The sequence below is a fragment of the Sorangium sp. So ce834 genome, from assembly GCF_051521425.1.
GTDB lineage: Bacteria > Myxococcota_A > Polyangia > Polyangiales > Polyangiaceae > Sorangium > Sorangium cellulosum_D.
In genome coordinates this window covers 8,805,694-8,863,364 of record NZ_CP150351.1, presented here as the reverse complement: position 1 = coordinate 8,863,364, position 57,671 = coordinate 8,805,694, and the positions used below count along the sequence as shown (strand labels likewise).

The window sequence follows — 57,671 nt, the reverse complement described above, 5'->3', positions numbered from 1 at the left end:
CCTCGTTGTCCCGGTAGGCGCCGATCACGAGCAGGCCGCGCAGCCCGGCGTCCGTCATCAGGAGCTCGATGACCCGCAGCGACGCCGCGTCGGCCCACTGGAGGTCGTCGAGGAAGACGGCGAGCGGGCGCTCGGCGTCGCAGAACACGCGGACGAAGTTCTGGAGGACGCGGACGAAGCGGTTCTGGGACTCGGCGGGCCCGAGCGCCTGGACGGGCGGCTGCTCGCCCACGATGAGCTCGATCTCCGGGATCACGTCGACGAGGACCTGCCCGTTCACCCCGAGCGCCGCCTTGATCTTCGAGCGCCACTCCGCGAACTGCGCCTCGGGCTCGGCGACGATCTGCCGCACGAGGTCGCGGAACGCGCTGGTGATCGCGGTATATGGAGTGCTCCGCTTGAGCTGGTCGTACTTGCCGGCGACGAAGTACCCGCGCACCTCGGTGATCGGCTTGTACAGCTCGTGCGCCAGCGCGGACTTGCCGACCCCCGAGTACCCGGCGATGAGCATCAGCTCGGTGCCGCCGCGCGCGACGCGGCCGAACGCCTCGAGCAGCGCCTTCACCTCGCTGGTCCGCCCGTAGAGCTGCTGCGGGATGCGCAGGTCGCCGGAGGCGTCGGCGCTGCCCAGCGGGAACGGGGCGATCTCGCCCGCGGCGTCGAGGCGGCTCTGGCACGCTTCCAGGTCGTGGAGGAGGCCCGTCGCGCTCTGGTAACGGTCCTCGGCCGTCTTCGCCATGAGCTTCATCACGATGTCCGACACGGCCTCCGGCACGCTCGGGCACCGCGCGCGCGGCGGGGCGGGATCGCGCGCGATGTGGCAGTGCACGAGCTCCATGGCGTCCTTCGCGTCGAAGGGCGCCGCGCCCGTGAGGAGCTCGTAGAAGGTGGCGCCGAGCGCGTAGAGATCGGTGCGATGGTCGAGCGACCGGTTCATGCGACCGGTCTGCTCCGGGGAGATGTAGGCGAGGGTCCCCTCGATCACCGTGGGGCTCTTGATCGACAGCTCTTCCCGCGAGAGCCGCGTCGAGATGCCGAAGTCGATGATCTTGACCGTTCCGGTCTCGCGGTTGAAAACGATATTGGACGGATTGATATCCTTGTGTATGATTCTGCTCTCGTGGACATCTCGGAGGGCGCGCGTGATCGCGATGGCGAGCGGGAGGAATGCCGCGGTGTCGAACCTGCCGCCCTGCAGGTGGTGCGCCAGCGCGTGGCCGCCGAAATCCTCGAGGACGAGGAGGAGCCCCTTCTCGTGTCGGCAGAGGTCGAGCGCCCGGACGACGCCCGGCGCTTCCAGGTTGCGGAGCACCGCGTATTCATGCCTGTAGCGCGTGAGCTCCGTCTGGCTGGGATAGTCTGAGCGCAGCAGCTTGAGGACGACCGGGCGCCCATCGACGGCGCGCCGGCCGCGGTAGACGAGCGAGTTGCCGCTCTCGTAGATCTTGGCGACCGCTTGATAACCGGAGATCGTCAGCATCGCTCCCCTCGACGGACGTGTTCTGGCGCTGTTCGAAGCGCGGACGGCCCACGGCGCGGCGTGACCGGCAGTGGTTGTGTCCGGGATAATACCACGACGGCACTTTGTGGCGGACGAATCTCGCTGTGGGGTGTGCGTGGATGTCTGTCGTGGATGTCTGTTCTGGTCCCAGGTGTTGCGGCGGTATCCAGGCCGGCGACGTCTCCGGACAGGCGCCTGGAGGCCCGAGGGCGATGAAACCGCGCGCCGCCGAGGGCCCGCCCACATCGGCTGACGATTCGCCATGGCGTGCGCGCGCTGCTCGAAATTTCCACGGTGCGCAGGGAGAGGGGCACGACGTAGGTGAACCTGTGCCCCCGGCGCGTCTGGTGACGGCGCCCGACGGGGGGGCTGCGACTACCCGTGTGTCGCGGCGCTCCGGAGGGGGGGCTCCTCGGAGGTTTCCCCGACGCGGCGGCGAAGCGAGGGATCGCCGGAACAATTGCGCTCCATATGGAATGCTTGCATTGCAAAGCATCCGTTAAGTAGCTTTGATGCCATGTCGACGCGATGCGTGGGAGTCACCTGGTCGCTGATTCTCGTCACCTTGACCGCGGGCTGCACGGGAGAGTCGGGATCGGCGGCGAGCGGCGGGACCGGGGCGTCGAGCGCGAGCGGCGGTGGGGCGGGAGCGTCGAGCGCGAGCGGCGGTGGCGCCGGGCCGTCGAGCGCGAGCGGCGGTGGCGCCGGGCCGTCGAGCGCGAGCGGCGGCGGCGGTGGAGCCTCGAGCGCGAGCGGCGGCGGCGGTGGGGCCTCGAGCGCGAGCGGCGGTGGGGCCGAGGCGTCGAGCGCGAGCAGCGGCGGCGGCGGCGCGGGCGGCGATCCGGGCCCGGGCGCGTGCGCCGTCACGCGAGACCGAATCCGCATCACCGAGGTCGACGTCGGAATCCGCGTGATCAACAACGAGGACGAGGCAGCGCTGATGCCGCTCGTCATCTCGCCGATACCGTCCGGCGGCTCGCGTCTCGCGTGGATGAGCGACGACGACCGGGTCCACGTCGCGGAGCTCGACGCAGGCGACCAGGCCGTGGGCCCCTCGTTCGGCCTGCCGGCGAACGATTTCTCCGACCTGTACGCCGACGCCGAGGGCGGCGTGCTGCTGCTCACCCGCGACGCCGAGGGCGGCGGGACGTTGAATTGCGGCGCGCCGGAGAACCTGTGCGGCGCGCCGCCGTCCCCGCCGATCCCCTGTCACGACATGTACATGGTCCGCTTCGACGGCGCGCGCGAGACCTGGGCGACCAAGCTCACCAGCTCGAGCGCCGCGCTGCCGCCGTACTCGACCGGCCCCACCGGCCCGAACGTGTACATGATCTGGTGGTATGCGCACCACGGCCGCATCGCCTTCGACGGCTCGCGCTACGCCGGCTATTTCGGCGCCGCGATCAGCGTCTCGCAAGGGGGGTGCATCAACATCCATCAGGGCGATCGCATGCAGGTGGTCGACGCGAGCGGGGAGCTCCAGCGCGGCGGCTTCGACTGGGGCTGCAGCCACAGCGGCTACGAGCGCATCCTCTGGGACGAGAGCGCCCGGAAGTTCGTGACGGTGTGCAAGACCGACAACAACAACCGCATTGCGTTCGCGCCCGAAATCAAGACCATCTATCCAGTCGATCTCGCCTACTCGAACCTGGGGAACCTCGTCGCGGCGTCCGGCGGCGGCTACTGGCTCACGGCGAGCAACATCCGCCCGGGCCAGCCGGCGGGCTCGAACGGGCTCGCCGACGTGCGGCTGCTCCACTTCACGGGCGGCGCCGCGGACAAGGACCTCGTCATCGCCAGCGCGGCGGGCCTGAACCACCGGGCGCCGCACCTGGCCGCCTACGGCGGCTCCCGCATGCTCGCGGCCTGGGAGACCACCTCGCGCGCCGGCGACATCGCGCGCAACGATCCGGAGCGCACGCTCTACGTGCAGACGCGCGATCGCGCCACCGGCGAGGCCGAGGGCGAGCCGCTCGAGGTCGACGTGCTCGGCAATCGATACCAGGATCTCGTCGCCTTCCCCGACGGGAGCGTGGCCTTCGCGGCTCCCGGCAGCGCGAGCACGAAGATCCGGGTGCTGCGCGTCCTGCCCTGCGAGTAGCGCGGCCGCGCGGCGCGCGCCTTCCTCGGACGTCGCCGCGCGGGCCTCGGCGCGGGGCGGCGGCTCAGGCGGCGCTCTCGACGGGCCGGAGCTTGCCGCGCTCGACGCCGGCGCTCGCCGTGGCGCCGGCGTCGACGCGCGCGGCGAGCATCGGGCGGAACGCCGCGCGGTACGCGAAGGCGAGGTAGACCTCGAGGGCGAGGACGAGCCAGGCGACGGGGTTCGGCGGCGTCAGGAAGGTGTGGAAGGCGACGATGTTCACCACGATGGGCGCGAGGAGCGCCAGCGCCAGCGGGACGTAACGGTTCGAGAGCAAGAGGGCGCCCGCGACGACCTCCGTCCCCTTGATCAACGGGAACATGTAGCCGGTCGCGGCCAGCGCGGCCGCGAAGCGGCCGGCGGCCTCCGGCGCCGGGGGCTGCGGCAAGAACTGCAAGAAGCCGTTGAGCCCGAAGACGAAGAACACGAGCCCAAGGAGGATGCGGGCGGCGGAGGGGGCGAAACGCTTGACGGTGTTCATGACAAAGCCTCGCTGAGGTGAGGCGGGCCCTCCCGCTCGGAGCGCCCGCCCCCTTTCTATGGGCGCTCGCCGAGCCCGGTGCTATCGTGCAACGGCTCAACGCAGCGTTGCGCTTGCGCAACCTGGCCCGAGCGAGCGACGACGCAGGAAGCGCCCTGAGGTCCCTCGATGTCCAGCCCCCGCGCGGCCGCCCGAGCGCAATCGCGCCGGGCGCCCCAGCTCGACGAGATCGCCGCGTTCGCCAAGGTGGCGGAGCTCGGCTCGTTCACGGCCGCGGCCGCGCAGCTCGGGGTCCCGAAGTCGACGGTGAGCCGCGCGGTGACGCGGCTGGAGGAGGGCCTCCAGGTGCGGCTCCTCCACAGGTCGCCGCGCGCGGTCGCGCTGACCGACGCGGGCCGCCGCTTCTTCGGCGACGTGGCGCCGCACATCGCCGGCCTCCGCGACGCGGCGCTGGCGCTCGACGCCTACCAGGGCCAGCCGCAGGGCCTCATCCGGCTCAGCGCGCCCCCCGACGGGGGCGAGTCCTTCGTGGGCGACCTGCTGGTCGACTTCTGCGCGCGGTATCCGCTGCTCTCCGTGGAGGTCGACCTCTCCTCTCGCCAGGTCGACCTGCTCCGCGAGGGCTTCGATCTCGCGATCCGCGCGACGCGCGAGCTCCTGGACTCCTCGCTGGTCGCGCGCAAGCTGTTCGACTCCGACGTGCAGCTCTTCGCGGCGCCCTCGTACCTCGCGCGCCGCGGCCTGCCGCGCGCGATCGACGACCTGATGGACCACGAGCGGGTGGTGTTCCTCCCGAGCTCCCGGCGCGGCCAGTGGCCGGTCAGCGACGCGCGCTCGGTGCGCGACGCGCTGTCGACCGGGCGCATCGCCACCGACAACTTCCAGCTCATCCGCTCGGTGCTCCGCGCGGGCGGCGGCATCGGGCCGCTCCCGCGCGTCCTCGCCGCGCCCGACCTGGCGAGCGGGCGCCTCGTCCACGTGCTGCCCGAGTGGTCGCAGCGCGCGGGGACCGCGTACCTCGTCTATCCGAGCGCGCGGCACGTGGCGCGGAACGTGGCCGTGTTCCGCGATTTCGCCCTCGCCTGGGTGAAGCGGCTCGCCTGAGCGGGGCGGCCGCGCGCGGTCGCCGATCGAGCGCGCCTCTGCCCCGCGCGCCGGGCACGCCGGAGATGAATAATGACGATGGCTCTGGCGGCGCGCGCGCCGATCGGCCGCGCCGGCGCACTGCCGTGTTTCGCGGACGTCCCGCCTTGGATACGCTGTCTGGCGCGCTCGCCCGTCTCGCGCGTGGACCCGGTGCCGAGCACGCCGCTCCTCGAGGCCCGCACCCGCCATGTACCGAACCGCCGCCACCCTGCCGCCCGAGCCGCCTCGCGAGTGGCAGCTCATCGTCGAGGCCCACCTGTACGAGCACCTCTCGGTGCCGGAGGCCTGGCTCGCGCGCGCCGGGGGCACGGTCGCGCTGCTCGTCGGCGCGCGGATGCTCGCGCCCGAGCACCACGGGGAGAACCGCGCCTGGCTGTTCGGCGATCTGCGGCGGGTGGAGGGCCAGCGGCCGCCGCTCGTCGCGCCCACCTCGTTCGGCCTGGAGCGCGTGTGCGCGCCGGGCGAGGCGGAGGCCGCGCCGCGGCACGTCGCGGTCTGCCCCTGGCCCGACGCGGCGGGCATGACGCTGGCGGGCATCGCGCGCTACCTCCCGGGGGCGCGCTTCGAGATCGGCGCGGCGGCCGAGGTCGCCGCGCAGCTCGCGCGCGTGCGGCTCGCGGTGCCGCACGCCGGCTTCACGTACGCGCGCGTCGTCGTGTTCGAGAGCGGCGAGGTGCGCGTCGCGCCGCCCCTGCCGGACACGGAGCGCTCGGCGATGCCGAGCTACACGGGGCTCGAGTACCTCGATGACCTGGGGATCGGGGGCTTCCTGCTCCAGGGCCGCGAGGGCCTGGAGCCCGGCTTCGGCGTCGCGTCGGCGCTCTTCGAGCTCGCCGTCGGCTTCGGCGAGGCGGGCGCCGTGGCGAAGCGCCAGTTCCTCGCCGCCGCGCTCACGGCGCACCCCGCGCACCCGCTGCCGTCGGACTTCGGGGTGCGGAGCCGCGAGCTCGACGCCCTCGTCGCGCGGGGCACGTCGGGCGCGGCGTCGCTCCCCGAGCTCGCGCAGGCGCTGGCCGCGCTCAGCCAGGCGCTCGACGGCGCGGCCGCGCTCGGGCGCGCCGTGCGCGCGAGCGTCGCCGCGGCCGCGCCGTCGCCGCCGCACGGGCAGACGAGGGACGGGAAGCGCGTGTACATGCTGTTCCCCGACGTGCAGGCGCTGCCCGTCGGCGCCGGCTGGCCGGCGGCGGCGCCATGAAGCGGCCGCGCCGGCGCGGGGAGGGGCGCTAGTTCCGCGCGTCGGAAATCCCGCCAGGATTCCTGAGACGACGCGGCAGGGTCGGACGAAACTTCAATGATTTCAGATGCTTTTAGCCGATCCGCAGCCGGGCGAGCTGCCGGCTTGGCCCAACGCGGGCCCAACGCGGCGCCGGTAGCCGTCGCGTTGCCCCCTGCGAGCTGGCCGGCGTCGTCATCCACCGCGCTGGGCGCTCGGTCGGGCAGCGCGCGGATAAGGGACGCGTCGTAGCTCGGCGCCGGCGAGCGCGCCTCCAGTCCTGCGGACGTGGGAGCACTTCCGCCTACGGAGCCGCCCTTGCCGTTCAGCTCGGGGATCGCCTCGTCCAAAGGCGCGAAGTCCCCCAAGCCGAGCTCAGCGACCTTGCGCGCCGCTCGCTTGTAGTTGTGAATCTGACGGCTCGACTTGTGTCCGGTCCGATCGGAGATCCACGTCTCCGTGCGGCCGTTCGCGAGCTTGATCGTGATGAAGGTCGCACGGGTGTCGTGCAAACGTATGTTCAGCCTCGATTGCGTGGTCTCGAACAGCTCAGCCCGCTCGATACCAGCGCGGCGCAGGTGATTCCGAAAGTTCTTCGCTCCACTGCGGCCTGGCAGGGGGCCGTTCGGCCCGATGAAGACACGCTCCTTCGGCGGACATATCGCGAAATAGGCCCGAAGCGCGCGCACGACATCGGGCGAGAGTGCCCAGGCGCGTGGGTCATCCGTCTTGTTCTCGTCGAGCACCACGGCGCCGCGATCGAGATCGAGATCGGACGGCTCCAGCCTTCCCGCCTCGTCTGCCCGCATTCCCTCGCGGATCAGGAAGCCATAGTAGATCCGATAGGACAGTGGAATGTCCACCGCCGCCATGAGACGCCTATCCTCGTCGGGATAGAGGGAGCCCTTCGCCTTGTTGTCGTCCGCTTTGGGAATCCAGCCACGCGGCAGCGGATTGTTCGCGATGATCCGCGCCGGATAGGTCGCGAGCGCGAGTATCCTGTGGATGAACTTTGCGATGCCTTGACGCGACGAAGCCTCAAGGTGCGCCGGCAGCATGGAGATCGCCCGATCCGCGTGATCGAGTGTCAAACGAGGGAGAGGAATGGGACCGAGCACATCCAGAACATGATTCAGCTTGTGCCGGTATGGTTCGGGACGACGGAGCGCTTTCACATGAAGCGGGTACTGCTCGGCGAGCCTTCCAGTAACAACCAACTCGGCGAACTCCGCGAAGGTGATTTCCCCGGACGGGCGAGCACGCACTTCGCCCTTGCAGAGTTGCTCGATGGCAAGCCGGACGTCATGGAGTGCGCGCCCCTCGCGTGCGGCCGCCTGCTCCAGCAACGGCAGGCCGAGCACGATCTGGCCGGCTGCGAGCAGGCGGCCGGCGAGGTCGGCCAGCACCTCCAGGCGCGCGTTGGCTTCCTGCTCGGTCCGGCACGTCGGCAAGCTGAACGTCGGTCGACCGGCCTCGCCGAGGCTAAGGCGTGCGGTCCACGTCTTCCCGCGCAGCCGGACGGACCCGGAGCCGTTGGCCCGCTTGTCTCCTGCCGGCCTGCTGGAAGCACGGGCGCCCGGCTTTGGGCGCTCCGTCGTGCTCGCAGCGCCCGGCGAGGTGGCGACGGGTGCAACTACCGGCGCGGCCGGAGCGGGGCGTCCGCCGGAGCGGCTCGAACGCGAACGCCGGTCGGTCGATGCGGGGGCAGGAAGGGATGAGGTGGGGAACGAAGCCGAGCGCTTGGCGCGCGCCCGTCGCTGGGGTACGTCGGTCATGGATCGGTCTCCGGTGATTCGGGGGTCGATCAAGGGCCCGTCCGGCGTTGGTAGCGCCGAGCGGGCCCGCTCTACTTCGGCGGCAGCCTAGCACGGCTTGTCGCTGCGGGAGGAGCGCTCGCCCGGCCGGTGCGGGGACACGGGACCGGTTCGAGGCCGGCGGAGGCCAGCACGGCGGCAACCCGCGTGCGCTCATCGGCCTCTGTCGTGCGACGCGAGGCCGGCTCACTGGCCAGCGATCGCAGGTAGGCAACGAACGCCTCGCGCTGGACCAAGCGCAACTTGCCGAGTTTCGTGATCAGCAGGGGAAAGCCTGGCGCGCGGATCGTGTCGAGGAAGACGCGCGCCGGGATGCCGGTGACCGCCTCGACGTTCTTCTGCGAGAGCATCTCCGGCTGCGGCGCCGTGATCGTGAGCCCGTCCAGCGGGATCGCGAGCGTCGCGGTTGCCGTCGCGGTCGCTCGTCGGTCGATCACCTTCGGGCTCGACCACCCACCTGCGGGCGTCTCCAGGCTATCTCCGTCGATGGCGCGCACGCCGTTGTCAGCCTGACGAAGAGCAAGCGGTGCCGACACACGCGCGAGAGCCGCTCGTGTCATGCCATACCTCCATTCGTGTTGGGTTCGTGCGCAACCGTGACCGACGCGGCCGCAAGGTGCCCGAAAAGGTATCTCTGAGCCGAAGGTATCTCTTCACGAGATACCTTCGGTACGCGCCTGGTGAAAACCACGTCGTGTCGCGGGGTTAGGTATTCTGGGAGGCCCCCAAGAGGGGCCGAAAACGGGGGGAGCGAAGGGGTCAATTTTGTATCTCTGCGCGACCCGTCGGCACCGCCCGGCGAAGCGCCGCCGAGACGTGCGCCGGGACCGGCTGCGATCGCGGGCGTGGCCGGCCGTGGCGGTGGTGCTCATCGGCGGCATCACATCTTCACCATCGCGACCATCGCACATCGGCACACGTTGCCAATGGAACTGCGTCGCGTGGGGGTCGATCAAGGGCTCGTCCGGCGAGCCACCGCCGAGCAAGCCCGTTCTACTTCGGCGGCAGCCGACCACGGCTCGCAGTTCCTGGAGGAGCGCAGGGGCGGCGTGAACATGTGCGCGGAACCGCCTCGAGGCCGGCAGCCGCCAGCACGGCAGCAACCCGCGTGCGCTCATCCCCCTCTGCGTCACGGCGCGAGGCAGGGGCAGTGGCCAGCGCCTGGAGGTGGGAGACGAACGCCTCCCGCTGAACCAGGCGCAGCTTGCCGAGCTTCGTGACCGGCAAGGGGAAGCCTGGCGCGCGGATCGTGTCGAGGAAGACGCGCGCCGGGATGCCGGTGACCGCCTCGACGTTCTTCTGCGAGAGCATCTCTGGCTGCGGCGCTGTGATCGTGAGCCCGTCCAGCGGGATCGCGAGCGTCGCAGTGGCGGTGGTGTTGAACATGATGGGGCGCTGCGATCCGCCGACGGGCCGCTCCAGCACCATCCTCTCGGTCGCTCGCATGCCGCTGTCCGCCTGAAGAAGAGCAAGCGGTGCCGATGCACGCGCGAGAGCCGCTTGTGCCATTCCATACCTCCATCCGTATTGGGTTCGCGAGCAACCGTGACCGATACCGCCGGAAGGAGCCCGAAAAGGTAATTCTGCGCCTGAGGTAATTCGCCTCGAATTACCCGGAGACGCGCCTAAGAAAAATGCTTTGTCGCATCGCGGATTTCGGTGTTCTGGACAGCGCCGCTGAGGGGCCGGAAAAGGGGGGAGCGAAGGGGTAAATTTGGTAATTCTGCGCGCTCCGTCGGCACCGCGCATGGACGCGACACAGACGGGTGCGCCACCGTAGGCACGTCGCCCAGAACGCGACCAGCGCCCGCGCGCGTCGAGGCGCGCCACGAGCAGCAGGATTTCGTCGTGACGGGCCCGTGACGCTCGCGTAGGACGCCTGGCCGCCCCTCGAGCATGTGCAGGTCCGCGCCGCGGTAGGCGATGCCGGTCAAGTCGCCGCCCGGCCCATGACGACTGTAGCCGTCGGCATCGCCTCGGCCGCCGTCGCCGCTTCCAGGACCCAAAGCTGTCCCGTCCCCCAAGGCGTCACCCGGTGCGCCTCGGCCGCCTTCCTCGGGGGGGCCCGCCGTCGCAAGGGCTCACCGCCGCAGCTACGCCAGGTCGCCCGGGGCATTGGACCCACGGAACCAGGGCGACCAGGAGGCCGGGGACACCTGGCCATGGCCGAACCGTCCCGCCAGCCCGCTGAGTGACACTATGTGTGCCCAAACGTTTACAGGAGGGCATCCGAAATGACACTACGTGTGCCCGGATGTTTACAGCAGGTCGTCCGAAATGACACTGCATGTGCCCGGGCGTTCACAGTGCGGCGTGCCGATGAACCTGCACGCCTGGCCTGAGAGGCGCGCGCCCATGCCGCCAAGGAAGCAAGCGTCTCTCTCTTGCTCCCGGCGGCGGCCAGCCCACGCCGAGGCTCACGGCCGCGGAGGTGGCGTGCGCCGATCTGCTGCCCAGGGACGCCGTCGCGGAGGTCCGTGCCGGCAGCGGCCACCACGACATCCCTGCGACCACGGAAGAGCACGTCCACCCGGCCTCGCCGCCAGGCGAGGAACACGAACAGCGCGCCGCGCTTCGGATCGCGGCCGAGCTGGTCACGCACAACCGGAGTGCGGACGTCGGCAACGCGCAGGAGAACGCTCGTCGAGCAGGGCATCATGGCCCCGGCGATTGCACGGCCGACCCCGCCGAGCGCCGCAAGGGTCACAACCAGGACGATGGCGGGCGATGGTGTGGATGCACCGTCCGATCGAGCTCGCCTTGCTGCGCCTCCAGCGCGGACGGCCGAAGGCGTTTTCGACACAGCGCCATCCCTGTTGCTGCATGGACGCCAGCCGGGCACAGACACCCTGATGAATGCCTTGAGCTCAGCATCGGGAAGGGTATCGACTCCAGAACAACGCTTGACTCGGGCCGCCGCGCCGTGGCCTCCTCGGTGCGAGGGAGGCTGCAATGCCGCTCGTTCCGAGATGTGCGCTCCGGGCGATCATCCCGCTCTTGATGTTTCTCGCTTGCGTGCTCGCGCAGGGGGGATGCCAGTGTATCTTCGGCGACCCGCCCCTGGAGCCGCCTCCTGGCCTTATCGCCTGCCGGACCCAGCGCGCACACAGTCCTGCCGCGGATCGCCCCGTGCCGGAGGTCGAGACCGTCGCGGCCGGTACGATCCCGGGGACGTTCTACATTTCGAGCACCGGGGAGGCCGTATACACCATGGAACTGGCCTCCCCGCCGTCGCGCGCGGGCGTGGGTCCTCGGATCGAGCTCGTCTATCGCAGCGACAGCGACAGCGGCGACGGGGTGCTCGGCGCCGGCTTCTCCATCGCCGGGCTGTCCGCGATCGCGCGGTGTCCGAAGAGCCTCGCGCAAGACGGGGAGATCCGCGGCGTGAGGTACGACGGGGACGACGCGCTCTGCCTCGACGGCCAGCGCCTCGTCCCCGTGGGACAGGCGCCGGGGACCATCGAGTACCGCACGTTCCCGGATACCCTCGTCAAGGTGGTCGGGCACTACCCTCCGAAAGACGGTGCACCTGCCGAGGCGCTCTTTTTCGAGGCGTTTCTGCCTTCCGGCCGCGTCGTCGAGTACGGGCGCACCGAGGGCAGCAAGCCGCTCGCGCGGGGCGGCGTCCCGCGCGTTTGGCTCGCGAACAAGGCCCGCGACGGCCGCGGCAACGCCATGACGTACGCATATTGCGTCGCCGAGGCGGAGGACGGCCATGCCGCCGAGTACGCGGTGGACGAGATCCGCCACACGGCTTTTGAGGGAACGCCGTCGCTCGAGCCTTCGCGGGCGGTACGCTTCGTGTACGCGACGAAGGATCCGGCTGCCATTCGCACCGGGTACTCGGGCGGCATGGCGCTCCAGCACTCGCTTCGCCTCGAAGAGATCCAGATGCTCGGTCCTGGCGACGCGCTGATCCGGAGCTACGGGTTCCGCTACGAGCTCAGCCCGACGACGAGCCGCACGCTCCTGACCGAGGTCGAGGAGTGCGCAAGCGATGGTGTGTGCAAGCCTCCAACACGATTTCAGTACAGCCGCGGAGAGCCCGGGTTCAAGCGGCTCACGACGGACATCGACAAACCGGTCTCCGAGAGGGCGAGCCCGATGGTGTTCGACGTCGACGGCAATGGGCGCGACGACCTCGTGGTTCCGGACATGGTCGCGGCGCTCAGCACACCGAGCAATCCGATCACGGCGTGGCAGGTGGCGCGGAACCTCGGGCCACCTGCCTCGCCGTCCTTTCTCGCACCGGCCGAACTCGCCTTCCTAGAGGATTGGCTGTTTGTCGCCGATCCGGTTGGACCCTCCGATCCGGCGATGCTTCAGCCGGAGCTCGGGACGGTCCTGGACTACGACGACGATGGGCGAACGGACGTGCTGGTCCATGACGTCTACGGTGCCGAGGTCACGTGGCATGTGCTCCTGTCCCGGCCGGACTGGACATTCGCGCTCCACGACACGGGCATCCGCCGGCCGTTCCCGCTCGGGGGCACGCCCCCGCCGCCAGGCCTGAGCAGCCCCGGCGCCTCGATGCACCTCGCCGACCTGGACGGCGACGGCGTGCCGGATCTGATCCAGTGCGAGGACCACGACCGCCTGGGACAGTCGCCGATCCCGGCCTCTTCCGTGTGGACCGTCCACCTGTGGCGGCCGGCAAGCGGCGCGACGCCTGCGGGATTCGACCCCACGGGCGAATCGATCGAGCTGCTCATCGGCTATCCCTGCGGTACGGAGCTCCACACGCTCGACGTCGATGCCGACAGCAAGATCGATCTCATCGTGCCGTCCCTGCGACGGTTCGGTGACGGGACGGTCCTCCTCGGAGATAGCTACGACGCGATCATGCGCCGCGGCGAGGGGCGCTGGGAGGTGATCGACACCGAGCTCCCTGTCGTGTGGCCCGGGGGCCGCGTCGTCTTTCTCGACGCGAACGGCGACGGCTTGCCCGATGCCGTCGAATCCGGCCCGGGTGACCACCAGCTCTATACCTACTTCAACACGGGCCCGACCTTCGTGGCCTCGCCGTTCCGGACCGTCGATGCGTTCAGCTTCGGCGATCTGTTCGGTCTTCCCGATCAGGACGTATTCTTCCCGCTCGCCGTACCGCTCGACTTTAACGGCGATGGGCGGCAGGATCTGGTCATGCCGGTTCCTCCAGGCATGCTGCTGGGCGGCTCCGAAGCGCTCCCGTCGTGGGCCGTCCTGCTCGCGACGGGCGACCGCGCAGGGCCGCCCTTCCGGCTCGTCGACCCGGGGCTGCCGTTCGAGGCCAGCGTCGGCGATGCGGCGGTCACCCTCGCCGATCCGCGCGGGCCGCGCACCGGCGACGTCGATGGGGACGGCGCGCAGGACGTGATCCTGTCGCTCGGCGGCGTGTTCAACGTCTTCCAGAACCTCTCGGCCGATCAGGATCTGCTGATCGCGGTCTCCGACGGGATGAACGCGCACGACCCGACCGAGCCGGACTTCGTGCCCAACGTGAGCATCTCGTACGGCCACATGACCGATGCCTCGGTCACGAACGAAGGCGTTGCGGAGGATCCGGCGCGGCGGAGCGCGCTCTACCTCGCGCGTTCCGGCACGCCGGACGACTGCGGCTATCCGCGCCGCTGCGTGGTGGGGCCGCGGCGGGTGGTCAGCGCGTATGCCCTCAACAACGGCGCCGATCGACCGCGGCGCTTCGAGGTCGGCTACCGCGACGGGCGCTACCACCGACTGGGCCGCGGATTTCTCGGGTTCGGCGAGCGGATCGTCACCGACCTGGACACGGGCGCTGTGACGATCGACGCCTACGACCACGTCACCTTCGACAACGATCTCCAGGTCTTTCCCTTCGCGGGGCGCGTCCAGCGGACGTGGCGCGGGGCTCCGGGACTGCCGAGCCAGCCCAGGCCGGAGCAGATAGAGCTCTCGTTCGCCGACGTAAGGCGGACGCTCGTACCGACGAACGACGGCGCGACGTACTTCACGCTGCCGACCGAGCGCCGGATGAGGCAAGCGCAGGGCATCTATCCGCCACGGAACGGATCCACGCCTGCCATCGAGGCATACATGCGCGAGGTCGAGCGCGGCGGCGACGGCGCGACGTTGCTGCGCGATTCGGTGTCGAAGGTGACGGACTTCGATACGTTCGGCAACGTGCGCGCCGAGGAGGTCTCGACCCGCGGCGTCGACCTGACGTTCAACGTCACGCGGACGTTCAAGAACGACGCCGAGCGCTGGGTCCTCGGCCAGCTCGAGACGCAGAAGGAGTGCAGCGCGGCGGCGGGGATGTCGCAGTGCCGGACCCTCACGCGAACGACCACGATCTACGGCGAGGTGGAGACCGAGTCCACCGAGAGCGACGACGGCCTTCCCGACACGAAGCTGAAGCTCACATACACGCGCGACGACTTCGGGAACATCACCGGCGTCACGGCAGAGGACGCCTTCGGGCACCATCGGATATTCAGCACGCCCTACGACGCGGAGGGCATGTTCCCCGAGAGGTACGTGAACGCGGCCGGGCACACCACGCTCGTGGAGTTCGACGGGGCGCTCGGCGTGCTGCTCAAGCGGGTCGATCCGAATCAGCTCGTGACGACGTGGGCGTACGACGGCTTCGGGCGCGTCGGCGTCGAAACGCGCCCAGACGGCACCACGACGGTCACGGTCTCGCGTACCAAGGATGGCGGCCCGGGGCGGGATGCGTGGCGGGTGAGACAGCGGAGCACCACCACCGGCGGGGCCGACGACACGGTCGAATTCGACACCCTTGGCCGCGCGATCCGGTGGCTGTGGTACGGGCCCGACCCGTCGCAAGGGTCGCGCGATGCGCCGCGTTTGATGCAGGAAATCGTGTATGACGCGCTCGGTGAGCACGTCGCGCGGCGCTCGGTGCCGGTCAGCGAGGATACGCCCGAGCTCGAGATGCTGTACGACCGCTATGAACACGATGCTGTAGGCCGCGAGGTGCGGCATACAACGCCGTGGAACGCGGTCACGACCACCGAATACGATGGCCTGCTCGTGCGCGCCACCGACCCGCTCGATCATGTGACGGTGACCGAGCAGGATCCGCTGGGGCGCATCAGAACCATCACCGACGCGGCCGGCGGGGAGACCCGCTACGCCTATGGCCCATTCGGACTGCTGCACACGGTCACCGATCCGGGCGACGCCGTGACGCGCACGACGCGCGACGCATTCGGCCGCGTCCGGCAGCTCGACGACCCCGATCGGGGCACGACCGTCTCGATCCACGACGGCTTCGGCGAGCTGATGTCAGAGGCCGATGCGCTCGGGCGCGAGATCTCGTGGGACTATGACGCGCTCGGTCGACCCCGCACGCGCATGGACCAGCACGGCGCCGAGCGTCTGACGACCACGTGGACCTGGGACACCGCGGCGCATGGCATCGGCAAGCTCCACACGCTCACGAGCCCCGATGGAGAGAAGACGTACGGCTACACCCGCTTCAGCCAGCTCGAGACGACCTCGCTCCGCATCGACGGAGAGCGCGCGTCGCTGGAGGCCAGGCTCGGCTACGACGATCTCGGTCGCGTCGAGACGGTCACCTATCCGGCGCCGGCCGGCGCAGCGCCGTTTGTCGTGGCACAGGAGCACGACGCGCATGGCCATGTGCTCGCCGTGCGCGACAGCAGCACGCGCTTCGCCTACTGGCGTTTGACGGACGTGGACAACGCGGGGCGCTTCCGGGAGGAGGTGTTTGGCAACGGCGCCGTCACGGAGCGGAGCTACTTCGCCGACAAGCAGCGCCTTAGGCACATGGTGACGCAGAGCGGCGCGGGCGAGGTGCAAGATCTGGACTATGGGTTCGACGATCTGCTGAATCTCACGCGCCGCACCGATGCGCTTCAGCCCCGGAACACGACGGAGCGCTTCAGGTACGACGCGCTCCACCGGCTGACCTGCGCGTACTTCAGCGAGGTTGAGAGAGCGTCGGCGCCTTGCGCGCTCCGCTACGACTACCACCCAAACGGCAACCTCATCTTCAAGTCCGACGTCGGCACGCTCGCCTACGACGATCCGTTACACCCGCATGCCGTTACCGATGCGGGCACAGGCAGCAGCTTTGGTTATGACGCTGTAGGAAACCAGATCGCGCGCCCCGGCGGCACGACCGTGCGCTATACGCCGTTCGACCTGCCGGCGCGCATCACGCAAGGCACGAGCACCATCACGTTCGCCTACGACGGCGACCAGCAGCGGATCCGCAAGACCACGCCGGAGAAGGAGACGCTCTACCTCGGCGACCTGTACGAGCGCGCCACCGACGCGGCGTCGGGCACCGTAGAGCATCGGTACCACGTCCACTCGCCGGAGCGGGTCGTGGCGATCGTGACCCGGGGCGGCGCGGATGACGGCACGCGGTACGTGCATGTCGACCACCTCGGCTCCGTCGATGCGCTCACCGACGAGGACGGCGACGTGATCGAACGGCGGAGCTACGACCCGTTCGGGCAGCGGAGAAACCCCGTGTGGGGAGAGCCTGCACCGGCGTCGTTTGCCAGCAAGACGACGCAAGGGTTCACGGGGCACGAGAGCGACGACGAACTCGGGCTCGTGAACCTGAAGGGCAGGATGTACGATTCCAAGATCGGGCGGTTCTTGACCACGGACCCGATCGTGTCCTTTCCGTTCTTCGGACAGAGCTGGAATCCATACAGCTACGTGCTGAACAGCCCGCTCAACTTCGTGGATCCGACCGGATTTCAGCCAGCAGACCAGGAGCTCTTCATCGATCCGGAGTACGCCAAGGACCCCGAGGTGCAGCGACTCCAGGAATTGAGTTGCGCCGGCTTCGGCGATTTCGAATGCTCCAGGTCCAAGCCGCCTTCCAACGAGGTAGAAGGTTCGCGCGAGGCCGCGGAGGTCGGCGCGGCGGCGCCGCCGGTCGACGTCAGCACGACCGGGAGCGCGTCCGGGTATGTGCCGCAGCCGGTGACCACGGCGCCGATCGACTGGTCGCAGAACCCCTATGTCCAGGTTGAGGGCGGGTTCGTCGCCGGGTTGTTGCTCGGTCTGGTTCCGTTCGCCGGCGTGGGTCATGAGTTGCTGGACGCCGCGGGCGTGCTGGCCCATGGGACGCCGGAAGCCAGGATGGGGCTGGCCATCGGGCAGATCGTGGGTGGGCTCACCGTCACGATCGGGGGCTTGACGGGGGAGGTCTTCGGGGGCATCACGAGCGCCACCGGAATCGGCGCGGCGATCGGTGTGCCTGCGATCGCGGTGTCGACCGGGCTCGTCGTCGGTGGGGTCGGTAACATCGCGGCGGGGCTCCAGGGGCTGTCGCAGGCACTGATGTCGAGCGGGTCAGGCAGTGCGGGCTCGCAGGGCGCGGCGCCTGCCGCAGGGGGGGAACCCGAGCATCACATCATGACGAACAAGAATCGCGTGTCGACGACCCAAGGAGGACCGTGGACGCCGCGATTTGAGGACATGGCCAAGCGAGCTGGCATGACGCTGGACGATGCGGCTAATCGAGTTCGAATCCCCGGTCACCGAGGGCCGCATCCGGAGGCGTATCACCAGGAGGTGTTCAACCGACTACGCAGGGCTACACGTGGATTGCAGGGCGACGCCTATTCGAACGCGTTCCGAGCGGAGCTCGACGCGATTCGGATCGAGGCAGCCACAGCCGGATCCGGGCTCAACCGGCTCCTCACGGGACAGTGATGCGACGGTTCTTTCTGCTTCGAGATGAGATGACAATTAAAGGGCGATGGCACCTGGGCGAAATCCGGCTCCGCAGTGGCTTAGAGCCGCTGCTCGATGCGGGTCATCGACTGGATGCGACTGAGCCACTGCGAGGTGAAGTAACCCACGCGGGTCGCATCCTAGAATTCAGTCTCACCAGCTTCAATGTTCCCGTTGCGACGACGGCGCTCGCGAATGCGGTGAGTTCCGTGGCGGGAAGTGACGTTCAGTGCATCCCCCTGGAGATCGCGGGTCAGACGGGCATGCTCGTCCTGAACTCGGTTCGCGTCATCCGATGCCTCGACGAGGAACGATCCGAATTTATCAAATGGACCAAGCAGGATCACCGATCGGAGCTTGCCGGGCAGTATCGACAGATCACGAAGTACGTGCTGAACGAAAGCGCGCTTCCGAATGATGCCCATTTCTTCCGTATCGAGGGCTCGCTTGTGGAGCTGATTGTCTCGGATGCTGTGAAGGCTGGTATGGAATCAGTTGGATGCCTTGGAGCGAAGTTTGTTGAGGTGCCGCTCTCGAGCTCGCGTTCGGGGGCGTGAGCGTGCTGGCGGTTGTCGTCCGCTGGGCCCGTGTCCGCTGACACCCGGCGCCGTCGCCCAGCAGCCAACTCAGCGCGCCAAGCCAATGCCTCACCGCGGGCTGATTCCGACTATTCGGGAAACCGAAGCGTCTTGACAGCGATGCCGTCCTCCCCTCGGATCTCGACGCCAGACCAATCCCAGCTCAGGCCGCCCTTGCCCGGCGGCCCCAGCTCGTACGTGACCCCCTCCAGCGTGAGCTGGTCCTCGTCGAGGTAGGCGATGCCGATCGAGTCGCCACCGCGCCCCGGGCCGCCGTAGCCTCCGTCGCCGCCGTAGCCGCCGTTGCCCCCGCCACAGGACCACGTGCCGTCCCCCACGGCGCCGCCCGGTGCGCCTCGGCCACCCTCGCCGCCCTCCTCGGGCGGCCCGCCGTCGCCGCCCGGGCCCGCGCGGAGGGTGGTGATCACGCTATCGCGCACCGTCACCTTGGCGTGAAGCGCCAAGACGCCGATCGTCGGGTACCCGTTTTCGCCCCCTTGGCCCCCTCGACCACCGCAGCCGCCAGCGCCTCCAGAGCCGCCGCCAGCGCCTCCCTTGGTGGTCACGCCGCACACCGCGAGCCCGCCTCGACGGCCGCCCCCGCCGCCGCCGCCTTGGCCCGGCATGCCCCTGCTTCCGTCGCCTGCCCTGTCGGCGACCCATCCTGTTTCGGTGATATGCCCGATGCCCACCCCCGAACGGCCAATCGTGCCCAGCGCGCCAGGCGCCCCGGGGCCCCCGTTGTGGCAGTGCACGCCCGTCACGTCCCCATCTCCCCCGCGCCCTTCACTCGGGTGGGAACTCGTGATCGGCTGCCCATCGTCCCCGTCGCCAGCGCCGTCGGAAAGGCCGTCGCCTCCTTTGCCGCCTGTGCTCGGGATTCCACCCTCGCACGGGTTCACCACTGCCGGGCCGCCGTGGACGATAGTCGCCGAGCACGCATCTCCCCCATACAGCCCATCGGCTCCTGCCGCTGCCTGATTCAGCCCGGACCATGGCTTGCCAGGGCGACCTGCCCAGCCGTCCCCAGCCCTCAATTGGCTTCGGAGGATCTCCACCTCCGTATTGGACTGAACGAGCACCGCGACCGGACCCCTCGCCCGCATATCAAGATCGGCGAGGATCGAAACCCCGTCCGCGGCCCCCCTATCCTCGGAACCCGGGGGCTCGATGATCACCAAGGGGTCGGTATCCATCGTGTGAACAAACGTGGACACCGTGTCTTCGGGGTCGCGCACCCATCGCCGGCAGTCGTAGCCCCCGAGGAGATCCACGCCGGAGGGCAGCGTGATGTGCGTCCTCACCTCGAATCCGTCGTTGCAGATGAACACGCGTCCTCGTCCAGCGCGTGCGAGCTCGACGGCGCGATGGACCGTGAACACTGGCTTCGCTTTCGTGCCGGGGTTCCTGTCGTCGCCGCCACCCAAAGCTCCCGCAACGAACACGCCGCAGCCATCGTCGAGGATATGGGCGGCTACGTGCTCGATGCAGACCGACTCCGGGGGCGGTTCGTCCTGGCACGAGAGTCCATCGCAGGGCGCTCCGCCAGCACCGTTGATGCCGGGTGCTGTCCCACACCCGGTTGCCCACGGTGACAACAAGAGGAAGAAAGCAGCGGCAGTGGTCTTTCCCATGAGCGTCTCCTGACGGTTGCCGCCCGTGCAGGGCGGTTCAACGAGGCGGTTCCGGGTCGGGCGCATCGAACCTGTACCAGAACGTCGGAATTCCATCGTTGCCCTTACCGACTTCGTCGCCGGGAACTGCATTGCCCGCGAGCCCGCCGGCGCCGGCTTTTCCCTGATTGAAGGTCGCGCTCGGCGCAAGGGACACGAACGCGCCCACCGAGGCGACGCCCAACGAATGCCCCCCGAGGCCGCCGCCGGCATCACCGCCGCGGCCGCCGTTGCCGCCCGCGCCGCCACGACATGCGCCCCATGTGATGGCGGGGCCAGTGAAGCCCTGGCCCCCGTCGCCACCCCATCGACCGTAGCCGCCCGGTTGGCCTGTCCCGCCAACACCGCCGTTGCCGCCGATGCCCGTCGTCACCCGAGTCGCCTCAAGGGTCAACGCGCTCCCCGACAAGGCCACGATGCCGATGCTCGACCCGCCGTACCCGCCGCCTTTCCCTCCAACGCCACCGCAACCGCCACTGCCCCCTGACCCGCCAGCCGCACCCGCCTGCGGGCGGCCTGCTGGACACGCCGTCATCTCGCCTCGCGATTTGCTGCCACCGCCACCCCCGCCGCCCTGACCGACGCCGCCTTTCTTCCCATCCTCACCGCGAATGCCGATCCAACCGTCTTCCGTGAGGTGGCCTATGCCAACCGCACCGCCGGCGCGACCCCCGTCAGCACCCTTCGCGCCATCGCTTCCTTCGCTGCATCTCGTCATCTGCGCGCCGAGCCCTGCGCGGCCGTGGCCTTCCGGATTCTCCGCCGGCTCCGGCTGCCCGGGCGCACCGTCCCCCCCCGATTCGAGCCCGCCGTAACCGCCGTCTCCGCCCGTGGACTCGGTTCCGTCGTCGCACACCGTCACGACCGCGAGAGCGCCCGTCGCGAAGTCCGCGGAGCAGGCGGACACGCCGTCGTTTCCCTCCAAGCCGTCGTTGGCCCGCTCCCTGCGCGCGTCTTCTCCCGGCTCCCCGTCCTTGCCGTTACCCGCGACGATCGCGCTCGCCTGCACGATCGCCCTGGCCCCAGGACTCAAGATCATCGCGATCGACGTTTTCCCATCGATTGCCGAGGCGTCCGCCGCCACGACGCGCACGCCGAACACAGTTGACGTCGCGTCCTCTTGTTCTCCCGCGATCACCCGCAGCGGGATGCCCACCGGCGGAGCGATGAACGTTGGGTGATCCGGTCCACCGAACGACCCCTCATACGACCAATCGCCGCCGTCATCACAGCGACGGCCGCCCCAGAGGTCGACCCCCGAACGCAGCGTGATTGCCTCCTCGAACGACCCGCTACAAGCATACACGCGCCGGGTCGGTGCCTCGCCGTTGTCTCGTCCGCTCGCGGCGAGCCCGACGGCGTGCTGCAACGTCTTCACCGGCGCGTCCTTCGTGCCCGGGCTCCTGTCGTCGCCTGACGCGCTCACGAACACCCCGCATTGGTCGAGCGCCGGCGCCGTGCCGGGCTCTCCCGCGCAAGGTCCTGGCGGAGGCTCCGGCTCAGGCGCGCACCCCGCCACCTCCGAGCAAAGGTCGGTGTAAGCGCACGCTGTCAGCGTGCTCATCGCGCTCGCCGCGCAGAGCGTGGCAGCGACGACGGACGTTGCAGCGCTTCGGCCTTCCCGACCTGCTTGCGAACGCCTCCCGTCTGCTCCTCGGATCCTCACCAGAGTCCCTCGATCCTCACGCCGGTCTCACGCCCGGTCGCCACGGGCGTGACGTGAACCCGCTCCTGAGTCGGCGTGCCCCCCAGGAAGAAAAAATCGGTGAAAAACGACGCAGCGGTCACTGCCCCGATCACACCACCCGTGATGACCAGGGCAGTCCCCACGCCGGCGGACAAGTTGCGGGCGTCTCGCAGGCGGAGCAGGTCAGCGCATGGGGAGTCCGGCGGCGCTTGCCAGCACATCGTCGAGCTCGACGTGGAGCCGCGCGTGAGCCCGTCGCGCCGCTCGCTGAGGTCATCATCCAGCTTGCGGGCCCTGAGCATGAAGACGCCGCCCCCGAGCACGGTGCCCGTCGTGACGGCGATACCCGCGACGCGCAGCGCTCCCGGCCAGGAAACCCACGGGCTGGGAGGCTGTGCCTTCCTCGTAGCATCGGACCCGGACGAAAGGCTCAGGGTCTTCGGTGCTTCCTTCGGTGACACCAGCGCGGTCTCGTTGGTGCCGCTCACCGCAGTGCGCGGCAGCTTCATCGTGATCTCGTGCTCCGCGCCCGCCGCGGCGAGGAACGAATGAAGCCCGTCCTCATGGCCCGGTGCACGGCCCCGCACCATGTGTTTGCCCGGCTCGAAGAAGAGTGTGTAGGTCCGCGCGGTCCGCCCGATGCGCTCGCCGTCGACGAGCACCTCGGCGTCGGGCGGGTCGACCGAGAGAACAAGCATAGCGACGCGCTTCGCTGTCTCGCGCTGTGCTGCCTCGTATCGCCGCTGGAGCGCATCGGGCAGCACTTCGCGCTGTTCGAGGCTCTTGGCGAGGTGCTCGGCAGCATCGCGGTATCGGTGCAGCGCGACCTCGCAAAGGCCGAGCTCGCCGGCGAGCTCCGCGCGCTCTCGCTCGGTGCTGGTCGCCGGGTCTACGGCATCGAAGGCAGCCTTGTAGGCAGCGTGTGCCTCGATCCACCGCCCGGCATTGCGCGCTCTCCGACCACGGCGAACATGGTCCTTCACCGATGAGCTGTCGCTCGAGCTCGCTGCCGGGGGCGATACCGCCAGCGCCGGCAGACTTCGTGAAGTCTGTTGCGCCTTCGGGGGGACATCATCGGCGCTGGCAGACTTCGTGAAGCCTGTTGCGGCCCCGAGCGTGAGAAAAATCGAGAGAGAATGCGCAATGTAACGCATCCAGTGACGGTACTTACGCCGGCCGCTCGGCGTCAACCGGCAGAAACCGCAACGTCTCGGCCTCTTGGACGAGAATTGGCGGTCGGATGACGGAATGTGCTCAGCCGTCCCCTAGGGGCCGTTTCGATGTGTTTAAATGTGATACATTGGTTCACATTGTCCGACCAAAGTTGCTCCTCGTCAATTTTTTGTGAAGCGTTTTGCCCGGCTCAAGTGTGCTGCGTACCGTGGACAGGCCAGCGACCGTCTCCCCCGGCTTCGAGCTCTTCCGGCGCCTCGCCCGGCGCCACGGTGTGCCGGCGCGAAATGCCGAGGATGTCGCCCAGGAAGCGCTGCTGCGGGGGCTAGAGGCCGACAAGCGGCTCGATCTTCGTGGAGACCCGGCCCCGTACCGCGTCACGATCGCCGTCAACCAGGCGCGCAATCACGTCCGTGACGCACGCTGCCGCGCCGAGGTGCTGACGTCGTTCGATGGGTGCGAGATCCGAGATGAGTGTCTCACGCCGGAAGAGCTGCTCCGGAGACGGCAACGGGAAAAGCTCGCGCGGCAGCTGCTAGACCAACTCGATCCCAAGTACCGGGATCTCTTGATCAAGCACGACCTCCAAGAGGTCCCGCTGGCCGAGATCGCCTCCGAGCAGGGACTTCCGCTGGACACCGTGAGGACGCGACACTGGCGGGCGCACAAGGCGCTCCGGGTGCAGCTGGAGCAGTGGCAGGCGCAGCAGCGCTCTCGAGGATGGGACGACAGCGCCTGCGTGCCGCTTCCACTGGGCTTCGGCCGTCGCGCGTCGTGGGCGGCCTGGCTGCGCCGTCTGAGCGTGAGGATCCTCGTTCAGGGCGCGCTCGTCCTGCTGACCGGCGCGCTCGTCTCCTCGGTGCCATCCCTGCCCGACCTGAAATCGAGGGTCGAGGCGGCGGCGGTCCGCGCCCCTACCACCGCGCCCCGAGCGCGGGACGCCGCGACGTCTCCCGTGCGAGACAGCGCGTTCAGCGCCGCGGCGCCTGCCAGAGGTGGAGGCGCGCCCGGCGCCGCGGCGCCCGCGACGCCGATCGCGCACGAGAGCTCGTCGTCGAGGGAACAACGAAACGCGGGCGCCGAGGCGATCGTGAGCAGCACGCCCGCTCCCGTCGAGACGACAGCTCGCCGGCCCTCGTCGACTCCGGCGAGCACCGCTCGACCAACTGTCAGCGATCGTGAGAGGAGCCTGGTCAACCAGGCCCGAAGAGCCATCGAGGCCCACGACGCCATGGCCGACGTCGAGGCTCTCCGGCTGCTTAAGGCCCACGCGCGGGAGTTCCCCCGTGGGCGGCTTGCCGCCGAGCGCGAAGCGCTCCTCAAGCAGATTCGCTGAATCGTCGGTCGTCCATTAACAGCTGAGCAGGCGGCGGGCGCCGGTAATGTCTTCCGACAGCACAAGGCCGAGATCCGCCTTGCGTCGGACAGGAACGCGCACGTCCAGGAGGCGAAATATCATGGAAGACATGCTGGGTGCGATGTGGCTCGTCTCGCCGATCGTTCTCGCGATGATGGCCTGCGTCGCGATCGGTTTCGCGGTCACGGCGCGCGAGGCGATGGGACGCGAACACGGGCGTCGCGAGGCGCGCGAGCAGGCGCATGAGGACGAGGAGGCAACCCTCACCGATGCGAAGGAGAAGGCCGAGCAGGAGCTGGGGCGATATCGGCGCCTGCTGGACTGCCATGTCGATGCGCTGATCGCAGCGATGGCCGGCGGCCGAGCGCGCCCAATTCCATGGCCGGGCCGGGTCATCGAAGCGTTCTGCGCGACGATGCCTGCTTGGAAGCGAAAGCTGGCCGAGAGCACGGGGCTTACGCCGAGGGACGTGGAGCGGCTGCTGAACAGCGAACTCCCGATCTCGCCCGGCCTCGCGCGGCAATTGGAGGCGTTCACGGGCACGCCCGCTCGGTACTGGGAGCGCCTGTGGCGTCTTCACGATGACTGCCGGACCGACGCGGACGATACCGTAGTGCTCAAGCTCGATGAGCCGATCACCAGGCGCGAGAGCGCGACGCGTACGTCGACGTCGCCAGCGTCGATCTCGGTGCCACCAAACCCGCCCTCGATAGCCCCTCGCGCGCCTGATGTTCCGCCGCCCGTGGTGCCGGCTCCTGACCCGGCTGCCAGGAGCCCACGCGCCAAGCTCCCGCCGCCTCCACAGCCGCGGCTGAGATCGCCGCTGCCTGCTCGCGCCGAGGCCGGTGCTGAGTTCGCGCGCCGCGCTGCCACGCTGACGCGCTTCCCGCTGCAGCATGACGAAGGCGGGGCCAGTCATGCACACGAATCGGGTTGGGAGGACGTTGAATGTTCGTCACTGAATACGACACTTCCGGGCGTAGGAAGCCAAGGGGCAGCGTAGCTGCGACACCTGTTTTGTAGGTTCAGCAATGGATTCCAAGACTCACGAATTAAACGTTAAGGCCCTCGACGAACTGGTTGGTCAAATGGAGTGGCGCATTGTTCCGTTACGCAAGAGTCACGTACAGGCCCTCATCGAGGAAGGATTCGATGCGTACTACAGCGCCCCAGCGGGCAAGGTGGCAACGGCGCTGCTGACGTTGGCTCGACTTGTCTTAGACGAGGCGACACCTGGACGCGCGAAGCATACTGAGACACCTGAAACCAGTGTGCCGGTTTGTCGCATTCCACCGCTTGAGGACGCGATGAACCGTTGGGCCGATTGTGAAGAGGAGGGGCGGAAGCGGCTATTTACAATCCTCGACGCGATGGGCGGCAAAGACCCTGCCGCCCGCGCAGCGCATGCAGTCCTGGCGTGGGCCGCGCAAACGTATGAGCTCGCAAGGAGAACTGGCGAAAGAAGCTAATTGCGCCAATGCTTCGTCCCCCGGCGCTCGAAGTTACCCGTGTGAACGAACACGTAGAATCGCAGAATTCTGACGAAGTCCTGCTGCATCCCGAGTTTGGCGCCCCCGCCGGAGGCACCCCTCCGTCCATCGCCCGCGGCTGGTGGAGCGCGAGGTGCGGCTGCGCGCGACGCCGTCGAGTGTGGTGGTGTATGCCGACGACGAGGCCGTGGCCCGGCACGATCGGCACGGCGCCGGCCTGCGCGGCACGCTCGAGCGGCACCTGTCCGAGGAGCGCGCGCCGCTGCGGCACCGGAGCCGCGCCTACTGGGAGCAGCGCGCCGACCAGATCGGTCAGGACGTGGGCAGGTTCGTCCGCGAGCTGTTCGGCGCCGACGACGTGCTCTCGCAGCTGCGCAAAGTGCAGGCGATCGTCACACACCTGATCGTCACGCACCTAGAGAAGCTCCCGCAGGAGCGCGCGCAGGCCGCGTGTCGCCGAGCGAGCCATTGCGGCCCCCTCAGCTACCACGGTGTTCGCGACATCCTCCGGCGTCGGCTCGACTTCGAGCTGAGCCCGCAGAGCGCTGCGGAGCCCGCAGAGCGCTGCGCCGGCGGCGTGGGCGGATGCGCCTCCACGGATCGCGCGCGACATCCGGCTGCTCGCGGCCTCGCGGCTGTCGTCGGCAGGAGGGGACCATGATCCAGACGTCCAATCGCGCCGTAGAGGAGTCCGGCGGCCTGTGCGGCGACCCGCCGCTTGCCAGCGCCGCCATGGACCGGCTGCTCCACGACGCCCCCGTCCTCGTCTATGAGGGCGACTCGTTCCGCAACCCTCCCCCGGGCGGGCGACGCCGGGAGGCGGAGGCATCGAAGGAGGTAGCCGCTCCGCAGAGCGCGTTCTGAAGCGTGCTTGTGGAAGGCGGCCACGTGCGTAGAGTCGCGGTGCGATGACGAAGCGACGGAGCGGGGAGGAGGGAGTCGAAGTCCCGAGCCTGACGACGGCGGTGCTGAAGCTGTCCGCGCCGCATGTCGCGTGGCAAGGCCGCGAGGACGCCCCCGCCCGCGCGAAGGGGCGCCCGCGTGGCGCGGCCGGGCAGGAGGAGCGCGCGGGATCTGCCGAGGCCACAGGCGTGCGGCGCCGCAAGAGCGCCGCCCAGCCGTCCGCGGACGAGGTGGGCGAACGGCGGCCGACCCGAGGCGCGGACAAGCAGCGCCGAAGCGAAGCGACCCGAAGGCGCCCCGCGAAGACGAGCTCGACGGTGGCGGGACGAAGCGACGACAGCACCGGCTCGACGCGCCGACGCACCTCGGCGCGGACGCGGAAAGGACGCGCGCCTGACTCGGCCGCTCCGGACGCGACGAGCGCTGTGGGCGCGACGGAAGCGGACGACGCGGCGCGATCAGCGGTCGCGGAAGGCGAGCCGCGAGCCGGTGATCCGAGCCAGGTCCAGGTACTTGAGCCGCCCCTCGGCGATGAGGCGTTGTCGCGTCGCGACCCAGTTGTTGGGACTCAGGTCGAGGATGCGACTGAGCGGATAGCTGGGAGCCACGGTCAGGATCTCCTGCAAGTACAGCTCGGGGTCGAGCCCGTGCATCTGGCAGGTCGCGATGAGCGACGTGATGGCACACGCCCGGACAGCATGCTCGTCGCTGCCGTGGAAGAGCCAGTTGCGCCGCCCCTTGACGACGCGGCGCAGAGCCCTCTCACTGGCATTGTTGTGGATGGGGATCTCCCCGTTGGAGAGGAACTCGCAGAGCGCCTCCCTCTGGTTGTGCAGGTAGACCAGCCCTTCGCGCAACGGCGAATGCTCCGGGACGACCTGCCGCTGCGCCTCGACCCAGGCGAAGAGCTTCTCAATCAGCGGTGCGGACTCGCGCTGCCGGAGCTCGAGACGCTCGTCCGGGCTGCACAGGGCGCATTCCTCCTCGACGCGGAAGAGCGCCTGGAGGGTCTGGAGCGCGAACGCCGCCTCCTTGCCCGCCCCGGCCTTGAACGCCTTGAAGAAGCGCCTTCGTGCATGGCTCCAGCAGCCGGCCTCGCGCGCCTTGCCCGGCCCGAACAGCACGTTGTGGTTGGCCGAGGCATCGGCGACCAGCGTCCCCTGGTAGCCGCCGAAGAGCTTCGCGACGGTGGGGCCGTCGTACGTCGGTGTGTAGCGAAACAGCACCCCATCGCCCGGCGCGACCAGGACGAAGACATGCCCATAGCGGTGCTTGTCCTTGGCCCGGATGGCGGTGCCCGTCGCATCCATGGCGAACCACGACCGCGAGAGCGCGTTGCTCCACATGGCATCGGCGATGCGCATCGCGATGCCACCGCAATCGTACTGCCAGCGTGTCATGTTGCCGCGGCCGATGCGGAAGCCGTGGCGATCCGACTCCACCTCTTGCCGGTAGTAGGGCATGTGGTAGTCGAGCTTGTGGACGAACAGGTGGGCCAAGAGGCTCGGGTCAGCAAGGCACCTGTCGATCGGGCGCTCCGGCAGCGCGGCGATCTTCACCGGTCCGCCGCTGTCCTCCGCAGCATCCGACTCGGGCGTGTAGCGTACGAGGACGCCGTCGACGAAGGGGCTTTGCTTGAAGCCCGTGTCCGCGGGGATCCCCAGAAGCTCGTGCTCTCGCACGACCAGGGGCTCGTCCAGCTCGTGCGTGAAGGCCGGTCCACCGGCTGGCGAAGGAGCCGGCTCCTCTTCAGCTCCGCTGCTCGCCGCCGGTGCCTCCGCCTTGGCCACGTACTTGGGGCGACGCGTGACGATCTCGATGGGGCCGCCACGCCGGTAGCCGATGACCGAGCTGTCTTCGGCGCCCACACGCTCGAAGCGCTCGATGCCTTTGAGCAGCACCTCCGGCGGCAGCGACTCGATGACCACCCTCGGGATGACACCGATGCGACGGCGCCCGTGCTCGTGGCGCTTGGCTCGCTTGCCGCCTCCGGGCTCCGAGCCGGAGGAGGACTCTGCCGCCGCCACGCGCTCCGGCGGGCTCGCGGGGCCCGGCGGCTGGATGCTGCCGTCGCTCGGGTCCGCATCAGGCGAGGCGCAGTGCTCGGCCTGCGACGAAGCTGGAGCCGGACAGCCGCCTGGCTCGCCGGCCAGCGAAAGCCGCAGCTGGTCAGGCGAGACCTGCTCGGAGACGTGGCGCCGGAACCCGATCTCCAAGGTCCGAATCGTCTCCTGCAGCTGTTGATTGTACGCCTTGAGCGACTCGACAGTGCGAGCGAGCTCTTGGGCCTGCTGCTCCGCCGTCGAGAGCTCGGCCAGCCTCGCCTCGAGCTCCTGCACCCGCCGGAGCAGCGCGTCGACCGCCGACCCGGGGTCGGCGGGGCTCCCCTGGGCTTGTCCCCTGGCCTGGAGGTAGCCGAGCACGAGCGCCGCACCGTCAAGGCGCTCTGGCTCCGCCGACTGCGGCAGCTCGGTCTCACCGGGGCGTGTCGTCGAGGTCAAGGCGCGCCATGGATGCCCCCTGCGCTTGCCCTTGACAAGTACCTTATGCAGCCGACTTGTCGCTACTTTCGATGAGAATCTCTCGCCGAAGACGGGAATGCAGGGCAGTCGTGGTGCGCCATCGGCGCCGCGCTCCCGCGAGGTCTTCGGGCGCGATGCAGCTCGCGCCCTGCTCCATCTCCGCATCCGGCTGCGCCGGCCGCCATCGGGCCGCGCTGGCGCCGGCAGCGTGGTGAACGAGCGCCGGCGCAGACGCCTCAGTGGACCAGCCGGCGGCGGCTTGCCAGCTCTTCCACGGGTAGACCGGCGAGCAGCTGCGCGAAGTCCTGTGCTGACAGCTCGATACACTTGCCGTCGGCCTCGGTGAACGAGGGCAGAGCAAACGCACCCTTCGAGAGACGCTTATACAGAATCGTATATCCGTTGCGGTCCCACCAAAGTGCTTTTAGCCGGTTGCGCCTCCTGTTGAGGAACAAGAACAGCGCGCCACTGGCCGGGTCCAGGCACAGCACCTGCCGGGTGATCGCGGCGAGCCGGTCGAATGCGCCACGCAAGTCCACTGGACCGACCGCCAGATAGACGGCTATCGTCGCGGGGGTCACCGTCCCCTCCGCAGCGCTTCGATCGCATCCACGAGGTCGCGCGCGCCTATCCCACATACCTGCATCCGCGTCCCATCGGCAAATGCGACGTTGAGCCGCACAGGCGGCGCTTCTCGGCGCTCCGGGCGCACCACGACGGGGAGAAACGGAACATGCTGAGCCGCATGGGTGGCTCTTGGCAACGCACCCTCCTCTGCGCGCTCACCGCCAGCTACCCATCGGTCGACGGTCATCTTGTGGACACCGAGCTCCGTGGCGATCTCGGTCGGCGTCGCCCCCGCGAGGGAACGCTCCTTGGCGTACGCCTCGGCTCGCTCCCGCAGCTCGCTCGGGTACTTCCCACGGCTCTTCTGCTCTCGATACCTCGACATCTCTGCACGCAGCTGCACCAGCTCCCTGCTTCCTGGCATCGCTCGCTCCTCTTCGCTCGGCGAGGGCGCGGCCCTCATCAGACGTCGCGTAGCGTGCAACCGAAGCTGGCTAGGGAAAAGACGCGGTCCGCGGAGCGGCTACCGAAGGAGAGCAAGACATGAGCACGTCGAGCGGGTGGTAGGATCCGCTTGGCCGCCCCGAGCGTCGATCGCCCGGGTCTTGATCGCCGTGCAGGTGGCGCTCGCGATCACAGGATCCGCTTGGCCGACCCAGGCGCGATCCATGAGGCCGGGCTATGACACGATGATCAAGGGGGGTTAGCAAGGTGTCTGTCGCAGCCGGTTACCAGGACGACCTGAACGGGCAGTGGGTTAAGCGGGAGCTGCGCGACAAACTGCTCTCGCTTCTGGACGACGAATAGACGCCCAGCTCGGCGCTGGTGAACCCGCGTCCGAAAGCATCAGGGCCGGGGGCGTCACAAGCCCGCCGACCCGTGCCTCGGCCTCCGCTCCCCCATCGCCGCGGGGGGCGCACCGCCTTGCGCTCGAGATGGCATGAGCGCGCTCAGGGGGCGCCGCGGGGAGATCTGGCGGCTCGTCGTGGTTAAATTCCTGCTGATCTCCGAGGCCCTTCTACAGTAGAGCCGTGTCAGGGCGTCATCATAGCTGTCGACACGCTGAAACGCGTACCCTGCACACTCGAACGTTGCCTGTTCCGCCGTGAGACTGTAAACAATCTACTCAATCTGCTTTGCCTCTGTATGTCGCGCTCCGCAGGTTCACGACCGAAGGCTAGTGAGCGATTTTCGTACACGCATGTTCCTCACGCATCACTTGGACGTTAGCGCGCCGCACTCGACGTTGTTCCCAGATGCAACGTTCGCGTGGACGCGCTCGGCGACGCGCCTCAGCGACACCTTCCGCCGTGCGAAGCGGAGCGGCCGGACGGTCCGCCGGCCGAACGTTGCGGCAGACCCGCCCGTGTAGGCGAGCGAACCCACCGGAAGGGGCCGTGTCGAACCGTGGGTCAGGCGCCCGCTCTCTGCCTGGCCTTGGCGATTTTGCATTCAAGCTCTTCCACCATCGGCGCGATGGTTGCAATGACTTCCTCCGGGGATGCAAACTGCCGATCTCTTCCGAAATCGACTAGCGCTGGAAGGGATTCTGGACGAAACGGATACACGCCGCGAAACGCTCGAACAATTAAGTCGTCACAGATCTCCAAAACTAGCGTCCCAGAGTAGCCCCACCCGCCAATACCCTGACGCAGACCATGTGCAATGCGCTCGTCCTTCGGAATGTCCCAGTATTGCGCTCGGCACGCTTCGACCCGATCGTAGAGTTCCCGGAGACGCATTGCAGAAATCTCGCCTCCAGCCGTCGCTCGAAGCCTCTCAAGTGATGCAACTCGAACGGTCGTAAGATTCGCCGCCTCAATGGCTCCACTCTGAAAACCAGCTTCGCAAAGCAAGATTCCTCGATCCGCGCCTGTGTCCGCAACGATCTCGCGAAGTGCCAGCACGTGCAGTTTCGAGACTCGCGAATTCCAGCACTTACACTCGACGAGCCAAGTGACATCGAATCCTGCATGGTGAGACTTGACCACGACATCAATATCGTGCTTTGTACGAACGCCCTGAATTGTGACGTTCGTCGAGGCGTCAAGACCCATGGATCGAAAGAGAGCTGCGGCCTCCTCTTGGTAGTCGCTCCAGTCTGTCGCCATATTGTTCACCGTGCAGAGGTAAGAGTCGTTTCTTCGGGGTGCTCAAACTGCGATAACTCGCCGCGCGAAGCGCAGTCGGGTTCAGCGCGATGTCGGCTCGTTCCCGTCCTGCCCTGGGACGAGGTGCTGTACGACGGCTGCGTGCGCCACTCAATGGTGGGGACTCGTCACTCGGCGCACGTCATGATTGCGTGCTCGACTCAGACTTGTTCGGAGGCAACTCGAGGACATTGATGAACTTTGGCAGCAGATCGAATACCGCATCTACGATGATCTCATCGAATGGGTTCTTTTTTCCTTCCATCAGCCGCTGCCGAGCGTGATACACGCGGTTCACCATGTACGCCGTCAGGTCAGCAAGCTGTATGCCTGGCTCATCCTTCGAGTCGACGTGAATAACACCGCCTTCATAGAGCCGAATGGGATCCGCAGCTGCTTGGATTCGGATGGCGTTGGACAGGGGAGCAACCGAGTCCATTACAATTGCAACGTCCTCGCCAGTTCTCTGGAGGAAAGGTATGAGACTATTGAAAAAGACGTGTTGGAGCGCATTCTTCGGTGATTGTGCGCGGCCCACTGCGGCGAGAATCCTTGGCTTCAGCTCCGCATCGTACTGTTCGCCAGAAACGAAGCAGTGCAGGATCGACGAGGCCGCGCCCTTGAGAACGTCTATCGCGGCCACTAGCGCCTCCTGACGCGCGTCCAGGGAAACACCACGCCATGGTGAGGTCTTCGATGGGTTCACGATCTCCACAGTATGGAATTCGCGGATTCCGTTGCCGATGGTGAGGAGCTCCGAGAGAATCCGATCTTTCGCAGCGGCGTAGGCATCTGACGTCATTGCCACGCCGCAGAGAAAGTGGAAATCTGCCGCGAGGTCCGGGAGCGGCTTCCCAGGCGTGCCGCTGTCGTCGATGAAGACGAGCATGCGCCCGGGAACCGCCATTTCGTAGAGGATATCTCGTCCACTTCGTTCGTTCATCTTCGAATGTCCCTTCATCGGCGCCCAAGTCGCGATACCCACCCAACTATCAGTCGATTGGTCAACCGAAGCTGCCGGACCAGGTCTGTCTAGATCGTCGCCTTTGTGACCTCTCCGACGGAAGGTCTCACGGATCGGCTCTGCGCCGCAAGGCTCAAATGCTCTCCACCGCCATAGGCAGATCGATGTAACACCGGCGGCAGTGGCCACCTCTCCCAGGGGGGCGGGCAGCGCCTGGAGAGGGCGCGGCGGACGCGCAGCCGGATGCATCGCGCCGCGTCGTGCCGCGTCGCGCCTGGGTGACACGGCACGGGCCGCCGACCCCTCCTCTGGTACGCTCGCAGCGTGCGTCCCGCTCGCTACCCCCGCTCTGCTGGCGAGATCCTCCGTTCCGTGCCGCAGCGCGACCGCGCCGTGCTGCTCCGGCTCGGCCTCAACCTGGACAACCCCGCCCACGCGGAGTTCTTCTCGAGGGCGTGCGTGTCGCCGACGACGCAATCGCGGACCGGCTGCGGTGGGAGAGAGAGCGGCTGGGCTGAGGGGCACCATCGATCGCCGGCTCGGCCCCAGACCTCGCATCCTGACCGTCCGCCGAGGGCTCGTTCCGCATCGCCCCAGAAGCCTGGACCCCGCGCCGAGGGCGACCTTCGCAGCGCTCGCGCCCGGCGCATCTTGCAGCGGGTTCGATTTCCGCGCCTCCACCGCAGAGACACGGCGAGAACCGTGTTTTCTGTTTTTTGTGTGCCCTGCGTGTGACCTGATAACTCTTCAGGAGCCAGTCGAACCCCGGCTGGCTGTTCAAGGGGGAGATCGGGGTTCGAATCCCCGGCAGGTCGCCAGGACGGCCAATCTGCTGCAACCGCAGCCGGCGAGCCGGCCGCTCGTGTGAGCCCAGACATCGGGTCCGAGCGAACGTTCACCGCCGCAGGCGTCTCTCGCGGCAGGCGGCATCTGTACGCCCAGAGCGGAAAGATCCGGGAGGCGCCCACTGGGAGCACGGCGGGCCGGCGGAGTCCGCTGCGAGGGGCGCCGGATCCGCCGGCTGAGCTACCCGCCGCGGAGCCGACGCTGCACTAGTGGCCGAGCAGAACCACTTGTCTTTTGTTCAGTTTTCGCGTAGACTTACGAACGTGATAGGGAAATGATGTGGACCGGAAGGAACGGCTGCTCGAGCTCTACGACCTGCTGCCATTCCACCAGCATCCCCTTTGGGTGATGGTCATGAAGGGAACGCTTTCACTCCAACAGGTAGCCGCTGCGGAGTGTCAGCATTTTCTTCGAACCCGTGCAGGGCAGCGCCTGCGTCGGGATGCGATGACCGAAGCTCACGCGCAGAACGCGCGGTTATGGGAAGTCCTACTCTCCATCTATCTCGAGGAATGTACGAATGAGAAAGGGACTTCGCACCTCGAGCTCATTCGACGTCTCTGTACAATGTGCGGTATCGCAGATGAAGAGCTTGAGCGAAGCCGCCCGACTCCGGGCAACAGCGCCTCAATGGCCCTGTACCGCGATATCGCGCGACGAGGGGCTGCGTGCCACTTACTCGGGGCAGGAGCCGTCGAACACTATTACTGCCAGCTCTCGCCCAAGATATACGACGCTTACACAACCCGGTACCAGATGACGGACGAGCAGGCTGAGACATACCGGCTCCACGGCCCGATGGACCGCGAACACGCCGACCGATCGTTTGCGGTGCTGGACGAGGTTGTAGATATAGTCGGATGGGAAGCCATTGAAGACAGCGTGCGCGATGCATTCGTCGCAACAAGTCTTCATTACGATGGCATGCTACATGCGGCGACCGGGGAACTTTCCTATTGGAACGGGAGATAGCGATGAAGGGATATATCTATACGATGTTCGCTGGTGCAGACCCCGGCGCTGGCTGGAGAATGACCGATCCAATCTTCGGGAAAACTCCAACACTCGGAGCCTGCGTTCCGCACATACGTCGCGTCGTTACCCCCGGTGACATGATTTTCACGATAAGCGGACGCGTCGATGGCGCTAGGCAATATGTTGTCGGTGGTTTCGAGGTCGCCGAGAAGATCGACGCACTTGCGGCCCTCGCCCGTTTCCCCGAACACAAGCAGCGAAGGCTCGACGATGGCGCGCTCGCTGGGAACATTATTGTGAACAGCGACGGCTCTCGATCCAGCGTCGACTACCACACCAATTTCGAGAAGCGTCTCGATAATTACGTCATTGGCCGAAAGCCTATTGTGCTTCAAAAGTCAGCGGAAATTGCACAAGCCCGAAATGAGACGCTCGACATACTAGGGGAAGTATTTGGCAAGCGCGCTGATCGCGTCTATGACATCACGGCTCGCTGGCGGAAAGTGGACGACGTACAGATCGAGAAGCTCGTTTCGTGGCTTAAAGGCATCAAGCTAGCGCACGCGAGCAAGCGATGACGAAGCTGGCCGAAGAACTGGATCGTCGGCGCAGGACGTTTGCGAAGCTGGCAACCAAATCCGGCGTCTCCGTCGAAAGGCTTGAGGCACTCGCGCGCGGCTCCGAGGCTACTCTAAAAGAGCTGCGGGCACTCGCTCGCGCGCTTGGTTTGTCTGTGGGTGATTTCGCCCCTACATCGCCAGAAAGTAGTGAAGGGCGCGTCGAGATGATGTTTCGTGGTCAATTGGCCGCGATAACTTCTAAGCGAACCGCATCGGCTGCTGCATCCCGAAGCGAGGGGCACGGGTTACACGCAGAGGTATTTGCGCGTCGAATCGCCAAAGCGCTCACGCTGCTGTCGGGAGAGAAGGGCCAGCTAGATTGGTTGCGGGCATTTAGGTGCCAGGAACCAACGTACCTGGACGCCGAACAGAACGCCGATTTGTTCCGCAATTTATTCTTCAACGGTGACAACGTCAGCGCACTCGCATCACTGCCTCATCTCGTCACCGAACACCTCGGCATGCTTTTGTTTGTGCTCAGCGGAGAGAGGGTTGATGGAGCCTCTGCCGCAGTCGACGGTCAAGCCTTCATCTTCGTCTCTCCTCGAACGTATCTTCCACGAATGCTTTTTACGCTTGCACACGAGGTGGGGCACTTTGTCGCGCGGTCAGGTAAGGGTGAAGACTTCGTGAGCTTGGATCCGGAAAATTCGATTGGCACCTTTGCGGGAAGCGCGGGCAAGGAAGAATCGTATTGCAATGCATTCGCGTCTTGTTTGCTCCTGCCACGGGCGGGCATCGGCATAACGCTGAAAATGATCCGAGAGAAGATGGGTATTCGTGGGGAACTCGGCGATATCGATCTGCTGCTTCTTGCCCGCGCATATGGCGTAAGCTTCGAGGTAGCCGCGAAACGATGCGAGGATCTCAACCTATTACCTGAAGGTGGCGCGCGCTCGCTCTACGAGGAACTGAAAAGGAAGCATGGTGGGCCTGAGAAGCGGGCAGCCGAACTCGGATTACCTGAAGCTGTCGATATAGTTTTCCCCACTATTCCGCCGAGGCTACTGGACGCGGCTGTTCGACGAGTTCGCGATGGCGAGGTCTCGATTGGCGCGGCGGCAGGGTTTCTTAACGTCGGCATCGGAGCGCTGATGCGCGCAAACCGCCCGCCGATCGCGTCTGCGTGATCACGATCCTTGATGCCTGCTGCGCCATCAACCTCTATCATGGGGGCGCACTCGCCCACGTACTCGAGCTTGGGGCGAGAGTATGGACTATCGGCCCTCGCGTACTCGAGGAGTGTGCTGATGATTGCGGCGATGCTTTGCGGGACGCGGTGACAGTTGGGCGGGTGATGGTACTCGATGATGAGGAAATTTCGGCGTCACTTTATCTGTCCATTCTCGCTACTCATGGGCTCGGCGATGGGGAAACCGAGTGCATTACTGTCGCTAGCCTGAATGCGACGACTTGCATCGCAACTGATGATGGGCGAGCTCGCTCGATAGCGATCTCTCTTTTCGGGAAGAAGCGTGTAACTGGGTCTCTGGGTCTTCTACGTGAGTGCGTGCAGGCGGGAATTCTTCAAACGCATGAGGCTTATGCGGCGTATGTGCTTATGATTCAGGCCGGTGGTTTTCTGCCCAACGTTCGCGAGGTTTTCTTCATCCCATCGGGGTTGTAGTCAGCAGCAACGTTCTGGCCACCGTCGCCCCCGACCTCGTGCTGGAGCTCGCAGAGCGGCACACAATGTAATACGCGAGGGCCCGCATGGCGAGCGATGCGCGCACTTTCACCACCTCACCCTTCTCGGCTCGTCTTCCGCGTCACGCTGGTGGCAAGCCGACGCTCAGACAGAAGAGTGGCATGAGCATCGTGGCCTACATTGACGAGTCCGGTCACAGTGGCGCGGACCTGTATGATGTGCATCAGCCAATTCTCACGTATGCGGCCGTGTGGCTGGAGGAATATCAGGCGACCGTGCTTGCGGACAAACTCGCCAAGTTACGCAAGAGGCACCACGTCCAGCTGCGCGAGATCAAGGGAGCAAAGCTGATGAAGACCGCGGGGGGACAGCGCTTGGTCCGAGACGCGCTGGAGGCTGTCAGCGCCGCCGCCACTCCCATCTCCATCGTCGCGATGCAAAAGGCATATATGGCAGCAGGCGTCGTCGTTGACGATTGCACCGATTACGTCTACAATGATGCGTTTGACGAGCGTTGGGGCTGGGATCCACTCATTAGGGAGCCCCTCATCGAGAAAATCCTGAGGGTCTCCGACCCGCAGGCTCTCATGCGGGTCTGGCAGCTCCGGGGCGGCGACGATGGTGCAGCAGTGGCGCAAGCATACGGATCTTTTCTCTTCGGCCTATCGCTCAGTCTTGACGATGAACTGGCCGCTAGAGCTCGCCAGATGCAGAGAACTAACTTTAAGCAGCTCTGGAGCGCGGTCCAAGGCGCGCGGTCCATGGGATCGGATTACAGCCCGAACCTATCAGCCTTCAATGCACTTCTGCATGGGATGGACGAGCAAGCCGCTTGTTTGCGGGTGCCCGCTGTCACATTGGTGCACGATGCCCAGCAACAGTTTCAGGCCCTTTTTACCAGGGTATGGACTTTGACTAGCCAGGCTCATCCTGCCACCTATCGTTTTCCGAATGGCAACATCCTTCGCTTTCCGACTGACCGGTTGAAGTCTTTAGCATTTGCGGAATCTGGCGCACACGTTGGAATTCAGCTGGCTGACGTAGTGGCCGCCGCGACGCGCGTAGCGATAGAAGAGCATGCGGGAGGGACGCCCGATCGGTCTGTTCCATACTTGCCTGCACTTAGGGACCTTTTGCGCTCGCCGCTTGCCTGCGGCATCTTTCCTTTTGCTATCGGGACCGACTCCTGGAAGTACGATGTACTGGCGTTCTTGCTGGACGTATGACTGAGCACGATGCGGCCCGACAAGGGACTGGTGCCGACGAGCGGGTGCGCTGCATGCACCCGCTCGCGTCAGAGCCCTGTGTTAACGCTCGGGTGCTGCGCCGGTCAGCGCGACGCGCCGGAGCTCCGCCTGTGACCGGCGTCGTGCCTGGGGCGCGTCGATTCGTTCGAGCAGGCGGACGGCTGAGATTGGGGTCGAGCAGGCGCGCCTTGTCCCCTGCCTGGTGCGTGCTCGGCGTTACTTTTAAGTGAACCGACCCCGCTCGTGGGGGAGCGCTGCCATCGGTGGGGGCTCGTCCCCGTCACCGGACGCCGCGGGCACGACGAACAGCCGGCCGATCGCCTCGTGGATGACACGAGCCGCAACGTGATCCCCGAGGGCGACGGCGCGGCTGAGGGCGCTGGCTAGCGAGGCGACCACGGCGGCGCGCGGCGACGGATCGACCGTCGCGAGCTCTCCGATCCCGAGGCTCGCCGCTTGGGCCCACGTTGGGTCCATGCCTTCCGAGCGGGGGCGATCCGCCGTCAGGTCTCCCCGAAATCCCTGGGGATGCGACGAATCGCGACGGTTCGCCCCCGCGGAACAGTCCCGCCAGGATTTCTGCGGCGGCGAGGCGGCCACGGACCGGGGCGCGCGCGTGGAGGCTGTCGTGCGCGCGTCAGGCGCCCTGTCCGCACACGCGGCACCAGGGCAGGCGCACGAGCGTGTGCAGGGACGAGCGGCCGCTTTCGCGATCCTGGACGAGCACCCGGCCCCCGAGCCTGGTGGGCGTGTAGCCGGAGAGCACCTTCAGCGCCTCCAGGGCGAGGAGCTGGCCGAGCAGCGCGTCCAGGATCCGGGAGCGCTCGGGCGGAGGCTCTTCCCCGGTCCCCTCGTCGAGCCGCACGTTCAGGGCCTCCACCGCCGCACAGACGCGGCAAGCCGTCTGTCCGGGCGTCACCAGGGGCCCGATCACCAGGCGCTCGCCCGCGCGCTGCGCCCACAGCGAGGGCAGCTTTGCGCGGTGCGAAATGCGCGTGATCCGCTCCATGGGCGCACGATCCTCGGGCGCCACCGCCGCCACGAGCAGGTGCCCGCGCTCCGGGGTGCGCTCCGCGCTCTCTTGACCGAGCGCGCCTTCGTCCATCACGAGGACCTCGCCCACGCCTGCGGCCTCGAGCGCGTGGGCCGCGGCCGCGCCCGCGGGGGAGAGCGCCACGCAGAGCACGCGCGCCTCGGCGAGCCGCCGCACGGCCGCGGCCGCGTCCTGCTGCCACTTGCGAAAGAACTCCTCCTGCACGTGCAGGCGCGCGCGCAGCTCCGAGATCGGCCCCTCGGGGACGACCTCCACGAGCCCGTGCTTCTCGAGCAGCGCGAGCGTGTCCGTGATGCTGCGCCGCGAGTAACCGTCGAGCGCCTCGACGAGCGCCTCCCGGTCGCGCGTGCCGTCGAGCCGCGGCACCATCTCGCCCAGGAACGCGCCCACCGAGGCGCCCGTCACCTGGAAGGTGCCGAGATCGGAGCGGAGAATGACGCCCACGTCCGTGGGCGTGATGCTCGCCGATGGACTGAGTCGAAGGCATGCCCCCACGATACCCTCCTCACGCTATTCCGCGTCGCCCGCGGCGCGGCGCGGCTTGCCGATGCAGAGCGCATAGACGGGCTCCTCGCCCTCCGGCAGCTCGAGCAGCGCGGCGAGCTCCGCGTCGAGGAAGCCGCCGATGCCGCAGGGGCCGAGCCCCAGCGCCGTGGCCACCAGGTAGAGGTTCTGGCCGAGGTGGCCGGCGTCGAGCAGGACCAGGCGATAGCCGCGCTGGCCGTACTTCCACATGTTGCGCTCCCAGACGGCCGTGATGACGAGGACCAGGTTGGCGCCCCGCACCATCTCCTGCACGGTCAGCTCGACGAGCTCGTCGCGGACGCGGCCCTGGCGGCGCAGCTCGAGCTCGTGGGCGTAGACGTCATAATGATAGATGCCGTCGTCGAGCCCACTGACGGATTGCGTGGCCACGTAGATCTCCAGCGGGTAGCGCGCGCCGGCCGAGGCCGCGGGCCGGTTGTATACCCACACATCGTCGAGCCTGCGGCGCTTGCGCGCGCCGTAGCTGCCGAACAGCAGCCGCCCCAGCGAGACGAGGGGCAGCGGCCCGGGCTCGAAGTCCCGGATCGATTGCCGCCGCTCGAGCACCTCGCCGAGCGAGGCCGGGAGCGCGAAATCCCGCCCGGGCAGGGCCGTGCGGGGCGCCCCCACGTACGTGCGGTATAGCTGCGGCGTCGCGTCCCCCTCGACCGCGCTCTCGAGCGCGCGCGAGGGCAGGTGGCACGAATGCGCGTGGTACAGCCGCGCGATATCGGTCTCTTTGCTCCGCATTGCTGCCTCAGGCCATGGGGTGGGGATCGGGGTTGAACCCCGCGGAGGCCATCGCCCGGAGGCGCTGGTTCCCGAGGCATTGCATGGAGTGGCCGAACTGGATCTGCAAGAAGCCCCGCCCGATCGCCCGGGCCACCCGGAACGGCGTCGACAGGAGATCCGCGGTGGTCACATCGACGATGGCCACGCGCATCCCAGCCGCCCCGATCCGCCGCGCCAGCGCGGCGAGCGAGGTGTCCTCGGGCTCCGCGAGCTCGGCGGCTGGCACCTCACCGCCGCCGTCGAGGAAGGCGAAGGCGCCTGCGCGGCTCGGAGGAACATAATAGAGCGCGTGGTCCTCGAGCGTGCGCACGTCCTCGGGCCGCTCGGGGATGGTCTTCTCCTCCATCCACCGGCGGATGAAATTGCCCCCTTGCGCGTGCTCCATGATGGCCTTCCTGATGGCGAGGCGCGGGCTCAGGTGCGCGGACAGCGATACCATGGCGCCGGGCCAGAGCCTGCCGTCGCCGAAGCCCGCGCACATCACGACGGGCACGGAGAGGCCCACGTCGAGCAGCCACAGGGCGGTCTTCACGCCGTTCACGGCGAGCTGCCGGACGACCTCGCGGGCGTGCAGGTCCACCGCGTCGTCGAGCAGCACGCGCACGCCCGGGCGGCGCGCCAGCCACGAGAGCATGAAGGCGTCGCGCTCGACGAGCTCCAGCGTGGCCCGCAGCGCCGCGTCCTCGTGCGAGGACCCCGCGGCCAGCCCGTTCGAGGTCACCTGGAAGAACCGCTCCTCGGGAGGTGCCGGGTAACTGAAGTGGGCGGCAAGCGCGGGCACCCAGACGGGCCCGCCGTCGCCCAGCCAGCGCCCCGGCACCCAGTCGATTGGCATGGTGGGGGCGAGCTTCGGCTGAGGGAACCCGGGCTGCGCGTACTGCTCCTCGCTGTAAAGGCCGATCTGCTCGGGTGAGATGAGATCGCCCGTCATCGAGGCGACCGGCGCGCGGATCTGGCGCCTCTCGTCGAAGTGCTCGGCCGCGTAGCGCTCGATGGCCTCGCCCGCCGCGCCGATCATCGCGTCGACCCTGGTCACGCCTTTTCCGGCGCCTGCGTCCGGCTCGTGCTGGTGGTCGGGGTACACCGACGTGGCATAGGTGCTGAGGACAGCCACGCCATGGTAGAGCACCTCGATACCCACTTCCGGATCGACGGGATTGACGGAGAGGCTTTTCACGATGCCCGTGCGTTCGTCCACGACGCCTGCGAGCAGCCCGCGCAGCTCGTCCGGGGTGCGCGCGGCGTCGAGGGGAATGGAGGGCGTTCGCTCCGGGCGCTGATCGCCGGCGAGCGCGCGAGCCCCGCCGCAGACGTCGCAGGTCGGCATGGGCAGCACGGCATGGATCGAGGTCTCCAGGCTGACGAGGTTCTGCGCCAAGAGCCGCCCCCGCACCGTCGCCGTCTCGGGGCGCAGGAGCATATCGAGCGCGGCGAGCGCGAGGGAATGGCCGAGCGACGTCGGCATGGGCGCCAGGCAGGTCCGTGCGCTTCTCGCCGGGCGCTCGGCCAGCAGCGCGGCCTGCAGCGCGAGATGCACGGCGGCCTTCTCGCGGGTCGAGAGCTGACGCAGGCGGGCGCAGCTCCAGCACGCCGTGCGCCCCGGCAAGACGCCCGGACCGATGATCGCGTCGAGCCCGTCGAGGTAGGCGCAGAGCGAGGCGAGCCCCGCCGCGTGTGCGAAGCGGGCGACGCTTTGCATGACGAGCAGGTCGTCGCGGGCAGCGCAGGTGAGGACGAGGTCCCAACGGGTATCCTCGAGCGCGAGCGGGCGATCCGCCGCGGCGACGAGCGGCCCGGCGTCCACGTGGCACGCGGGAGCGACGCGCGAAAGGCGCTCGGCCAGCGACGCGCCGCGCGCCTTGCCGCGATCCGCGGCGTCGAACAGGGGCAGGGCAAGGAGATCGTCGTCGAGCACCTCGGCGCTGTCGAGCAAACGGAGCGCGCCCACGCCGGCTGTCGCCAGATCGTGCGCCGCCACGGCCCCCCAGGGCTCGATCCCGACCACGAGCACGCGCGCGCGCGCGAGCCGCTGGGAGGTTTCCGTGGGAGACGGGGCGGACCGAGCCGAGGCCGGCGCGCCGAGGGCTTGCGTCGTGGGCACGTGGTTCATCCTCCCTGGAGCCGAGTCTGGCGGCGCGGCTGGGTGGCCGCGCCGGCAGGACCGGCCTTGGTTCAGGAGCGGCTCCTGCCGTCTCTGTCCCCGCAGCTGTGGCAGCAGTGGTGGCAGAACGCCACGTTGGTCGGCGAGGTCGTCGGGCGCTGCTCCTCCACGGCGCTCTGGACCTCGATCACCTGGATCTCGAACTCCTGGTTCTTACGGATTTCCTGTTTCATGGTAGCCCTCACGATGTTTCATGGTAGCCCTCACGATGGGATCCATAGTGGGGGGAGGCGCCCCGTCAACGACGGTATCGTCGTGCGGAGGGCGACCTCGGGCGCGAGAGGCAGTGCGCACGCTGTGCGAGGGGATCTGCACGGAGCGCTCGTTCCGTTGCGCCGTTGCGCGGCGAGGTGAGCCTATCAATGGTCGAGCCTGGGTCTCTGCATCTCCTCGTCTCTGCATCTCCTCGTCTCTGCATCTCCTCGTGGACCGGCATGCAGACGGGACGGGCAGCGGCGCCGCGCACGTGCGCTCCGTGCGCGCGACGAAGGTGGCGAGGCGGTCAGCTTATTGCGCAGGAGTTCGTCACCGACGAGGACATCTCGCCGCTGGAGCGAGAGGGAAAGATGGCAGATCTCGACGGCTCGCCGCCGCGTATGCTAGCACCAAACGCTCCCACAGCCCTTCGCGCTGCCAGAACCCGCTTCCGCGGTATTTGGCAGCACAGGCCGTGCGTCTGACGGCGTGCGACCCCTGGCAGCGAACCCCATCACGACGCGGCGCCCGCCGAGCCACGGCAAGCCGATCTCTGCCGCGTTGAAGCGTTGGACCAGCGGGCGGAGCCAGGCTCGACGCGGCAGGAAGGCCAGCACGACGAGCAGGTGCGAGGGCGTGAGGATCAGGTCGGCGTCGCGCATCAGGACCCAGCGCCGCAGCGTGCGCGGGTGGGCGAAGTGGAAGCGAGGGGGCAGGGCGTCGCCCAGGGCCCGGAGCGCGTCCCAGGCGAGCGCAGCGATCCAGGCGCAGAGCGCGAGCGGTCCTTGGCGAAATCCGGGGCGGTCGGGCCGACCGCGCTTGGGGTAACCGCTCGCCGAGGTGTCGAGCCAGAGGTCGTGCACGCCGATTCGGTAGCCCTGCTCGTGGTGCTGGCGAGTGCGGTACTCGTGCAGCAGCTCCAGGGCCGGCGTCGTGGTGTCGTGCAAGACGAAGAGCGCGTGCCAGCGGTCCTTGCCCTTCATCGCGTGCTCGCGTACGACCACGGTCCGCAGGGGCCGAGCGATGCCGCGGATCGTGGTGGTCGTCTCGGCGAGCTCGATCCTCTTGGGCTTGGCGCCCGTGTACCGGCCGGGCTCCTCATAGGGGGTGAACCGCGCTCGTGGCAATCGCTTCCACGCGTTGACATAGCCCGGCCGACGAGGCGCGCGGATCAAGAACACGGTCTTGCGGAAGCGATTGAGGCGCCGAAGGCCTTCGTTGGTGGCGGAGGCGCCCGCGTCGATGATCAAGCGAAGCTGACGGACCCGGACGCGCCGACGCACCGCGCGGAGGAAGCCGAGGGTCCGCTCGATGAGCTTGCCCTTGCCGCGGGTGACGACAAGCCCGAGGAAGCGGCGCGCCTGGGGCCAGTGCAGGAAGAAGAGCTTCTCGGCGCGCATCTTCTTGTTGCGGAGGGTATGGAAGCCCTTCGGGATCTTGAACTTGCGCGTGAAGCGGGCGACGAGATGCTCGTCGAGGCTCAGTGTCACCCTGCGGTGGCGCAGCGCGCCCCACGACTCGGTCATGCGCGTGAGCCTCTTGACCCCTTCGGTCGTCACCGCGCGCACGAGCCCGCCAAGGCGGGATCGAGACATGACCTTCTTGCCGCCGGACAGGATCGCAAAGCCCGGATCGTCGAGGGTCTCAAAGTGAAAGATGCGCTCGATGCCCAGGTTCGCGCGGAAGAACAGCGACGGCACGAGGCGCCGCGCCTTGTCCGCGCTCCCCAGCGCCCTGGCCAGCGTGCGCTCCGCGGCGCGGCTCAGAGCGAGCGCGGCCGGCAGCAGGAGGAAGGCGCCCCCGAAATGGGTGCGCCCGATCAGGTGGGGCGCGCGACATGCGCCTCCGCGCGATCGTGATCCGGGCGAAAGACGTACAGGCCGTAGGCGTCGAGAAACCGGCGGAGCGTCTGCTGCTCGATGTCGATCCCGAGCTCGCGCTGGATGAACGCGACCACCTCGGGCTGAGTGCATCGTGGATGGTCGACGAGGTACTTGGCGATCGGACCGGCATGCTCCGGGCGCAGCCGCGGTTGCCGGTGTCGCCCGAGCTCCGACCAGATCGATTCGAGCATCTGGTGGGCCGAGAGCGTGCGCACGGTGCGCATGGCCCGGTCGGTGCGACCGACCGCCGCGCCCACTTGCGCGGCCGTCAGCCCCATGTCCGCATGCAGGAGGAAAAAGGCTGCGACGCGCAGCAGGATCGGCTGGGCCGCGATGGCGGCCCCAAACCGCACCGCAGCCTCCAGCAGGACGTGCTCCGACCGTGTCGCCCCCTCCAGCACGTCCGCATGCTCGCGCTGCCAGCGTACCCACGCCTGCTGCGGCGCCTCGCTCGCCTGTGTCGTCGCCGTGTCCGTCGTCATGATGCCCTCCCCATGACGAGCATCCCACAGCGGCGAAAGCCTGCAGCAGCCAGGCTCGGGCGACGATCATACGTTGAGGCGGAAGTCGTCGGTGAACGCTCCGAAGGGATCGGGGGCGTTTGGTGCTAGCGCCGTAGCCGGATCCGAGCCTCCGCGCCGTCGTTCTGTCGAAGTTTCCGACGGCTCGCGCCGCCGAGCGAGGGGGCGAAACCCACGAGCGCGGTCCCCATAGAGACAGCGAGGCAAGACGCCGAAAGGGACGGTCCCCCTGCGCCGGCGATGGCCGCCCGGCGCGATCGCGTCTCGCCGCTCCCGAAGGAGGAACGAGCCTTGGCGAATCGTGACGGAGTACGGATTCTTGAGTTCATAGACAACGTCGCTCGCGAGCAGGAGCCGCCTCCGGGCGGCCCGGGCCCCGGGCCTCAAGGCCCGGTGTTGACCGAGGAGTTCGCGATGATCGGGGTCGCGGACGTGCTCGAGCTGAGCACGCCGCCCTACCAGCGGGTGCTCGACAACCTCGCCGCTTCGCCTGGCGCGGTCCGCTGCGTCCGTGTGCAGGGCTCCTTCAAGCACGTCTGGTCCAAGGCCAACGCCCCCTGCGTCGCCTGCCGCCGCCGCGCCGCCCGCGAAGCGCGTGCGCTCCTTCCGCCTTCGCCTCGACGTCACCGCCCTCGAGCTCGCCTCCGGCCACGACGGCCTCCTCCGCGGCGCGCCCGAGCCGGTGCTCCTCCTCGCCGCCTACCTCCTCATCCCCCCGGACCCGAGCGCCCCGGCCGGCCTCGCGCCCCCGCGCCCCCTCGGCCGCGCCCTCGTCCGTTTCAACGCGCCCGAGGGCCGCTTTCCCGTCGTGGTCACCCTCCCGCTCTCGTTCAGCGCCCGCCAGCGCCCAGCGCCCGCCAGCGCCCGCGCGCAGCGCCCGCGCCCGCGAGCACGACCGTATCCTCCTCGTCGCGCTCGCCGTCGAGGAGGACACCGGCAAGGAGGTCGAGCGGCTCAACGCCGAGCTCGCCGACGCCCACCACCTTCGCCTCTGGGACCTCGAAGCGCCCGTCCCCGCCCCGTCGACCGCGGCCGAGCTCATCGCCGCCCCGTACCTGCGAGAGCAAGAAACGCCCGTCCGCGTCGGCGTGCTCGACGACGGCGGCGACCTCCGCGATACCTGCCGCGGCGACGACTTCGTCGGCGCCTGCGCGGCCCTCGTCTCGACCGACCGCCACGAGGACGCGCTCCGCTTCCGCCTCGTCTCCGCGGACGGCCGCAACGACTGGACCGCCGTGACCACCGTCAGCATCGACTGACGCGCTGGCGCCGCGCGCCGCGCGCCGGAGCTAAACGACGTTGCCCGGCCGGTACCAGTCGAAGTTGTTCGAGAACGGGAAGCTGTTGATCCCCAGGCTGATGCTCACGTCGAGCGCGCGGACATGGTGCCACCAGCCGACCGGGATGAAGAGCGCCTCGCCCGGATCGAGCACGACGTCCTTCACGAGCACCGGATCCATCGGGCCCTGCTCCGGGTCCCGGCCGGCGTACATCGCGCGCGCCCCCTCGAACAGCGACGTCTCGAACGGCGCGATCATGCGGTAGCGCTTCCTGCCGTACACCTGGCCGAAGAGGATGTTCGACGTGTCGTAGTGCAGCGGCGTGACGGTCCCCGCGGGGCCGAGCCACAGCGCCGAGGGCCCGAGGAGCCGCTGCGCGGCGCAGTACCCGTCCGGGAGCACCATCTCGTAGAGCGTCGTCTTCTCGGGGCGACGGCGCTCGTAGACGACGCCCGTGGTGCGAGCCGCGCTGGCCACACGGCGCCGACACTGCACGCCGCACGCCACGCGGTGAGGGCGCGTTTTCGCCGCGAATTTCGACAACCCGCCGGGCTATCGCCCATGGCGGAGCGGCGGGCCGGGGGGCGGCGGACCGCGACGCTCGCTGCCGCGGCGGCGGAGGCGCTCGCCGAGCGCCCGGCTCGCGCTCGATATGTCGGCGCGCGAGAACGCAGAGCGCGCAGCGTCGCAGGAGGAGATCATCCGGGTGCAGCAGAGCCGGCTTGCGGAGCTGTCCACGCAGATGATCCCGATCACCGAGGACGCGAACGGCGGGCTCGACGTTCGGCCCACGCTTGCTCACTCCTCCGGTGCCGCCGGCAGCCCGAGCAGCCGGCCGATCGCTTCGTGAACGACCCGGACCGCTACTTCATCCCCGAGGGCGACGGCGCGGCTCAGGGTGCTGGCGAGCAATGCGACCACCGCAGCCCGGCGCGACGCATCGGTCGCGGCGAGCTCTCCAGGCCTGGGGCTTGACCATTGGGCCCGGGTTGGGCCCGTGCCTCCCGAGGGGGTGCGATCCGTCGTCACGCCCTCCCTGAATCCCCGGGGAAGCGACGGATCGCGACGGTTCACCCCCGCGGGACAGTCCCGCCAGGATTTCTGCGACGGCGCAGGGGATCCGAAAAAAACATCAATAATTTGATATGGTTTTATCTCGTTCGCGGCCGAGCGAGTCTCCGGCGCGGCCCAACGCGCCGCCTGTAGCCGTCGCGTCGCCTCGTGCGGCTGGCCGGCATGGTCATCGACCGCTCCGGGTGCTTGGCCGTGCAGCGCGCGGGCGAGGGACGCGCCATCGCTCGGCGACGGCGAGCCTGCCTCCAGTCCCGCGGACGTGGGAGCACCTCCGCCTGAAGGGCCGCCCTTGCCGTTCAGCTCGGGGATCGCCTCGTCCAGAGGCGCGAAGTTCCCCAAGCCGATCTCAGCGACCTTGCGCGCCGCGCGCTTGTCGTGGTGGATCTGACGGCTCGACTTATGCACGGTCCGATCGGAGATCCACGTCTCCGTCGTCTCCGTGCGGCCGTTCGCGAGCTTGATTGTAATGAAAGTCGCACGGGTGTCATGCAAGCGGATGTTGAGCCTCGAATGAGTGGTCTCGAAGAGCTCAGGCCGATCGATTCCGGCGCGACGCAGGTGATTTCGAAAGTCCTGCGCCCCATTGCGCCCCGGCAGTGGGCCGCTCGGCCCAATGAAGACGCGCTGCTTCGGTGGAGATATAGCAGAATAGGCTCGAAGCGCGCGCACGACATCGGGGGAGAGCGCACAGGCCCGCGGGTCATCCGTCGTATTCTCGTCGAGCACCACGGCGCCGCGCTCGAGATCGAGCTCGGACGGCTCTAGCCTTCCAGCCTCGTCTGCCCGCATTCCCTCGCGGAACAGGAAGCCATCATAGATCCGATAGGACAGTGGATTCACCTGGCGCTGGGCAACCTCAATACTCACGCCGCCGCATCGCTCATCAAGGCCTTCGGGACCGAGCGGGGCCACGCGCTCGCCTCGCGCTTCGCGTTTCACCACGCGCCCAAGCACGCGAGCTGGCTCAACGCCGCGGAGATCGAAGCCAGCCTCGTGTCCAGGGAATGCCTCGATCGCAACCGCATCCCAACCCTCGCGGAGCTCCGGGGTCGCGTCCGGCAGTGGGATGCAGCTGCGGTTCGAGCTCGCCGTAAGATCAACTGGAAGTTCACCGTCGGCGACGCCGAGCGAATCTTCGGGTCCGACTGGTTCAACAGAATCGTGTCAGAGCGCTAGCCCCAAAACGACAAGAACGACGCCGTGCACTTCGTCGCCGCCAGGCCAGGGCGCCGCTCCAGCCGAGAACAACGCCGAACTTCAACTTCATCGTCTTCATGCTCGCAGGTCGCTTGTGCTCTTCGAGCGCTGCGACATCCGCGAGGGACGGCGGCTCGAGCTCCGGCCTCGACAGCTCACATCAGCGAGCGGCCAAGCTCTGGCGAGGCCCCACCTCGACACCCTGCACGCTAAGCTCGACGTCGCGAAGGCCAAGCTCCATGAGATAGCCAAGACGACCGACGACAGGTGGGACGAGGTGAAGCAGGGCGCCGACGACGTCTGAAGCGACGTCGAGGCGTCCGTCGAGGGGGCGCGTACGACGCCTCAAGAAGCCCAGGAAGGAGGGCTGACCATGTCGTGGTTCACAGCATGGCTCGGTTACGGCCTCGGCCGGGGAGCGGCCAAGGCCATCTTCGGCGAAGACAAACCGGAGGCAGCGCGCCCGCCGATCCGCGAGCAGACCGAGGCGGAGATCCGCGCCGACGAGGAGCGTTACGACGAGGAAGCGCAGCGGCTCGACACGGAGGACGAGGCGGCGAAGAGACGCGGCTAAGGCTGAGGACGAGCGCCTGCTCGACCAGGCGCGACCCGCATAGGTCGGAACAGTGCGACACCGGCCGTAACCGCATTACGCTTCGTGTCATGGAGCTGCAGCACACCACGATCCACGGGCACGACATCGCCTTCCGCCGGGAAGGCCGGGGCCCGCTCATGGTGCTCATCCATGGCATGGTCGGGAGCTCGGCGACGTGGCGGCACGTGATCCCCGCGCTCGCCCGGCGGTTCACCGTCGTCGCGCCGGATCTGCTGGGCCACGGCGCCTCCGCCAAGCCGCGGACCGACTACTCGCTCGGCGCGTATGCGAGCAGCATCCGCGACCTCATGGCGGCGCTCGGACACGACCGCGGCACGCTCGTCGGGCACTCATTCGGCGGCGGCGTCGCCATGCAGACGGTCTACCAGTTCCCCGAGTGCTGCGAGCGGCTCGTCCTCGTCGGCAGCGGCGGCCTCGGGATCGAGGTGAACGCGCTCCTGCGGGCGCTGAGCCTGCCTGGGGCCGAGCTGGCGCTGCCGATCGGCTGCTGGCCGCTCTCCCGCGCGCTCGTCCGCTTCGCTCTCCGCCCGGAGCGCTTCCTCACGCGCGCCGCCGTGCGCTTACTGGAGCGGCGCGGCCGGCGACCCGGCCCGGTGCTCGTCGAGTTCGTCAACGCCTATTCATCGCTCGCGGACGCGGACGCCCGGCGCGCGTTCGTCCAGACCCTGCGCTCGGTGATCGACCGCGCCGGCCAGCGCGTGAGCGCGCACGACCGGCTGTACCTGACGGCGGAGGTGCCGACGCTGATCGTGTGGGGGACCAACGACCCGGTGATCCCCGTCGCCCACGCCCGCGACGCGCACGCATCGATGCCGGGCAGCCGTCTCGATCTTTTCGACGCCGTCGGGCACTACCCGCATTGCGAGGATCCGGAGAAATTCGTGCGAGTGCTCGAGGGGTTCGTGGACACGACGGAGCCGGCGCGGGTCTCCGCGCAGCGGTGGCGCGAGCTCCTCACGCGCGGGCGCGCGGCGTGACGTCGACGCGCCTTCGCTGGCCATGTCGGGGCGCGATCACACGACGCGCGACGCTGACAGTATATCCGTACCCGTTCCGCGAAACGACCCGTTCCGCGAAACGAGGTCCTCGGCCGCGCCCGTACGCGATCGACGGGCGCGCCGAGGCAACAACGCCCCTCGCTGCACCCCCGGGTCGCCGAGGTTGAAATCCCGCGTCACGCACGCGACGAGCTGTCGGTCCGTCGGATGATCGACCGTCTCGAGCCCGCGATCCTCTCCTCGGCTCGACACGGGCGCTGTCGCGGTCGTGCGATCGGCTGGAGAAGCACACCGCCGAGGTGGATCGGCAGAGAGCCGGCCCCGTCGCGCGGCTGCACGAGAGGGAGCTACGGGAGGAGGACGCGGAGGGCGGTCCCGGATGCAGAAGAGGAGCCCATGGAGCCCCGAGGTGGGAGGCATCGGTGCGTCGGCTGCACATCTTGAAGCTGGCGGGATGGAAGCGGCGGTTTTCACGCGCCGGCGCTTGGTCGAAGGACGTGCTCGTCTGCCTGGATCGCATGAGGGTCCTCGGCCTCGCCGCCGAGACGGCGTTCTGGCTATTTCTCTCGCTCGTGCCGCTCGCCGCTGTCGCGGGTCTCCTTGCCGGGCGCTTCTCGACGAACAACTGGAGCGCGGTCGTGCAGCTGTTGAGCCCGCTCCCGGCAGCGGCCCGCCAGCTCGTCAGCGCCGAGCTGATCAACCTCGCCACCTGGAACGAGGGTTCGGTGGGCGTCGGGAGCACAGCGGTCTTCATCTGGCTCGCCTCGAGCGGCGTGCACTCGATCTTCGACTCCCTCGAGATCGGGACCGGGATCGCGCGTCCCTGGTGGAAGAAGCGCCTGCTCGCCATCGGCATGTGCATCGCCCTGCCGGTCGCGGTCGCTCTCCTCGCGTCCCTGGGCCCCGCGCTCCAAGGCGCGATGGGTGGGCTCGGGCGGTGGATCCCGCTGCCGCGGGCGACCGAAGCCCCGACCCTGGCGAGCCGCCTTCTCCGCTTCTGCGTCAGCGCGGGAATCGTCCTCGCGTACGTCTGTGCCCTGTACCGGGTCGGCATCCCGCCCCGGGCCCGGCGTGGCGTGCCGATCCTCCCCGGTGCGCTGCTCGCCGTCGCGCTCGAGATCCTGTTCGGCTTCGCCTATGCGTTCTACATCGCCAAAGCGGGAGATGGCGGCGCCTACCTGGCGGGGCTCGCGGTGATCGGCGTGACCATGATCGGCCTGTACTTGTTCACGGCAGCGCTCCTCGTGGGGGCGGTGGTGAACCGGAAGCTTGCGCGCGGCGTCGAGACCTGCCCCGGGGCGGCAGCCAGGAGCAGGATGGACGATTGAGCGTCGATCTCGCCACCTCGATCACCTCCGAGCCTCGCCCTCCGAGCGCCTCCCCTTCGTCTCCGCCACGTAGATCCGCAGCGTCGAGATCGCCAGCGCCATCACCAGCGGCCCGAGCAAGAGTCCGATCAGCCCGAACGTCTCCACCCCACCGAATAGCGCGCCGAACGTGAAGAGCGCTGGCATGCTCGATCCCCGGCCCACGAGCCGCGGGCGGATCACGTAGTCGGAGATGCCCCCCACCACCAGCGCCCCCCACGCGAGCTCGACGATCCCCATGGCGATGTGGTCCGTGAGGATCAGGTACACGCCCGCCGGCACCCAGACGAGCAGCGTGCCGACCGCGGGGATCAGCGAGGCCACCGCCGTCGCGGCGCCGAAGAACGCCGCCTCGGGCATCCCCGTGATGAGGAAGCCGATCGCCGCGAGAAACCCCTGCGCGATTCCGGTGAGCACGGTGCCGAGGAGCGTCGTCCGGCCGACGACCCGGAACTCGTCGAGCAACGCGCGGGTGTGGCGTGGGTGCAGCGGGAGCACGTCTTCCGCGCGGCGCGCGAGCGAGGTCCAGTGCCGAAGGACGAAGTAGGTGGTCATCGACACGAAGAAGAAGCCGAGCAGAGCGCTGAAGCTGGCCGAGGCGACGAACGCCGCGATGCCGGCGGCGCGGGCGGCGAGCTCGGCCGCGGCGTCGCGCAGCCGGGCGGGAAGATCGTCGGCGCGGAGCCCGAGCGGTTCGAGGCGCCGGGTCCACTCGACGACGCGCTCCCGGGCCGGGGCCCCGGGGGAGAGCGCGGCGATGAGCGCCCCCGCCAGCACCACGCCCCGGCCTACGAGCAGCGATGAGATCCCGGCCAGCACCGCGACGATCACGATCGACGACAGCCCGACCGCGATCGCCGCCGCCACCGCGGGTCGACGCCCGCGCGCCCGCATCCGCTCGTAGAACGGCTGCATCGTGAAGGCGTTGAGCGTGCCGAGGAGGATGCCGATCCCCACCGGGTGGGTGATCCACACCATGGCCGCGACCGCGGCGATCGCCAGCACCGCGAGCGCCCTTCGCTCCCGCGCGGGCTCCGGAGGGGCCGCCGGCAGGACCGCGGTGGGAGGCGGCGCCGGCGCGCGCATTTCCGAGGACGGGGGCGGCTCCGAAGCGTCGGGCCGGAGGGGGTCGGCCATCACGTAGGCCTCCGCGGTTCGAGGCGAGGTCCGATCTCCGCGCAGGTGGAGAACGCCGCGATCTCCTGCCCGGCGTTGGGGCTACTTGCCCCGGTGTTGGGGCTACTTGCGCTGGAGGACTGGCGCTTGGGTCTCCGGGCAGGCCGCAGCGTCATGATCGCCGGAGGGGGTATTCAGTCGTCCGGCCGATCTCAGTGGCCGTCCTCGGGAAGCGTTTGCTGCAGCTTGCCCAGTGGCGTCGGGGTCGCAGGAGGCGAGGGCTCTCATCCGCTCTGCTCCCCTGTGTGGAGCCGGCGGGTGGGGGGGCGTGTTTCTGCTTGGGGTCGCTCTCGATCTCCTCCTCGGACATGCGGCACCTCCGTGCGCTCGACGTGGTGATCGTCGTCGTGGTTCGTGCCTCGTCAAGACGCCCGAGGCCCTCCGCTGCACGCGGTGAAGCTCAGGTTCGAGCGTTGCGCACGACAGATGTCGGACGAGCTCGCCACCCTGCCCGTTACCACGAGCATCGAGGACGTCGTGCGGACGATGCGCGAGCCTACCGGCGAGAGCCGGCAAGGCGCCGGACGCCCACCTTACGCGACCAGGAGGTCCTGACCGCACTCATCGCAATGGAACCGTAGAAATCCATGCGCGAAGACTCCGCAGCGCAGGTAACCGCGAAGCGCCTGCTCTACGTACCGAGGTAGCGACCGCTCGTAGGTTTCGCGCGCGTGCGCGAGGAACGATTCGAGATTCTCTCGACCAGCCCATGAAGGACCGTCTCGTCGGGGCGATGGGGCGCGTACCCCGCCGGAAACGTCGCCCACGGCGCAAGATGCACCGCACCCGGTCCAGCAGAAGCAACGGAGGCGCCGCTTGAAGCCAACATGGCTCCGCAACCCGGCGGCATCCGTGCCAACATGCAGGAGCCCCTTCGCCGCTCCTTTTCTCACCGCTCCCTGTGGCGTCCGCAGTTCCGCCAAGGCGTCGCCAGGCATCATCGCGGCGAGAGGTCGATCGCCGCGTACGCCCTCGCGCTTGCCTCCCCGGCACAGGCCTGCTGCTTGCCAATATCACTTTGCCGGAGGTCTCCGGGGCGCTTCGGCGCGCAACCACTGCGCGCGGGCGATCTCAGCAGAGTCCGCGGGCGCTGGCGAGCGGCAAGGCTCCGGCAGCGAGTCCACGCGAGCGGCGAGCTCGACGTTCGGCCCAAGTTTGTTCACCGCTCCGGTGCCACCGGCAGCCCGAACAGGCGACCGATCGCCTCGTGAACGACCCGGGCCGCCACCTCATCCCCGAGGGCGACAGCGCGGCTCAGGGTGCTGGCGAGCGAGGCGATCACGGCCGCCCGAGGCGACGGAGCGGTCACAGCGAGCTCCCCAGGCCCGGGCTTGACCATTGGGCCCGGGTTGGGTCCATGCCGTCCGAGGGGGTGCGATCCGTCGTCACGCCCTCCCAAATTGCCCGGGGATGTGACGGATCGCGACGGTCCGCCCCCACGGGACAGTCCCGCCAGGGATCTGCCTCGCGAGCGAAGAGAATTCTAACGCAAAGGCGCAAAGGCGCAAAGACGCAAAAAAGAATAATATTTGTTCTTTGCGCCTTTGCGCTTTTGCGCTTTTGCGCTTTTGCGCCTTCGCCTTTGCGTCTTTGCGCCTTTGCGTTGAATTCTCTCTCTCCGGATCGCTGGCCGGACTCCTGGCGGGTGGAGCTAGCCGCAGCTCGGCACCTCGTCCAGGCTGAAGAAGACCTGCTTGCCCAGGGATCGGGACAGCTCGACCATCTCGTCGGCGCCCTTCGAGGGGCCGCCGATCCGCAAGCAAGCGTCGCAGCGGGCGACGAGCCGGCGGGCGACGGGGTGGAAGATCTCGTTGAAGATCTCGTCGCCGATCTGGCGCGAGCCGGCGTGCTCGATGAGCGGCAGCGCGAACCACTCGCCGAGGACGGGGAGGTGGCCGGCGCGAAACAGGCGCACCGCCATGTCGTTCATGGCGCGAACGTTGGCGGCGATCAGAGCGGGGTCGTCGTTGGTGCCGGAGCGATAGGGCCCGGCGACGAGGATCATGAGCGGCTGCCCGGTCGTCATCGTCTTGAGTCCTCCAGGGGGGTTGGAGCCGACAGAAACGCAGAGGGGCGAGGAGCGGTGTCGGGTGGCGGGCTGCTGGCCCGTGAGATCGGGTGAGGCCCGCGCCATCGCGGCCGCCGCGGCCGTCGCGGCGGTTCACGCCCGTCCGGGCGCGCCGGTCACGGGGCCTGGAGGTCCTGGTCGGCGCTCTTGAACCAGCGCGTCGCGATGCGGACCGCGTTCGTGGCCGCGCCGAGCCGGAGGTTGTCGCCGACCACCGTGATGCACACGGTCTTCCGGTCGCGGTCCCGCGCGTCCGGGCGGATCCGCCCGACCAGGGCGCGGTCGCGGTCCTGCACGCAGTGGAGCGCGCTCAGGCCCTCGCCCGCGGCGCCGGGGAGGTACTTCACATAGGGCGCCTGCGCCGGATCGCTCAGGAGGCTCGCCGCGCGCTCCAGGTCCACCGGGCGCTCGAACGTCACCCACGCGTTCTCGTAATGGCCCACGGCGACCGCGACCCGGCAGCACTGCGCGGACACGCCGAGCTCCGGCATCGCCAGGATCTTGCGGCTCTCGAAGATGAGCTTCCGCTCCTCCGAGGAGAAGCCGCTCTCGTCGGTGCCGCCGTTGTGCGGGACGACGTTGCCGGCGTAGCCCGACAGCTTGAACGGGCCGCCCAGCCGGTCGAGGGCCTGGTAGCCGTCGCGCGCGTCCGCGAGGAACGCGTCGAGGGCGGCGATGCCGGCGCCGCTGACCGCCTGGTAGGTGCTCACGGTGACCGCGCTGAGCCCGAACTCCCGGCGCAGGGGCGAGAGCGCGAGCGTCAGCGGGATGGTCGTGCAGTTCGGATTGGCCACGAGCCGGACCGAGTCGTCGATGATGCTCGAGTTCACCCCGGCGGCGACCAGCGGCACCTTCGGGTCGGTGCGGTACGTGTTGCTCTTGTCGATGACGCGGTAGCCGAGCTCCAGGAGCCGCGGGACGTACCGCTTGCTGTGCTCGTCATCCAGGGCGACGAACGCGAGGTCCCCGCGGGGGGCGTCCTGCGCCTCGAGCCGCGACGCGCCGAGCACCTCGTACGACTTGCCGTCGAGGGTGAGCTCCTGGTCCCGGCTCGCAAACAGGGCGAGCGTCGCGCCGGGCCAGGCCCGCGCGATGAGGGTGATGGTTTCGCGACCGACGAGGCCCGTAGCGCCGAGGATGCAGATTCGCATAGGGGCGCTCTTTACCAGACCGGCGCCCATCCGACGAGGGGCCAGTGGGCGGGCGCGGCGGGGCCGCCCGCGGCGGGTCACCCGCGCGCCGGCGCCGGCGCCGGAGGCAGCGCGTCGGCGCCGGCGCCGGAGGCAGCGCGCCGGCGCCGGCGCCGGAGGCAGCGCGCCGGCGCCGCCGGGCCCCGGAGGGGGACCGGCGCCCTGGACCGACCGAGGGCGCGGCGACCGCGGCCCCGATGGCGCAGGGCGCCATGACCGGCGGCCTCGGGTCGGCCTGTCCGGGACGCGCGGGCGCCGCGGCGCCGACCTGCGCGGGCGCCGCGGCGCCGACCTGCGCGGGCGAGCTCGCCGCCGGCCTGGCGCGGCGCGCGGGCGGCCTGCTCAGATGACCGTGCCCGGGGGGACGACGGCGTTCTTCGGGACGACGACGATGCCCTCGCGGGCCGCGTAGTACTCGGCGTCGGCGTCCTCGCGGTCGGGGATGTTGCGGATCACCACGCCCTCGCCGATGCGCGCGTTCTTGTCGATGATCGCGCCGTCGATCCTGCACCCCCGGCCGATGCCGATGGGCGGGAGACCCCGCGTCCTCTCGGGGGCGTGGCCCTGGAACAGGACCTCGTAGTCCGCGCCCATCATGACCGTGTTCGACATCGTGACGTGGGGCCCGATCGACGAGAGCTGCCCCACGACGGACCGGGAGATCTTCGACTCGATGATCCGGCTCCCCTCGGCGAGGAGCACCTGGTCGAGGACCGAGCCGGCGCTGACGTGGGCCGGGGGGAAGAACTGCGGGCGGGTGTAGATCGGCCGCTGGGGATCGTAGAACGAGAAAGGAGGATTGGAGTCGGTGAGCGCGAGGCTGGCCTCGTAATAGCTCCGGATCGTGCCGATGTCCTCCCAGTACCCGTCGAACGTGTAGGTCACCATCCGGTGGGTGTCGAGCGCGCGCGGCAGGATGTGGTGGCCGAAGTCGGAGGCGTTGTCGCGCTCGAGCATCTCGTAGAGCGCCTTCGCGCTGAAGATGTAGACGCCCATCGAGGCGAGCCACGGGTTCTTCGGATCGGGGAGCCGCCGCACGCCGTCGAGCAGCTTCATGTCCTTCGGCTTCTCGACGAACTTGACCACCCGCCCGTCGTCGTCGGTGTCCACGATGCCGAGGCGCGACACCTCGTCGGTCGGGACGGGCCGCACCGCCAGCGTGACGTCCGCCCGGGTCTCG

46 protein-coding genes and 1 pseudogene (2 of these 47 only partly in view) are annotated in these 57,671 nt (G+C 68.5%); 21 read left to right on the top strand and 26 right to left on the bottom strand.

Going from position 1 to position 57,671, the window contains the following annotated elements; all coding sequences use genetic code 11:
* Positions 1-1,480 carry the start of a trifunctional serine/threonine-protein kinase/ATP-binding protein/sensor histidine kinase gene (locus tag WMF20_RS32240; RefSeq protein ID WP_437605696.1) on the bottom strand. It extends 3,929 nt beyond the left edge of the window, so the window shows 1,480 of its 5,409 coding nt (coding positions 1-1,480); the start codon lies at positions 1,478-1,480; its stop codon lies off the left edge, out of view.
* 538 nt (positions 1,481-2,018) lie between these two features.
* Between WMF20_RS32240 and WMF20_RS32235 the strand changes: the two genes are divergently transcribed.
* Entirely contained in the window at positions 2,019-3,602 is a 1,584-nt protein-coding gene (locus WMF20_RS32235) for a hypothetical protein (RefSeq protein ID WP_437605695.1), read from the top strand.
* A gap of 64 nt (positions 3,603-3,666) precedes the next feature.
* Here WMF20_RS32235 and WMF20_RS32230 read toward each other — a convergent pair whose 3' ends face one another.
* Positions 3,667-4,122 carry a DoxX family protein gene (locus WMF20_RS32230; protein ID WP_437605694.1) on the bottom strand — a complete coding sequence of 152 codons (456 nt, stop codon included), beginning with the start codon at positions 4,120-4,122 and terminating at the stop codon, positions 3,667-3,669.
* Positions 4,123-4,290: 168 nt separating this feature from the next.
* Here WMF20_RS32230 and WMF20_RS32225 point away from each other — a divergent pair, with 168 nt between their 5' ends.
* Both WMF20_RS32225 and WMF20_RS32220 read left to right on the top strand, forming a co-directional pair.
* A complete protein-coding gene (locus WMF20_RS32225) occupies positions 4,291-5,226 on the top strand; it encodes a LysR family transcriptional regulator (RefSeq protein ID WP_437605693.1) in 936 nt (311 codons plus the stop codon).
* A 229-nt stretch (positions 5,227-5,455) separates the two neighbouring features.
* The gene (locus WMF20_RS32220; RefSeq protein WP_437605692.1) at positions 5,456-6,463 is read left to right on the top strand and encodes a hypothetical protein; all 1,008 of its coding nucleotides are present in this window, start codon (positions 5,456-5,458) and stop codon (positions 6,461-6,463) included.
* Between the two features lie 467 nt (positions 6,464-6,930).
* Here the strand turns inward: WMF20_RS32220 and WMF20_RS32215 are convergent.
* From WMF20_RS32215 to WMF20_RS32205, 3 genes and pseudogenes are all read right to left on the bottom strand, one after another.
* Positions 6,931-7,353: pseudogene (locus WMF20_RS32215) on the bottom strand (tyrosine-type recombinase/integrase); the annotation flags it as partial.
* A 974-nt stretch (positions 7,354-8,327) separates the two neighbouring features.
* Positions 8,328-8,855, bottom strand: a complete 528-nt coding sequence (locus tag WMF20_RS32210) for a hypothetical protein (protein WP_437605691.1) — start codon at positions 8,853-8,855, stop codon at positions 8,328-8,330.
* Positions 8,856-9,288: 433 nt separating this feature from the next.
* Entirely contained in the window at positions 9,289-9,804 is a 516-nt protein-coding gene (locus tag WMF20_RS32205) for a hypothetical protein (protein ID WP_437605690.1), read from the bottom strand.
* Between the two features lie 1,443 nt (positions 9,805-11,247).
* Between WMF20_RS32205 and WMF20_RS32200 the strand changes: the two genes are divergently transcribed.
* Together WMF20_RS32200 and WMF20_RS32195 are read left to right on the top strand one after the other, a co-directional pair.
* Complete coding sequence (locus WMF20_RS32200; protein ID WP_437605689.1) at positions 11,248-17,973, top strand: RHS repeat-associated core domain-containing protein; 6,726 nt, start codon at positions 11,248-11,250, stop codon at positions 17,971-17,973.
* Positions 17,974-18,002: 29 nt separating this feature from the next.
* The gene (locus tag WMF20_RS32195; RefSeq protein ID WP_437605688.1) at positions 18,003-18,551 is read left to right on the top strand and encodes an imm11 family protein; all 549 of its coding nucleotides are present in this window, start codon (positions 18,003-18,005) and stop codon (positions 18,549-18,551) included.
* Positions 18,552-18,661: 110 nt separating this feature from the next.
* Here the strand turns inward: WMF20_RS32195 and WMF20_RS32190 are convergent, their stop codons facing one another.
* From WMF20_RS32190 to WMF20_RS32180, 3 genes are all read right to left on the bottom strand, one after another.
* Positions 18,662-19,036: a hypothetical protein gene (locus WMF20_RS32190; protein ID WP_437605687.1), complete on the bottom strand. Its 375-nt coding sequence runs from the start codon at positions 19,034-19,036 to the stop codon at positions 18,662-18,664.
* Positions 19,037-20,243: 1,207 nt separating this feature from the next.
* On the bottom strand, positions 20,244-21,809 hold the full coding sequence (locus WMF20_RS32185; RefSeq protein ID WP_437605686.1) for a hypothetical protein: 1,566 nt from the start codon (positions 21,807-21,809) through the stop codon (positions 20,244-20,246).
* 98 nt (positions 21,810-21,907) lie between these two features.
* Positions 21,908-23,086 carry a PEGA domain-containing protein gene (locus WMF20_RS32180; RefSeq protein ID WP_437605685.1) on the bottom strand — a complete coding sequence of 393 codons (1,179 nt, stop codon included), beginning with the start codon at positions 23,084-23,086 and terminating at the stop codon, positions 21,908-21,910.
* 227 nt (positions 23,087-23,313) lie between these two features.
* Between WMF20_RS32180 and WMF20_RS32175 the strand changes: the two genes are divergently transcribed.
* The 5 genes from WMF20_RS32175 (at position 23,314) to WMF20_RS32155 (ending at position 26,816) form a co-directional block, all read left to right on the top strand.
* Positions 23,314-24,441, top strand: a complete 1,128-nt coding sequence (locus tag WMF20_RS32175) for an RNA polymerase sigma factor (protein WP_437605684.1) — start codon at positions 23,314-23,316, stop codon at positions 24,439-24,441.
* A gap of 121 nt (positions 24,442-24,562) precedes the next feature.
* On the top strand, positions 24,563-25,465 hold the full coding sequence (locus WMF20_RS32170; protein WP_437605683.1) for a helix-turn-helix transcriptional regulator: 903 nt from the start codon (positions 24,563-24,565) through the stop codon (positions 25,463-25,465).
* 28 nt (positions 25,466-25,493) lie between these two features.
* Entirely contained in the window at positions 25,494-25,931 is a 438-nt protein-coding gene (locus WMF20_RS32165) for a hypothetical protein (RefSeq protein ID WP_437605682.1), read from the top strand.
* Between the two features lie 154 nt (positions 25,932-26,085).
* The gene (locus WMF20_RS32160; RefSeq protein ID WP_437605681.1) at positions 26,086-26,613 is read left to right on the top strand and encodes a hypothetical protein; all 528 of its coding nucleotides are present in this window, start codon (positions 26,086-26,088) and stop codon (positions 26,611-26,613) included.
* Entirely contained in the window at positions 26,610-26,816 is a 207-nt protein-coding gene (locus WMF20_RS32155; RefSeq protein WP_437605680.1) for an ATP-binding protein, read from the top strand. The genes WMF20_RS32160 and WMF20_RS32155 overlap by 4 nt, the downstream gene beginning before the upstream one ends.
* Positions 26,817-27,313: 497 nt before the next feature.
* On the opposite strand, the gene tnpC is transcribed toward WMF20_RS32155, so the two are convergent.
* From tnpC to WMF20_RS32130, 5 genes are all read right to left on the bottom strand, one after another.
* Positions 27,314-29,356, bottom strand: coding sequence for an IS66 family transposase (tnpC, locus tag WMF20_RS32150; protein WP_437605679.1), 2,043 nt, complete (start codon positions 29,354-29,356; stop codon positions 27,314-27,316).
* Between the two features lie 257 nt (positions 29,357-29,613).
* Positions 29,614-29,958, bottom strand: a complete 345-nt coding sequence (tnpB, locus tag WMF20_RS32145; RefSeq protein ID WP_165374362.1) for an IS66 family insertion sequence element accessory protein TnpB — start codon at positions 29,956-29,958, stop codon at positions 29,614-29,616.
* Positions 29,955-30,368, bottom strand: a complete 414-nt coding sequence (locus tag WMF20_RS32140; protein WP_129575099.1) for a helix-turn-helix domain-containing protein — start codon at positions 30,366-30,368, stop codon at positions 29,955-29,957. The genes tnpB and WMF20_RS32140 overlap by 4 nt, the downstream gene beginning before the upstream one ends.
* Before the next feature lie 988 nt (positions 30,369-31,356).
* Entirely contained in the window at positions 31,357-32,055 is a 699-nt protein-coding gene (locus WMF20_RS32135) for a restriction endonuclease (protein ID WP_437605678.1), read from the bottom strand.
* Between the two features lie 181 nt (positions 32,056-32,236).
* Positions 32,237-33,079, bottom strand: coding sequence for a DUF3800 domain-containing protein (locus WMF20_RS32130; protein WP_437605677.1), 843 nt, complete (start codon positions 33,077-33,079; stop codon positions 32,237-32,239).
* Positions 33,080-34,183: 1,104 nt separating this feature from the next.
* Here WMF20_RS32130 and WMF20_RS32125 point away from each other — a divergent pair.
* The 5 genes from WMF20_RS32125 (at position 34,184) to WMF20_RS32105 (ending at position 38,373) form a co-directional block, all read left to right on the top strand.
* Positions 34,184-34,876, top strand: coding sequence for an iron-containing redox enzyme family protein (locus WMF20_RS32125; RefSeq protein ID WP_437605676.1), 693 nt, complete (start codon positions 34,184-34,186; stop codon positions 34,874-34,876).
* Positions 34,877-34,878: 2 nt separating this feature from the next.
* Entirely contained in the window at positions 34,879-35,457 is a 579-nt protein-coding gene (locus WMF20_RS32120) for a hypothetical protein (RefSeq protein ID WP_437605675.1), read from the top strand.
* The gene (locus WMF20_RS32115; RefSeq protein WP_437605674.1) at positions 35,454-36,629 is read left to right on the top strand and encodes an XRE family transcriptional regulator; all 1,176 of its coding nucleotides are present in this window, start codon (positions 35,454-35,456) and stop codon (positions 36,627-36,629) included. The genes WMF20_RS32120 and WMF20_RS32115 overlap by 4 nt, the downstream gene beginning before the upstream one ends.
* Positions 36,626-37,126 (top strand): hypothetical protein, encoded by a 501-nt coding sequence (locus WMF20_RS32110; protein ID WP_437605673.1) that lies wholly within the window; start codon positions 36,626-36,628, stop codon positions 37,124-37,126. The genes WMF20_RS32115 and WMF20_RS32110 overlap by 4 nt, the downstream gene beginning before the upstream one ends.
* Before the next feature lie 182 nt (positions 37,127-37,308).
* Entirely contained in the window at positions 37,309-38,373 is a 1,065-nt protein-coding gene (locus WMF20_RS32105; protein ID WP_437605672.1) for a DUF3800 domain-containing protein, read from the top strand.
* 658 nt (positions 38,374-39,031) lie between these two features.
* Here WMF20_RS32105 and WMF20_RS32100 read toward each other — a convergent pair.
* The 7 genes from WMF20_RS32100 to WMF20_RS32070 form a co-directional block, all read right to left on the bottom strand.
* Positions 39,032-39,892, bottom strand: a complete 861-nt coding sequence (locus tag WMF20_RS32100; protein WP_437605671.1) for a TOMM precursor leader peptide-binding protein — start codon at positions 39,890-39,892, stop codon at positions 39,032-39,034.
* A 66-nt stretch (positions 39,893-39,958) separates the two neighbouring features.
* Entirely contained in the window at positions 39,959-40,723 is a 765-nt protein-coding gene (locus WMF20_RS32095) for a SagB/ThcOx family dehydrogenase (protein ID WP_437605670.1), read from the bottom strand.
* Positions 40,724-40,730: 7 nt separating this feature from the next.
* A complete protein-coding gene (locus WMF20_RS32090) occupies positions 40,731-42,866 on the bottom strand; it encodes a TOMM precursor leader peptide-binding protein (RefSeq protein WP_437605669.1) in 2,136 nt (711 codons plus the stop codon).
* A 71-nt stretch (positions 42,867-42,937) separates the two neighbouring features.
* A complete protein-coding gene (locus tag WMF20_RS32085) occupies positions 42,938-43,099 on the bottom strand; it encodes a hypothetical protein (RefSeq protein WP_437605668.1) in 162 nt (53 codons plus the stop codon).
* A gap of 426 nt (positions 43,100-43,525) precedes the next feature.
* Entirely contained in the window at positions 43,526-44,821 is a 1,296-nt protein-coding gene (locus tag WMF20_RS32080) for a hypothetical protein (protein ID WP_437605667.1), read from the bottom strand.
* Positions 44,822-44,940: 119 nt separating this feature from the next.
* Positions 44,941-45,486 carry a hypothetical protein gene (locus WMF20_RS32075; RefSeq protein WP_437605666.1) on the bottom strand — a complete coding sequence of 182 codons (546 nt, stop codon included), beginning with the start codon at positions 45,484-45,486 and terminating at the stop codon, positions 44,941-44,943.
* An 869-nt stretch (positions 45,487-46,355) separates the two neighbouring features.
* Positions 46,356-46,592, bottom strand: coding sequence for a hypothetical protein (locus WMF20_RS32070; protein ID WP_437605665.1), 237 nt, complete (start codon positions 46,590-46,592; stop codon positions 46,356-46,358).
* 21 nt (positions 46,593-46,613) lie between these two features.
* Here WMF20_RS32070 and WMF20_RS32065 point away from each other — a divergent pair, with 21 nt between their 5' ends.
* Entirely contained in the window at positions 46,614-46,784 is a 171-nt protein-coding gene (locus WMF20_RS32065) for a hypothetical protein (RefSeq protein WP_437605664.1), read from the top strand.
* A 30-nt stretch (positions 46,785-46,814) separates the two neighbouring features.
* Here the strand turns inward: WMF20_RS32065 and WMF20_RS32060 are convergent, their stop codons facing one another.
* Positions 46,815-47,282, bottom strand: a complete 468-nt coding sequence (locus WMF20_RS32060; RefSeq protein WP_437605663.1) for a cupin-like domain-containing protein — start codon at positions 47,280-47,282, stop codon at positions 46,815-46,817.
* A gap of 321 nt (positions 47,283-47,603) precedes the next feature.
* Entirely contained in the window at positions 47,604-48,821 is a 1,218-nt protein-coding gene (locus tag WMF20_RS32055; RefSeq protein WP_437605662.1) for a tyrosine-type recombinase/integrase, read from the bottom strand.
* Between WMF20_RS32055 and WMF20_RS32050 the strand changes: the two genes are divergently transcribed.
* The 5 genes from WMF20_RS32050 (at position 48,702) to WMF20_RS32030 (ending at position 52,018) form a co-directional block, all read left to right on the top strand.
* Positions 48,702-49,055 carry a transposase gene (locus WMF20_RS32050; protein ID WP_437617194.1) on the top strand — a complete coding sequence of 118 codons (354 nt, stop codon included), beginning with the start codon at positions 48,702-48,704 and terminating at the stop codon, positions 49,053-49,055. The two genes, WMF20_RS32055 and WMF20_RS32050, sit on opposite strands and share 120 nt — an antisense overlap.
* 115 nt (positions 49,056-49,170) lie before the next feature.
* Positions 49,171-49,380 carry a hypothetical protein gene (locus WMF20_RS32045; RefSeq protein ID WP_129577955.1) on the top strand — a complete coding sequence of 70 codons (210 nt, stop codon included), beginning with the start codon at positions 49,171-49,173 and terminating at the stop codon, positions 49,378-49,380.
* Between the two features lie 69 nt (positions 49,381-49,449).
* Positions 49,450-49,650, top strand: coding sequence for a hypothetical protein (locus WMF20_RS32040; protein WP_129577954.1), 201 nt, complete (start codon positions 49,450-49,452; stop codon positions 49,648-49,650).
* Positions 49,651-49,739: 89 nt separating this feature from the next.
* On the top strand, positions 49,740-50,669 hold the full coding sequence (locus WMF20_RS32035) for an alpha/beta fold hydrolase (RefSeq protein WP_129577953.1): 930 nt from the start codon (positions 49,740-49,742) through the stop codon (positions 50,667-50,669).
* A 461-nt stretch (positions 50,670-51,130) separates the two neighbouring features.
* Positions 51,131-52,018, top strand: a complete 888-nt coding sequence (locus WMF20_RS32030) for a YihY/virulence factor BrkB family protein (RefSeq protein WP_437605661.1) — start codon at positions 51,131-51,133, stop codon at positions 52,016-52,018.
* A 21-nt stretch (positions 52,019-52,039) separates the two neighbouring features.
* On the opposite strand, the gene WMF20_RS32025 is transcribed toward WMF20_RS32030, so the two are convergent.
* From WMF20_RS32025 to WMF20_RS32010, 4 genes are all read right to left on the bottom strand, one after another.
* The gene (locus WMF20_RS32025) at positions 52,040-53,194 is read right to left on the bottom strand and encodes an AI-2E family transporter (protein ID WP_437605660.1); all 1,155 of its coding nucleotides are present in this window, start codon (positions 53,192-53,194) and stop codon (positions 52,040-52,042) included.
* Between the two features lie 1,690 nt (positions 53,195-54,884).
* Entirely contained in the window at positions 54,885-55,259 is a 375-nt protein-coding gene (locus WMF20_RS32020; RefSeq protein WP_129577948.1) for a DUF4406 domain-containing protein, read from the bottom strand.
* Between the two features lie 158 nt (positions 55,260-55,417).
* Positions 55,418-56,452 carry an aspartate-semialdehyde dehydrogenase gene (locus WMF20_RS32015; protein WP_129577947.1) on the bottom strand — a complete coding sequence of 345 codons (1,035 nt, stop codon included), beginning with the start codon at positions 56,450-56,452 and terminating at the stop codon, positions 55,418-55,420.
* A 381-nt stretch (positions 56,453-56,833) separates the two neighbouring features.
* Positions 56,834-57,671, bottom strand: the 3' portion of a protein-coding gene (locus tag WMF20_RS32010) for a glucose-1-phosphate adenylyltransferase (protein WP_437605659.1). The gene runs 425 nt beyond the window's last position; only the last 838 of its 1,263 coding nucleotides appear in the window; the start codon falls outside the window, past its right edge; the stop codon is at positions 56,834-56,836.

What these genes read in the sequence shown, in the direction of transcription:
- WMF20_RS32235 (WP_437605695.1), top strand. Translation starts at nt 2,019, where the DNA reads ATGTCGACGCGATGCGTGGGAGTCACCTGGTCGCTGATTCTCGTCACC.
- WMF20_RS32230 (WP_437605694.1), bottom strand. Translation starts at nt 4,122, where the DNA reads ATGAACACCGTCAAGCGTTTCGCCCCCTCCGCCGCCCGCATCCTCCTT.
- WMF20_RS32225 (WP_437605693.1), top strand. Translation starts at nt 4,291, where the DNA reads ATGTCCAGCCCCCGCGCGGCCGCCCGAGCGCAATCGCGCCGGGCGCCC.
- WMF20_RS32220 (WP_437605692.1), top strand. Translation starts at nt 5,456, where the DNA reads ATGTACCGAACCGCCGCCACCCTGCCGCCCGAGCCGCCTCGCGAGTGG.
- WMF20_RS32210 (WP_437605691.1), bottom strand. Translation starts at nt 8,855, where the DNA reads ATGACACGAGCGGCTCTCGCGCGTGTGTCGGCACCGCTTGCTCTTCGT.
- WMF20_RS32205 (WP_437605690.1), bottom strand. Translation starts at nt 9,804, where the DNA reads ATGGCACAAGCGGCTCTCGCGCGTGCATCGGCACCGCTTGCTCTTCTT.
- WMF20_RS32200 (WP_437605689.1), top strand. Translation starts at nt 11,248, where the DNA reads ATGCCGCTCGTTCCGAGATGTGCGCTCCGGGCGATCATCCCGCTCTTG.
- WMF20_RS32195 (WP_437605688.1), top strand. Translation starts at nt 18,003, where the DNA reads ATGACAATTAAAGGGCGATGGCACCTGGGCGAAATCCGGCTCCGCAGT.
- WMF20_RS32185 (WP_437605686.1), bottom strand. Translation starts at nt 21,809, where the DNA reads ATGAGCACGCTGACAGCGTGCGCTTACACCGACCTTTGCTCGGAGGTG.
- WMF20_RS32180 (WP_437605685.1), bottom strand. Translation starts at nt 23,086, where the DNA reads ATGCGTTACATTGCGCATTCTCTCTCGATTTTTCTCACGCTCGGGGCC.
- WMF20_RS32170 (WP_437605683.1), top strand. Translation starts at nt 24,563, where the DNA reads ATGGAAGACATGCTGGGTGCGATGTGGCTCGTCTCGCCGATCGTTCTC.
- WMF20_RS32165 (WP_437605682.1), top strand. Translation starts at nt 25,494, where the DNA reads ATGGATTCCAAGACTCACGAATTAAACGTTAAGGCCCTCGACGAACTG.
- WMF20_RS32155 (WP_437605680.1), top strand. Translation starts at nt 26,610, where the DNA reads ATGATCCAGACGTCCAATCGCGCCGTAGAGGAGTCCGGCGGCCTGTGC.
- WMF20_RS32140 (WP_129575099.1), bottom strand. Translation starts at nt 30,368, where the DNA reads ATGCCAGGAAGCAGGGAGCTGGTGCAGCTGCGTGCAGAGATGTCGAGG.
- WMF20_RS32135 (WP_437605678.1), bottom strand. Translation starts at nt 32,055, where the DNA reads ATGGCGACAGACTGGAGCGACTACCAAGAGGAGGCCGCAGCTCTCTTT.
- WMF20_RS32120 (WP_437605675.1), top strand. Translation starts at nt 34,879, where the DNA reads ATGAAGGGATATATCTATACGATGTTCGCTGGTGCAGACCCCGGCGCT.
- WMF20_RS32115 (WP_437605674.1), top strand. Translation starts at nt 35,454, where the DNA reads ATGACGAAGCTGGCCGAAGAACTGGATCGTCGGCGCAGGACGTTTGCG.
- WMF20_RS32105 (WP_437605672.1), top strand. Translation starts at nt 37,309, where the DNA reads ATGAGCATCGTGGCCTACATTGACGAGTCCGGTCACAGTGGCGCGGAC.
- WMF20_RS32095 (WP_437605670.1), bottom strand. Translation starts at nt 40,723, where the DNA reads ATGCGGAGCAAAGAGACCGATATCGCGCGGCTGTACCACGCGCATTCG.
- WMF20_RS32085 (WP_437605668.1), bottom strand. Translation starts at nt 43,099, where the DNA reads ATGAAACAGGAAATCCGTAAGAACCAGGAGTTCGAGATCCAGGTGATC.
- WMF20_RS32075 (WP_437605666.1), bottom strand. Translation starts at nt 45,486, where the DNA reads ATGACGACGGACACGGCGACGACACAGGCGAGCGAGGCGCCGCAGCAG.
- WMF20_RS32040 (WP_129577954.1), top strand. Translation starts at nt 49,450, where the DNA reads ATGTCGTGGTTCACAGCATGGCTCGGTTACGGCCTCGGCCGGGGAGCG.
- WMF20_RS32035 (WP_129577953.1), top strand. Translation starts at nt 49,740, where the DNA reads ATGGAGCTGCAGCACACCACGATCCACGGGCACGACATCGCCTTCCGC.
- WMF20_RS32025 (WP_437605660.1), bottom strand. Translation starts at nt 53,194, where the DNA reads ATGGCCGACCCCCTCCGGCCCGACGCTTCGGAGCCGCCCCCGTCCTCG.
- WMF20_RS32020 (WP_129577948.1), bottom strand. Translation starts at nt 55,259, where the DNA reads ATGACGACCGGGCAGCCGCTCATGATCCTCGTCGCCGGGCCCTATCGC.
- WMF20_RS32015 (WP_129577947.1), bottom strand. Translation starts at nt 56,452, where the DNA reads ATGCGAATCTGCATCCTCGGCGCTACGGGCCTCGTCGGTCGCGAAACC.